The sequence below is a fragment of the Chryseomicrobium excrementi genome, assembly GCF_002798305.1.
Classification (GTDB): Bacteria; Bacillota; Bacilli; order Bacillales_A; family Planococcaceae; genus Chryseomicrobium; species Chryseomicrobium excrementi.
This window is the reverse complement of record NZ_PCGR01000006.1, coordinates 1-52,100: the sequence shown is the minus strand read 5'-3', so window position 1 is coordinate 52,100 and position 52,100 is coordinate 1. Positions and strand designations below refer to the sequence as shown.

The 52,100-nt window shown below is 47.0% G+C and carries 56 protein-coding genes, 2 tRNA genes and 1 pseudogene; 8 read left to right on the top strand and 51 right to left on the bottom strand.

Annotated elements, in window-relative coordinates; all coding sequences use genetic code 11:
• Positions 1 to 533: 533 nt before the first annotated feature.
• The 18 genes from lysS to CQS04_RS14025 all read right to left on the bottom strand — a co-directional run bounded on the left by lysS (position 534) and on the right by CQS04_RS14025 (position 16,348).
• The gene (lysS, locus tag CQS04_RS13245) at positions 534 to 2,024 is read right to left on the bottom strand and encodes a lysine--tRNA ligase (RefSeq protein WP_100354589.1); all 1,491 of its coding nucleotides are present in this window, start codon (positions 2,022 to 2,024) and stop codon (positions 534 to 536) included.
• 320 nt (positions 2,025 to 2,344) lie between these two features.
• Entirely contained in the window at positions 2,345 to 3,364 is a 1,020-nt protein-coding gene (gene dusB / locus CQS04_RS13240; RefSeq protein WP_281257858.1) for a tRNA dihydrouridine synthase DusB, read from the bottom strand.
• Complete coding sequence (locus CQS04_RS13235) at positions 3,354 to 3,581, bottom strand: helix-turn-helix domain-containing protein (protein ID WP_100354588.1); 228 nt, start codon at positions 3,579 to 3,581, stop codon at positions 3,354 to 3,356. Before CQS04_RS13235 ends, dusB begins: the two co-directional genes overlap by 11 nt.
• Complete coding sequence (folK, locus tag CQS04_RS13230; protein WP_100354587.1) at positions 3,533 to 4,039, bottom strand: 2-amino-4-hydroxy-6-hydroxymethyldihydropteridine diphosphokinase; 507 nt, start codon at positions 4,037 to 4,039, stop codon at positions 3,533 to 3,535. Before folK ends, CQS04_RS13235 begins: the two co-directional genes overlap by 49 nt.
• A complete protein-coding gene (gene folB, locus CQS04_RS13225) occupies positions 4,036 to 4,401 on the bottom strand; it encodes a dihydroneopterin aldolase (protein ID WP_100354586.1) in 366 nt (121 codons plus the stop codon). Before folB ends, folK begins: the two co-directional genes overlap by 4 nt.
• A complete protein-coding gene (gene folP / locus CQS04_RS13220; protein ID WP_100354585.1) occupies positions 4,401 to 5,243 on the bottom strand; it encodes a dihydropteroate synthase in 843 nt (280 codons plus the stop codon). Before folP ends, folB begins: the two co-directional genes overlap by 1 nt.
• On the bottom strand, positions 5,240 to 6,094 hold the full coding sequence (gene pabC, locus CQS04_RS13215) for an aminodeoxychorismate lyase (RefSeq protein ID WP_100354584.1): 855 nt from the start codon (positions 6,092 to 6,094) through the stop codon (positions 5,240 to 5,242). The genes folP and pabC overlap by 4 nt, the downstream gene beginning before the upstream one ends.
• On the bottom strand, positions 6,094 to 6,684 hold the full coding sequence (gene pabA, locus CQS04_RS13210; RefSeq protein ID WP_100354583.1) for an aminodeoxychorismate/anthranilate synthase component II: 591 nt from the start codon (positions 6,682 to 6,684) through the stop codon (positions 6,094 to 6,096). The genes pabC and pabA overlap by 1 nt, the downstream gene beginning before the upstream one ends.
• Positions 6,681 to 8,093 (bottom strand): anthranilate synthase component I family protein, encoded by a 1,413-nt coding sequence (locus tag CQS04_RS13205; RefSeq protein WP_100354591.1) that lies wholly within the window; start codon positions 8,091 to 8,093, stop codon positions 6,681 to 6,683. Before CQS04_RS13205 ends, pabA begins: the two co-directional genes overlap by 4 nt.
• Positions 8,094 to 8,201: 108 nt before the next feature.
• Positions 8,202 to 9,128 (bottom strand): cysteine synthase A, encoded by a 927-nt coding sequence (cysK, locus tag CQS04_RS13200; RefSeq protein ID WP_100354582.1) that lies wholly within the window; start codon positions 9,126 to 9,128, stop codon positions 8,202 to 8,204.
• 81 nt (positions 9,129 to 9,209) lie between these two features.
• Positions 9,210 to 10,127, bottom strand: a complete 918-nt coding sequence (locus tag CQS04_RS13195) for a peptidyl-prolyl cis-trans isomerase (protein WP_100354581.1) — start codon at positions 10,125 to 10,127, stop codon at positions 9,210 to 9,212.
• On the bottom strand, positions 10,105 to 10,992 hold the full coding sequence (gene hslO, locus CQS04_RS13190) for an Hsp33 family molecular chaperone HslO (RefSeq protein WP_100354580.1): 888 nt from the start codon (positions 10,990 to 10,992) through the stop codon (positions 10,105 to 10,107). The genes CQS04_RS13195 and hslO overlap by 23 nt, the downstream gene beginning before the upstream one ends.
• Entirely contained in the window at positions 10,985 to 11,770 is a 786-nt protein-coding gene (locus CQS04_RS13185) for a type III pantothenate kinase (protein WP_100354579.1), read from the bottom strand. The genes hslO and CQS04_RS13185 overlap by 8 nt, the downstream gene beginning before the upstream one ends.
• An 88-nt stretch (positions 11,771 to 11,858) precedes the next feature.
• The gene (gene ftsH / locus CQS04_RS13180) at positions 11,859 to 13,838 is read right to left on the bottom strand and encodes an ATP-dependent zinc metalloprotease FtsH (protein WP_100354578.1); all 1,980 of its coding nucleotides are present in this window, start codon (positions 13,836 to 13,838) and stop codon (positions 11,859 to 11,861) included.
• A gap of 146 nt (positions 13,839 to 13,984) precedes the next feature.
• On the bottom strand, positions 13,985 to 14,527 hold the full coding sequence (gene hpt / locus CQS04_RS13175; RefSeq protein WP_100354577.1) for a hypoxanthine phosphoribosyltransferase: 543 nt from the start codon (positions 14,525 to 14,527) through the stop codon (positions 13,985 to 13,987).
• Positions 14,521 to 15,888, bottom strand: coding sequence for a tRNA lysidine(34) synthetase TilS (tilS, locus tag CQS04_RS13170; RefSeq protein ID WP_100354576.1), 1,368 nt, complete (start codon positions 15,886 to 15,888; stop codon positions 14,521 to 14,523). Before tilS ends, hpt begins: the two co-directional genes overlap by 7 nt.
• Positions 15,889 to 15,908: 20 nt before the next feature.
• A complete protein-coding gene (locus CQS04_RS13165) occupies positions 15,909 to 16,193 on the bottom strand; it encodes a hypothetical protein (protein ID WP_100354575.1) in 285 nt (94 codons plus the stop codon).
• Between the two features lie 23 nt (positions 16,194 to 16,216).
• On the bottom strand, positions 16,217 to 16,348 hold the full coding sequence (locus CQS04_RS14025; RefSeq protein ID WP_281257857.1) for a hypothetical protein: 132 nt from the start codon (positions 16,346 to 16,348) through the stop codon (positions 16,217 to 16,219).
• Between the two features lie 75 nt (positions 16,349 to 16,423).
• Here CQS04_RS14025 and CQS04_RS13160 point away from each other — a divergent pair.
• Both CQS04_RS13160 and CQS04_RS13155 read left to right on the top strand, forming a co-directional pair.
• Positions 16,424 to 16,500, top strand: a tRNA-Met gene (locus CQS04_RS13160).
• A gap of 10 nt (positions 16,501 to 16,510) precedes the next feature.
• Positions 16,511 to 16,582 (top strand) — tRNA-Glu (locus tag CQS04_RS13155).
• 505 nt (positions 16,583 to 17,087) lie between these two features.
• On the opposite strand, the gene CQS04_RS13145 is transcribed toward CQS04_RS13155, so the two are convergent.
• The 23 genes and pseudogenes from CQS04_RS13145 to metG all read right to left on the bottom strand — a co-directional run bounded on the left by CQS04_RS13145 (position 17,088) and on the right by metG (position 39,220).
• Positions 17,088 to 17,525: a S1 domain-containing RNA-binding protein gene (locus CQS04_RS13145; protein ID WP_094941912.1), complete on the bottom strand. Its 438-nt coding sequence runs from the start codon at positions 17,523 to 17,525 to the stop codon at positions 17,088 to 17,090.
• 98 nt (positions 17,526 to 17,623) lie between these two features.
• Positions 17,624 to 18,034, bottom strand: a complete 411-nt coding sequence (locus CQS04_RS13140; RefSeq protein WP_100354573.1) for an FtsB family cell division protein — start codon at positions 18,032 to 18,034, stop codon at positions 17,624 to 17,626.
• Between the two features lie 283 nt (positions 18,035 to 18,317).
• The gene (locus CQS04_RS13135; protein WP_100354572.1) at positions 18,318 to 18,608 is read right to left on the bottom strand and encodes an RNA-binding S4 domain-containing protein; all 291 of its coding nucleotides are present in this window, start codon (positions 18,606 to 18,608) and stop codon (positions 18,318 to 18,320) included.
• A gap of 1 nt (position 18,609) precedes the next feature.
• Entirely contained in the window at positions 18,610 to 20,070 is a 1,461-nt protein-coding gene (gene yabN / locus CQS04_RS13130) for a bifunctional methyltransferase/pyrophosphohydrolase YabN (RefSeq protein WP_100354571.1), read from the bottom strand.
• A 5-nt stretch (positions 20,071 to 20,075) separates the two neighbouring features.
• Entirely contained in the window at positions 20,076 to 21,686 is a 1,611-nt protein-coding gene (locus CQS04_RS13125; RefSeq protein ID WP_100354570.1) for a putative polysaccharide biosynthesis protein, read from the bottom strand.
• 84 nt (positions 21,687 to 21,770) lie between these two features.
• Positions 21,771 to 22,226, bottom strand: a pseudogene (locus tag CQS04_RS13965) (stage V sporulation T C-terminal domain-containing protein).
• A gap of 82 nt (positions 22,227 to 22,308) precedes the next feature.
• On the bottom strand, positions 22,309 to 25,830 hold the full coding sequence (gene mfd / locus CQS04_RS13115; RefSeq protein ID WP_100354569.1) for a transcription-repair coupling factor: 3,522 nt from the start codon (positions 25,828 to 25,830) through the stop codon (positions 22,309 to 22,311).
• Positions 25,831 to 25,884: 54 nt separating this feature from the next.
• Positions 25,885 to 26,109, bottom strand: a complete 225-nt coding sequence (locus CQS04_RS13110; protein WP_100354568.1) for an anti-sigma-F factor Fin — start codon at positions 26,107 to 26,109, stop codon at positions 25,885 to 25,887.
• A gap of 46 nt (positions 26,110 to 26,155) precedes the next feature.
• Positions 26,156 to 26,719 (bottom strand): aminoacyl-tRNA hydrolase, encoded by a 564-nt coding sequence (gene pth / locus CQS04_RS13105; protein WP_100354567.1) that lies wholly within the window; start codon positions 26,717 to 26,719, stop codon positions 26,156 to 26,158.
• Between the two features lie 95 nt (positions 26,720 to 26,814).
• A complete protein-coding gene (locus CQS04_RS13100; RefSeq protein ID WP_342745784.1) occupies positions 26,815 to 27,465 on the bottom strand; it encodes a 50S ribosomal protein L25/general stress protein Ctc in 651 nt (216 codons plus the stop codon).
• A gap of 66 nt (positions 27,466 to 27,531) precedes the next feature.
• Positions 27,532 to 28,491: a ribose-phosphate diphosphokinase gene (locus CQS04_RS13095; RefSeq protein WP_094941902.1), complete on the bottom strand. Its 960-nt coding sequence runs from the start codon at positions 28,489 to 28,491 to the stop codon at positions 27,532 to 27,534.
• Positions 28,492 to 28,521: 30 nt separating this feature from the next.
• Positions 28,522 to 29,886 (bottom strand): bifunctional UDP-N-acetylglucosamine diphosphorylase/glucosamine-1-phosphate N-acetyltransferase GlmU, encoded by a 1,365-nt coding sequence (gene glmU, locus CQS04_RS13090; RefSeq protein ID WP_100354565.1) that lies wholly within the window; start codon positions 29,884 to 29,886, stop codon positions 28,522 to 28,524.
• A gap of 320 nt (positions 29,887 to 30,206) precedes the next feature.
• The gene (locus tag CQS04_RS14020) at positions 30,207 to 30,329 is read right to left on the bottom strand and encodes a hypothetical protein (protein ID WP_281257856.1); all 123 of its coding nucleotides are present in this window, start codon (positions 30,327 to 30,329) and stop codon (positions 30,207 to 30,209) included.
• 95 nt (positions 30,330 to 30,424) lie between these two features.
• Positions 30,425 to 30,730, bottom strand: a complete 306-nt coding sequence (spoVG, locus tag CQS04_RS13085; RefSeq protein WP_094941900.1) for a septation regulator SpoVG — start codon at positions 30,728 to 30,730, stop codon at positions 30,425 to 30,427.
• A 203-nt stretch (positions 30,731 to 30,933) separates the two neighbouring features.
• Positions 30,934 to 31,311 carry a RidA family protein gene (locus CQS04_RS13080; protein WP_100354564.1) on the bottom strand — a complete coding sequence of 126 codons (378 nt, stop codon included), beginning with the start codon at positions 31,309 to 31,311 and terminating at the stop codon, positions 30,934 to 30,936.
• A complete protein-coding gene (gene purR / locus CQS04_RS13075; RefSeq protein ID WP_100354563.1) occupies positions 31,308 to 32,141 on the bottom strand; it encodes a pur operon repressor in 834 nt (277 codons plus the stop codon). The genes CQS04_RS13080 and purR overlap by 4 nt, the downstream gene beginning before the upstream one ends.
• Before the next feature lie 45 nt (positions 32,142 to 32,186).
• The gene (gene ispE, locus CQS04_RS13070; protein WP_100354562.1) at positions 32,187 to 33,062 is read right to left on the bottom strand and encodes a 4-(cytidine 5'-diphospho)-2-C-methyl-D-erythritol kinase; all 876 of its coding nucleotides are present in this window, start codon (positions 33,060 to 33,062) and stop codon (positions 32,187 to 32,189) included.
• 126 nt (positions 33,063 to 33,188) lie between these two features.
• Positions 33,189 to 33,452 carry a biofilm formation stimulator Veg gene (veg, locus tag CQS04_RS13065; RefSeq protein ID WP_094941896.1) on the bottom strand — a complete coding sequence of 88 codons (264 nt, stop codon included), beginning with the start codon at positions 33,450 to 33,452 and terminating at the stop codon, positions 33,189 to 33,191.
• A 93-nt stretch (positions 33,453 to 33,545) separates the two neighbouring features.
• On the bottom strand, positions 33,546 to 34,448 hold the full coding sequence (gene rsmA / locus CQS04_RS13060; RefSeq protein ID WP_100354561.1) for a 16S rRNA (adenine(1518)-N(6)/adenine(1519)-N(6))-dimethyltransferase RsmA: 903 nt from the start codon (positions 34,446 to 34,448) through the stop codon (positions 33,546 to 33,548).
• Positions 34,442 to 34,999 carry a ribonuclease M5 gene (gene rnmV, locus CQS04_RS13055; RefSeq protein WP_100354560.1) on the bottom strand — a complete coding sequence of 186 codons (558 nt, stop codon included), beginning with the start codon at positions 34,997 to 34,999 and terminating at the stop codon, positions 34,442 to 34,444. The genes rsmA and rnmV overlap by 7 nt, the downstream gene beginning before the upstream one ends.
• Positions 35,000 to 35,067: 68 nt before the next feature.
• The gene (locus CQS04_RS13050; protein WP_100354559.1) at positions 35,068 to 36,300 is read right to left on the bottom strand and encodes a resuscitation-promoting factor; all 1,233 of its coding nucleotides are present in this window, start codon (positions 36,298 to 36,300) and stop codon (positions 35,068 to 35,070) included.
• 137 nt (positions 36,301 to 36,437) lie between these two features.
• Positions 36,438 to 37,205, bottom strand: coding sequence for a TatD family hydrolase (locus CQS04_RS13045; protein WP_100354558.1), 768 nt, complete (start codon positions 37,203 to 37,205; stop codon positions 36,438 to 36,440).
• A gap of 56 nt (positions 37,206 to 37,261) precedes the next feature.
• Positions 37,262 to 39,220, bottom strand: a complete 1,959-nt coding sequence (gene metG, locus CQS04_RS13040; protein WP_100354557.1) for a methionine--tRNA ligase — start codon at positions 39,218 to 39,220, stop codon at positions 37,262 to 37,264.
• A gap of 344 nt (positions 39,221 to 39,564) precedes the next feature.
• Here metG and CQS04_RS13030 point away from each other — a divergent pair, with 344 nt between their 5' ends.
• The gene (locus CQS04_RS13030) at positions 39,565 to 39,843 is read left to right on the top strand and encodes a transition state genes transcriptional regulator AbrB (protein WP_100354555.1); all 279 of its coding nucleotides are present in this window, start codon (positions 39,565 to 39,567) and stop codon (positions 39,841 to 39,843) included.
• 60 nt (positions 39,844 to 39,903) lie between these two features.
• On the opposite strand, the gene rsmI is transcribed toward CQS04_RS13030, so the two are convergent.
• From rsmI to holB, 6 genes are read right to left on the bottom strand one after another with little or no spacing between them, the layout of a single operon-like run.
• Complete coding sequence (rsmI, locus tag CQS04_RS13025) at positions 39,904 to 40,791, bottom strand: 16S rRNA (cytidine(1402)-2'-O)-methyltransferase (RefSeq protein WP_100354554.1); 888 nt, start codon at positions 40,789 to 40,791, stop codon at positions 39,904 to 39,906.
• Entirely contained in the window at positions 40,763 to 41,053 is a 291-nt protein-coding gene (locus CQS04_RS13020; protein WP_100354553.1) for a GIY-YIG nuclease family protein, read from the bottom strand. Before CQS04_RS13020 ends, rsmI begins: the two co-directional genes overlap by 29 nt.
• Positions 41,037 to 41,783 (bottom strand): tRNA1(Val) (adenine(37)-N6)-methyltransferase, encoded by a 747-nt coding sequence (locus tag CQS04_RS13015; RefSeq protein ID WP_100354552.1) that lies wholly within the window; start codon positions 41,781 to 41,783, stop codon positions 41,037 to 41,039. The genes CQS04_RS13020 and CQS04_RS13015 overlap by 17 nt, the downstream gene beginning before the upstream one ends.
• A 56-nt stretch (positions 41,784 to 41,839) precedes the next feature.
• Positions 41,840 to 42,187 (bottom strand): DNA replication initiation control protein YabA, encoded by a 348-nt coding sequence (gene yabA, locus CQS04_RS13010; RefSeq protein WP_094941886.1) that lies wholly within the window; start codon positions 42,185 to 42,187, stop codon positions 41,840 to 41,842.
• 25 nt (positions 42,188 to 42,212) lie between these two features.
• Positions 42,213 to 43,016 (bottom strand): PSP1 domain-containing protein, encoded by an 804-nt coding sequence (locus tag CQS04_RS13005; RefSeq protein WP_100354551.1) that lies wholly within the window; start codon positions 43,014 to 43,016, stop codon positions 42,213 to 42,215.
• Positions 43,009 to 44,010 (bottom strand): DNA polymerase III subunit delta', encoded by a 1,002-nt coding sequence (holB, locus tag CQS04_RS13000; RefSeq protein WP_100354550.1) that lies wholly within the window; start codon positions 44,008 to 44,010, stop codon positions 43,009 to 43,011. Before holB ends, CQS04_RS13005 begins: the two co-directional genes overlap by 8 nt.
• Between holB and CQS04_RS14015 the strand changes: the two genes are divergently transcribed.
• Positions 44,009 to 44,131 (top strand): hypothetical protein, encoded by a 123-nt coding sequence (locus tag CQS04_RS14015; protein ID WP_281257855.1) that lies wholly within the window; start codon positions 44,009 to 44,011, stop codon positions 44,129 to 44,131. The two genes, holB and CQS04_RS14015, sit on opposite strands and share 2 nt — an antisense overlap.
• Positions 44,132 to 44,429: 298 nt before the next feature.
• On the opposite strand, the gene CQS04_RS12995 is transcribed toward CQS04_RS14015, so the two are convergent.
• The 4 genes from CQS04_RS12995 to CQS04_RS12980 are packed head-to-tail and all read right to left on the bottom strand — an operon-like array spanning position 44,430 to position 47,296.
• Positions 44,430 to 44,759, bottom strand: a complete 330-nt coding sequence (locus CQS04_RS12995; RefSeq protein WP_094941883.1) for a cyclic-di-AMP receptor — start codon at positions 44,757 to 44,759, stop codon at positions 44,430 to 44,432.
• 21 nt (positions 44,760 to 44,780) lie between these two features.
• Positions 44,781 to 45,416 carry a dTMP kinase gene (gene tmk / locus CQS04_RS12990; RefSeq protein ID WP_100354549.1) on the bottom strand — a complete coding sequence of 212 codons (636 nt, stop codon included), beginning with the start codon at positions 45,414 to 45,416 and terminating at the stop codon, positions 44,781 to 44,783.
• Positions 45,413 to 46,834 carry an aminotransferase class I/II-fold pyridoxal phosphate-dependent enzyme gene (locus tag CQS04_RS12985; RefSeq protein WP_100354548.1) on the bottom strand — a complete coding sequence of 474 codons (1,422 nt, stop codon included), beginning with the start codon at positions 46,832 to 46,834 and terminating at the stop codon, positions 45,413 to 45,415. The genes tmk and CQS04_RS12985 overlap by 4 nt, the downstream gene beginning before the upstream one ends.
• 39 nt (positions 46,835 to 46,873) lie before the next feature.
• Positions 46,874 to 47,296: a MarR family winged helix-turn-helix transcriptional regulator gene (locus CQS04_RS12980; protein WP_100354547.1), complete on the bottom strand. Its 423-nt coding sequence runs from the start codon at positions 47,294 to 47,296 to the stop codon at positions 46,874 to 46,876.
• A gap of 184 nt (positions 47,297 to 47,480) precedes the next feature.
• Between CQS04_RS12980 and CQS04_RS12975 the strand changes: the two genes are divergently transcribed.
• The 4 genes from CQS04_RS12975 to CQS04_RS12960 all read left to right on the top strand — a co-directional run bounded on the left by CQS04_RS12975 (position 47,481) and on the right by CQS04_RS12960 (position 51,623).
• Positions 47,481 to 48,761, top strand: a complete 1,281-nt coding sequence (locus CQS04_RS12975) for a GntP family permease (protein ID WP_100354546.1) — start codon at positions 47,481 to 47,483, stop codon at positions 48,759 to 48,761.
• Positions 48,762 to 48,783: 22 nt separating this feature from the next.
• On the top strand, positions 48,784 to 49,560 hold the full coding sequence (locus CQS04_RS12970) for a 3-hydroxybutyrate dehydrogenase (protein ID WP_100354545.1): 777 nt from the start codon (positions 48,784 to 48,786) through the stop codon (positions 49,558 to 49,560).
• Positions 49,561 to 49,663: 103 nt separating this feature from the next.
• Positions 49,664 to 51,109: a helicase HerA-like domain-containing protein gene (locus tag CQS04_RS12965; protein ID WP_100354544.1), complete on the top strand. Its 1,446-nt coding sequence runs from the start codon at positions 49,664 to 49,666 to the stop codon at positions 51,107 to 51,109.
• Positions 51,110 to 51,179: 70 nt separating this feature from the next.
• On the top strand, positions 51,180 to 51,623 hold the full coding sequence (locus CQS04_RS12960) for a hypothetical protein (protein ID WP_245858821.1): 444 nt from the start codon (positions 51,180 to 51,182) through the stop codon (positions 51,621 to 51,623).
• Positions 51,624 to 52,100 lie beyond the last annotated feature (477 nt).

Genomic DNA, 52,100 nt, shown 5'->3' with positions numbered 1-52,100 from the left:
AAACTCTCCATAAAAGAGAGCTTAAAATAAGCTCATTTTGTTGCTGGCATCATAATGATGTCCATTTTTGAACGTCCACCACATCCCGTTAAAGGATGCGATTTGGTTCGGTTTGCGTCACGCACACCCAACGGGGGTCGGGGTGGTGACGCTCTATCTTGACGTCTTGCATGTTCAGTTTTCAATGTTCATGTTGGTATGTCGCTCGTTTTGGCGACTTTAATATGATACCAAATTACGAATCTTGATGTCAACAACTTTTTTGAAAAAGTTTTCTCGATGCATTTCGTAATTTAGCAACTTGATTACTATAGCACGGCATTTGAATCGAGACAAGCACTTTCGCTCATCTTTTTTCAACAAAGTTTCCTAGGTTCAACATTTAGTCGAACAACGCTCTTAACGAACCATATCTTGTGGCTATGTTTCTTATTCAATAAGGAGAAAAACAATTCGCGCAACTCTTCCAGACAAAAAGTAAAAGACTTACGCTCCAACAATCTTCGGAGCGAAAGTCTTTCTATAGAAACAAATTAATCTCTGTGACGCATTAATGGGAATAGTAATACATCGCGAATTGACGGAGAGTTCGTCAACAACATGACAAGGCGGTCAATTCCGATACCAAGTCCTCCAGTTGGCGGCATTCCGTATTCAAGAGCTTCGATGAAATCATCATCCATCTCGTGCGCTTCGTCGTTTCCTGCTTCTTTCTCTACAAGCTGTGCTTCGAAACGCTCACGTTGATCAATTGGATCGTTCAACTCTGTGAAGGCGTTCGCATGCTCGCGACGCACGATGAATAATTCGAAACGGTCTGTGAATCGGCCGTCTTCTGGATTTTTCTTCGCGAGTGGAGACACTTCTACAGGGTGTCCGTAAATAAACGTTGGTTGAACGAGTAACTCTTCGACTTTTTGCTCGAAGAATTCATTCAGAACGTGTCCCACTTCCATAGAAGATTTTACTTCTACTCCGTGTTCCGCCGCAAGAGCGTGTGCTTGTTCTTTTGTCATCTCCTGCCAGAAGTCTACACCTGTCACTTCTTTGACAGCGTCTGCCATGTGCCAGCGTTTCCAGCCTGGAGCTAGGTTCACTTGGTCCTCCCCGTATTGAACTGTCGTTGAGCCAAGTACATCTTGTGCGATGTGAGCAATCAGGTTTTCCGTCAAGTTCATGATATCTTGGTAATCTGCGTACGCTTCATATAGTTCAATCATCGTGAACTCTGGGTTGTGACGTGTCGAGATTCCTTCGTTACGGAATACACGACCGATCTCGTAGACCTTCTCAAGTCCACCAACGATCAAGCGTTTCAAGTGAAGCTCGATAGCAATACGCATATAGAGTTCCATATCTAACGCATTATGGTGCGTTACAAATGGACGAGCGGCTGCTCCCCCTGCGATAGAGTGCATCATTGGAGTCTCTACTTCTAAGAAGCCTTCGTTGTCTAAATAGCGGCGCATCGATTGGATGATACGGCTGCGTGTGATGAATGTCTTTTTGCTGTCTTCGCTCGTCATCAGGTCTAAGTAGCGTTGACGGTAACGTTGTTCTACGTCTTTTAAACCGTGGAATTTCTCCGGCATCGGACGAAGGGATTTTGTAAGGAATGTGAATTCCGTCGCTTTAATAGAAAGTTCTCCTACATTTGTGCGGAAAACTGTTCCTTTTACACCGACGATGTCTCCAAGGTCAGCTGTGTTGAACGTAGCGTATGCATCGTCACCGATAGCATCTTTACGCACGTAGATCTGGATCTGACCTCCAAGGTCTTGGATGTGGGCAAAGCCTGCTTTCCCTTTTCCACGTTTCGTCATGATGCGTCCTGCTGCGATGACTTCGTGTGGTGTCTCGTCCAGTTGTTCTTTTGTATAGCCTTCAAACTCTTCTTTTATCTCACTGCTCAGGTGGCTGCGCTCAAAACGGGAACCGAATGGATCCATGCCTTGCTCTTGCATCGACGTCATCTTTTGACGTCTCACCTGTAATTGATCGTTTAATTCTTCCATGTTCGACATATTGTCACTCCTTCGCTCTGTTCTACGCCAGATTGCAATAGTTCTATTGTACACAAATTTCTTTTAAACTTCATCTGAATGAACTGAAGTCTGCGAATTCAGTTTATTGATAGACACTGCTAAATCAAAATTTAGAAAAGCAGCTCCTCAAAACCAATGAGAAGCTGCTTTCTAATTAGATAGATTCACGTGTAGGGGAGGCGTTCCACGGGCGCGGGCTGAGCCAAGGTCTCAGCTTTCGTTTTTTATCCCGCTGGAGTCACCCCTACACTTCATTACCTATTTTCCTGACCGCTATTTTGTTACAGTTCTATGATCAGTTATACCAAAACGATTTCGTCTTGCTTCGCCATGGCTTCTTCAGCGAAGAGGTTCAAATAGGCGCGTAGCTCGTTGGCATCTTCGATTTGGTTGATGACCGTACGGGCACGCCCATTCCCTCGGATATTTTTCAGGTACCATGAGGCATGCTTACGCATTTCTCGGACTGCTACGTGTTCTCCTTTAAGCTGCGCGAGGCGCTCAAAGTGCAACAAGCAGACGTCGATTTTTTCGCGGACGGATGGTTCGGGCTTCAACTCGCCTGACTCAAGATATTCTACAGTGCGGTAGATCATCCACGGGTCACCAAGAGCGGCACGCCCGATCATGACGCCGTCTACTCCGGTTTCATCGAGCATGCGTTTCGCATCTTGCGGCGTCTCGACGTCTCCATTCCCGATAACAGGGATAGAGACCGACTGCTTCACATCACGGATGATGTCCCAGTTGGCACGGCCTTCGTACATCTGCTCACGCGTCCGTCCATGGACAGCAACAGCTGCTCCACCAGCTCGTTCGATAGCTTGGGCATTCTCCACAGCTAAGATGTGGTCGCTATCCCACCCGATGCGCATCTTGACGGATACGGGTTTGTTGACGTTGTCGACAACGGCCGAAACCATTTCATATATCTTGTTTGGGTCAAGCAACCAGCGGGCTCCCGCTTCACACTTGATGATTTTATTGACTGGACAGCCCATATTGATATCAATGATGTCTGCCGATGTATTTTGGTCGACGTACTTTGCAGCTGCGACCAGGGTGTCTTTTTCGCCTCCGAAGATTTGAAGAGACAGGGGATTTTCTCGTTCGTCGATGTACAGCATACTTAGGGTCTTCTCGTTTTTCATGACAATCCCTTTGTCACTGATCATCTCCGCGTAGACGAGACCCGCACCGAATTCTTTCACCGTCAGTCGGAATGCCGAGTTGCAGATTCCCGCCATCGGTGCAAGCACGACGCGGTTGTCCATCTCGATGCCACCGATTGAAAACGGCTTGGTCGGTTTACGTGTCACGGTCTTCACCTTCCTTACTTCCTTTAAGTTCGTCCATGTCTATGTCGAGTATCTGAGAGATTTTCATCCATTGGTCTTCTGTAGGTGCTTTGACGCCCCGCTCCATCTTACCGAGCGTGGCCGGTGCTACTTCTAACGCCTTCGCCAAATCAATCTGGCTGACGCGCTTTAACTTTCTGTATGCACGAATGCGCCGTCCCCATCGAATGCTGTCCATAACCGAATGCCTTCTTTCTCGGGATCGAATGCAGCAGCAAGCTCCTGATGTGCAGGATCGGCTGAAATCGATGCCAGTGGGATAAGTACAAAAGCACGTTCTGTCATACGTGGATGCGGAATAGTTAAATCATCCGACTCTATATTTTCATCATTATACACTAAAATGTCAAGGTCGACCGTTCTTGGACCCCAGCGAATCACGCGCTTTCTCCCGAGCTCTTGCTCTACTGACTGACACACGGCGAGCAGTTCGTGCGGGGCAAGCGACGTCGTGAGTTTCACAGCGATATTTAAAAAAGCTGCTTGGTCTGTGTAGCCGACCGGGTCTGTCTCATAGACATCTGATACTTGTTCTACCTGGATGCTCGAATGCGCCGATACCTGTTTCACCGCGTCCTTTAGAAACTGCAGACGGTCTCCCATGTTCGAACCGATGGAAAGATACGCCGTATTCATAGAGTACCCCGTGTGATTTCGACTGCAACCGAGTGGTAATGCCCACGAATTGGAGGAGTCGGTTTGACTACTAATACTTTGCACCCTTTGACTTGCTGGGAGTAATTTTTCAGGATGGCATCTGCAATCTTTTCCGCAACAGATTCAATCAGTTGGTACGGCTCCCCTTCTGCAATCGCCTTGCACAGTTCGTATACTTCTGCGTAGTTGACCGTCGCGTCTAGCGCATCCGTCTCTCCCGCCCTCTTCAAATCCACAGCCATCTCTACCGTGATACGGAACAACTGTCCAAGGACCGTTTCTTCCGGCAAGACGCCGTGATAGCCATAAAACTGCATATCGTTCAAATAGATTTTATCCATTATACTTCCTCCACATAGTCTGTCTTTCCAACCAGTATATCCATCATCCGTGTAGTGCGTGTCATCTCTTTGACGTCATGCACTCGAACGAGATGAACGCCTTTGTCGATTCCATAACTGACTGTCGCCGCTGTACCTTCAAGTCGTTCTTCTACCGGAAGCTTCAATACGTTCCCGATCAAGCTCTTGCGGGATGTGGCGAGCAAGACCGGATAGCCCATCTCTACAAGCTGTGGTAAATGTTGCATCATCCAGATGTTGTGCGTCGTGTTCTTACCGAAGCCAATGCCTGGATCTAACCAAATTTGCTCATCTTCTACTCCGTGTCGCTTCGCAATAGCGAGAGACTCTTCAAGGTCTGCTTTCGCATCATGCCAAAACTCCTTATAATCTGCTGTCTCTCTATTGTGCATCAAGATAAGCGGCGCCTTATACTCCGCTGCCAACCGCGCAATAGCGGGGTCTTTACGCACACCCCAGATATCATTTAAAATATCGACTCCTGCATCGAGTGCTGCTTTCGCAACAGCAGATTTGTATGTATCGATCGATAAAAATACCGGGATGCCGGCTTCTCGGATAGCACGAATCACCGGGACAACGCGACCGATTTCTTCTTCATCAGAAATGCGTGTGTACCCAGGACGCGTAGACTCACCTCCGATATCGACGATCTTGGCTCCTTGTTCCACCATTTCACGAGTCCGCTCTACAGCTTGCTCGACATTGTTATATAACCCCCCGTCCGAGAACGAATCGGGTGTGACATTCAAAATTCCCATTACAACGGTCTCTTTCGAGAAATCTAGTGTGACACCATGTGCTGTCCATACTTTAGTCATGTTGACGTCTCTCCTCTGTCTTCTATCGCTTCTATATAAGCTTTATGAATACGTTGATACATCTCGCCATTATTTCCCGGGAAATGATTGGATTCGACAGCGCGAATCGGCACGATTTCCTGCACAGCGTTCACAATCCACACTTCGTCAGCTTCCTCGACCTGATGCTTCGGGAAATATCCGGAGTGAACGGGAATTGCGTGTTGTTCCGCGTAATCCAGTACCCACTGGCGTGTAATGCTGTTCAAAATTCCGGTTTCAAGTGACGGGGTATAGACCTCGCCGTCTTTCGTCCAAAAAATAGCGGATGTGATGCCTTCTGCAACAAATCCATCGGCTGTACACATAAAGCCTTCCATCTCTGCAAGTGATGGCAGTTCAAAGCGAGCCAGCACGTTATTTCCGTAATGGTGGGATTTGACTCGAGTCGGCCCTTCCGGCGTGTTGCGGGGAATCGTGATCCAGCGAGCTGTTTTTTCTGTGCCGCGAGGGGTCGTTGGTAACCCCTTACGTAACATCAATACCGTTGGATTCTCGTACTTGGAAGGCTGCAACCCGATGTCGTGGACACCTGCTGAGACATTGAAGCGGAAATAGCCGTCCTCTCCTCCGTTCAGTCGCGTTAACTCTTCAACGACGCCAAGTATCTCGTCACTTGTATACGGCATGTCAATACGAAAAGCAGAGAGCGTCTGCTCGAGACGCTCCCAGTGTTGCTGCCATAAAAACACGCGACCGTTATATGTCCGGAACGTCTCAAAGAAGCCGAGTCCGTACAAGTAGCCGTGATCGTATGGCGAAATCGTGATGTCTTGTTTGCTGACAAACTCACCGTTTTTCCAACATTCCATCAGACCGACACTTCCTTTGGCTCACAATACGTCTCAATGAAGTTTCGAATGAGTTTCTTTCCTTGTTCGGTCATGATCGATTCCGGGTGGTACTGGACACCTTCCACAGCAAGCTCTTTATGGCGAAGGCCCATGATTTCCCCTTCAGCCGTCCAAGATGTGACCTCTAAACACTCCGGTAACGATTCTTTTTCAACAAGCAACGAGTGGTAGCGTGTCGCTTGGAACGGATTCGGCATATCTGCATTGACTCCCTTGCCGTCGTGGCGGACGGGAGAAGTCTTACCATGCATCAAGCGTTCGGCACGAACGACGTTCCCGCCAAATGCTTGTCCAATAGACTGATGACCGAGGCAGACACCCAGAATCGGGATTTTCCCCGCGAAGTACTGAATCACATCCAGACTGACACCGGCCTCATTCGGTGTACAAGGACCAGGAGAGACTACAATCATGTCCGGGTTCAGCTGTTCGATCTCTGCTAGCGTGATCTCATCGTTTCGTACTACACGAATCTCACGGCCCATTTCGCCCATATACTGAACGAGGTTGTAGGTAAATGAATCGTAGTTATCAATCATCAAAATCATGACTGCTTCGTCCCTTCTGCCATAGCCTTTGCTTGCCACAAGGCTTTTGCTTTGTTCAAGGATTCGATATATTCTGCAGCTGGAATGGAGTCAATCACGATTCCAGCTCCTGCTTGGATGTGCGCCATGCCGTCTTTCACGAATGCTGTGCGGATCACGATGTTAAATTCCAGGTCACCCGTGTAACCGAACCACCCGATCGAACCTGTGTACAATCCGCGTCGGACCGGCTCGAGTTCTTCAATGATTTCCATTGTTCGAATCTTTGGCGCTCCCGTAATCGTGCCCCCTGGGAACATCGCCTGCACGATTTCTGCGTTCGTCACGTCTTGGCCAAGCTCTCCTTTGACGTTCGAGACGATATGCATGACGTGGGAGTAGCGTTCGATGACCATGAACTCGTCTACTTCTACCGTGCCGTAGCGAGAGACTTTCCCTAAATCGTTGCGTTCTAGATCAACGAGCATGACGTGTTCCGCTCGCTCTTTTTCGTTGTCGATCAGTTCTTGTGCAAGTGCCAAGTCTTCCGCTTCGTCTTTCCCACGTGGTCTAGTTCCTGCAATCGGACGGGTTGACAGCTCCAGCCCTTTCTTCTTCACAAGAAGCTCTGGTGAACCAGAGACAACAGCAAAGTCATCCGCTTGAATATAAGCCATATACGGAGACGGGTTGAAGGTACGAAGCGCCTCGTACATCACCATCGGCTCTACTCCAAGCTCTTTGGATTGGCGCACAGATAAGTTAACTTGAAACACGTCGCCTTGCGCGATGTATTCTTGGATGCGACGAACGGCCGATTCAAACTGCGGACCACTCATCGACACATGCAGCGTACTGTCATCCTGTACCACTTCACGAGCAGCACCGGCTTCAAACAAGCGAGACGCGATTCCTTCACGGACAGCTTGTTGCCATTCGTGCGACCAAGCTTCTAAATCTTTCTCTGCATTCGGCAGCTTCATCAAAATGACCTGCTCGTTAGCTATATCGTATACAGCCCAGTGGTCAAAGAGATAGAAGAAGTTCATCGGGATTCCTAAGTCGTCTTCTGCAGACTCCGGCAACACTTCGATCACGCGCGCATAATCGTACGTCACGAAGCCAATGGCTCCTCCTTGGAAATCCGGAAGTTCCGGGTTGTGAGCCACTTCGTAACGGCTGACCAATTGCTCGATGAGCGCCAAGGATTCTCCCGCTTGATGCTCGGTCTCGCCCGACTCCCAATCAATATGTAGACCGTCAGCTGTGGAGTGTACAGCAGCAAACGGATGAAGTGCTGCGACGCTCAGGTTGCCTCCGCGAGCGCTTTCAAGAAAAGCGTGACGCCCGGCTTGTTTAGCGAGTTGTTGGTAGCCATAATAAAATTCATCTTTTGATGCTTGGAATGTAACAGTATCGGTTGTTTGAATCACTGAGGTTACTCCTTTTTTCACCAGAATGTGCTTTAAGTGTACCTGTATTTCCTACGTTAGAAAAGAAAAAAGACCGCCCTTCTGGACGGCCTGTTTCACTAGATTTTATTGGTTCTCAAAATTGTATAAAGGTGTGCTCAAGTAACGCTCTCCGTTTGACGGGATGATCGCTAAGACCTTTTTTCCTTTACCCAGTTGCTTCGCTAATTGAAGCGCAGCATGAATGGCAGCTCCTGATGACACGCCCCCTAGAATTCCTTCCGCTTTAGCCACTTCTCGCGCCATAGCATAGGCATCTTCATTGGAGACTTGAATGACACTGTCATAGACCTCTGTGTTCAATACTTTCGGTACAAATCCGGCGCCGATTCCTTGAATTTTGTGGGGACCTGGAGAACCACCAGAAAGGACTGGTGAATCTTTTGGTTCCACAGCTGCGATGTGAATGCCTGGGAAGCTTTCTTTCAACACGCCTCCAGCACCTGTGATCGTACCTCCTGTACCGATTCCCGCTACAAAACCGTCCAGCTGATCAAACGCTTTAACGATTTCGGGACCTGTTGTCAGGCGGTGCACTTCAGGATTGGCTTCGTTGTTGAACTGTTGTGGCATGAAGTAGCCTTGTGTTTCAGCAAGTTCTTCTGCCTTCGCAATAGCGCCTTTCATTCCGTCCGCTCCTGGCGTCAGCACGAGCTCAGCTCCGTAAGCACGAAGCAAGTTGCGGCGCTCCATACTCATTGTGTCCGGCATGACAAGCACAGAGTTGTAGCCTTTTGCTGCTGCAACCATCGCAAGCCCGATCCCTGTATTTCCGCTCGTCGGTTCTACAAGAGTATCCCCAGGCTTCAAGTCTCCTGATTTCTCAGCTGCTTCAATCATCGCAAGAGCGATACGATCTTTAACACTACTCCCGGGATTGAAGTATTCCAGTTTCACATAGACTTCTGCATCGTTAGCATCTGTGACTCGATTCAATTTGACGATAGGTGTGTGGCCTACCAATTCTGTAATGGATTGTGCTGTTCTCGCCATACGCTCACTCCTAATTCCTAGTTTTTTAATAGGTTTTAAGTTAGCTTACCAATAAGTGAAATTGTCTGTCAAATAGTACCTTTAGTCTTCGTATAACCAGGTGGCATCAAATTCTTCCCAAAAGGCGCGCGGCGTCACGGATTGCGGCAACTGTTCTAGTGCTAATTCTCTTTGAATATGCGCTTTGACATCATCAAAACTGAAAGAGGTGCCTTCCGAAACGCTTTGGACTTGAATCACTGCGAATCGGCCATCCGTCAGTGGCAAGGCTTCACTTAGTTCCATCGGCTCCAGTTCAGAAGCGGCACGGACTATATTCGGGTCCAGCGACGTAGTATTGGCATTGATGAATCCAAGAGAGCCACCTAAAGATGCAGTACTAGCATCTATTGATCGCTCACGGGCAAGTCCCTCAAAGGAAGAACCGCTCTCGAGCTCTTGTTTGACGGACTCTGCCTCTTCTTGAGAAGAGACAAAGATGGCTTTGACATCATAGGACGTCGGGACTTCATACAACGATTTGTTTTGTTCGTAATAGTCTTTCAACGCCTGGTCCTCTACAACGACATCCTTCGCCAGGACCTTTTCTAAAATGATGCGAGCTCGAATCTTCTTTGTCATCTGCTCTTCATTCAGCCCAAGAAACGTTTGGTCCGTGCCTTCTGTAGCAGAGCGGTAGAGTGCTAGCTCCAGTTCGAGCTCTTCGTCCGATACGTCGATATCATGCTTCTTCGCTGCAGCTTCCATCACCTTTTCGTTGACGAGAGCTTCGAGAGATTCACGGCCTACCCGGGACTCCATCTCAGCTACCCAGTCTTCGTGACGGATTGCGTCGCCATCAACTTCCGCCACAGCTTCACCACTTCCCGCATTATTAGGAATGAGCCAGGCTATGAACCATAGAAGGTTTCCAAGCAGCAAGATTCCCATGACGAGAAGCGCAGGCTTTGTTTTTAATCGTTTGGTTTTACGTGTTTCAGTTCGGTCGTTTGGCCTCATCAATCATTGTCTCCAGTTCATCTACGTTATAGTGATACTGTTCCATACAAAAATGACATTGCGCCTCCGCTCCGCCATCTTCTTCAATCATATCACGAATTTCGTCAGGACCGAGGGAAATAATAGCGGCTCCAAAACGCTCTTTCGAACAGTTACAGCTGAAGGACACGTCTTGTTGATTCAAGATCTGCACGTTGTCTTCCCCTAAAATTTCTTTTAAAAGTTCTTCAGGTGTGAGACCGCGTTCAATCAATTTCGAAACAGGCTCCATGCGAGATAGATGGTTTTCGATTTCTGTGATCGTCTCATCTTCCGTACCTGGCATCAACTGAATGATAAAGCCTCCTGCTGCTAGAATCGAGTTGTCTGGGTTCACAAGAACACCAAGTCCAACTGATGACGGGACTTGCTCTGAAGTTGCGTAATAATAAGTGAAGTCTTCTGCAATTTCTCCTGAGACGATTGGCACCTGGCCACTGAAGAAATCACGCATACCAAGGTCTTTCACTACAGTAAGTGCGCCTTCTGTACCGACAACGCGGCGAACGTCCAGTTTCCCTTGCTCGTTCAAATCAAAGTGCACGTGTGGATTCGTAATATAACCGCGAGCTTCTCCGTGTGCGTTGGCATCGATGATGATAGGACCCGCAGGACCGTTCCCTTCGATTTTCACTGTCAGTTTGTCGTCACCTTTTAGCATAGCGCCCATCATGACAGCGGCTGTCATCGAACGGCCTAATGCCGCTGAAGGGATCGGCCATGTGTCATGACGTCGTTGTGCTTCTGCTACCATGTCTGTTGTACGAGCTGCAAATGCACGTACTTGTCCATCAAACGCTAATGCGCGTACTAAATAATCACTCATTGTTCATTCCTACTTTCTCATTTCGTTTATAAAGTAAATACAGTCCTTTTAAGGTTAAGAACGGATCGATTTGATCGATCACGTCGGTCTCTTGAGAGATCAGCGGGGCTAAGCCTCCGGTCGCAATGACCTTCGCTTGTGCGTTGCCTGATTTCTTCATCCGGTTGACGATGCCTTCCACTTGGCCGACATAGCCGTAAACAATCCCTGACTGCATAGCTGACACAGTATTTTTACCGACGACCTGTCCTGGCGTGGTCAGTTCAATCCGAGGAAGCTTGCTTGCCCGTGCGAACAAGGCCTCTGTTGAGATGCCAATTCCCGGGGCAATAGCACCGCCCATATAGTCACCACGTTCATTGATATAGCAATAGGTCGTGGCCGTGCCGAAATCGACGATAATCAAAGGCGCTCCGTAATAGTGTATGCCTGCAACAGCATTCACAATCCGGTCTGCTCCGACTTCACGCGGATTTTCATATTTGATATTGAGGCCCGTCTTTACTCCTGGACCTACAATCAGTGGCTTCTGTTTAAAGTATTTGGTGCACATGGCTTCGAGCGAGAACATGATCGGAGGCACTACAGACGACATAATGATGCCCGTGATGTCTGAAAAGTCGAGCCCTGCATGCTGGAACAGTGCTTTGACCTGCATCCCGTATTCGTCTTCTGTTTTGTTGCGATCTGTCTCCATGCGCCAGTGGTGCTGCAATGTGTCTTGGTCGTAAACGCCAAGTACGATATTGGTATTCCCAATGTCCATGACTAATATCATTCTGTGTCCCTCATTTCACCTTGAATCATACCACAGCCATCAAAGAGAAAGAAAAGCGTAAGCACCGGAGAGATGCTTACGCTTCGTTCTATTTACGATCTTCTTGAATTGGGTTTCCAGCACCTGTGTCAGATGGTGTTGATTCTGACGGCAGGTCTGCTGTAGATGGATCTGAAGGAGCACCTGTTACATCATTTGTCTCTTCTTCCACTACAGAAGGCTCTTCAAACTTGCGCTCTGGAAGTGTACCGTGTTCTTTCAAGTGAATGATCTGAGCCGCATCCAGTGTTTCCACTTCAAGCAATGTCTCTGCAATCAGGTTTAAAAGGTCACGTTTTTCAGTCAAGATATCTTTCGTGCGTGCGTACTGTTCTTTGATCATACGCTGCATCTCTTGGTCGATTTCATATGCAATCGCATCTGAGTAGTTCTGCTCCGAGTTGAAGTCACGTCCTAAGAAGACGTTGCCTCCTTGCGATTGACCGAACTGCATCGGCCCAAGCTTGTCACTCATACCATACTCCGTTACCATGCTACGAACAATGCTCGTTGCGCGTTGGAAGTCATTGTGAGCACCTGTAGACACTTCGCCAAAGACGATGTCTTCTGCTACACGACCACCAAGGAGACCAGATACTTTATCTAAAAGCTCCGGCTTTGTCATGAAGTAACGATCCTCTTTCGGAAGCATCACGGCATAACCGCCTGCCTGACCACGAGGAACGATGGTCACTTTATGCACAGTCTCTGCATTGTCCAGTGTAAGACCGATGACCACGTGTCCTGCTTCGTGGAACGCCACAATCTTACGTTCTTTTGCTGAGATGACTTTTGTTGATTTAGCTGGACCCGCAATAACGCGGTCTGTCGCTTCATCAATATCATGCATATCAATTTTCTTTTTGTTACGACGAGCGGCAACAAGTGCTGCTTCGTTCAATAAGTTCTCAAGATCCGCACCAGAGAAACCAGGGGTACGCTGCGCAATAGCTTTCAAGTCTACGCCTTCTGATAAAGGCTTGTTGCGAGCATGTACTTTAAGTACCGCTTCACGACCTTTTACATCTGGACGACCAACAGTAATTTGACGGTCAAAACGACCTGGACGTAATAATGCAGGGTCAAGAATATCTGGTCGGTTCGTTGCAGCTACGATGATAATTCCTTCGTTAGCGCCGAATCCATCCATTTCAACAAGTAATTGGTTCAAGGTTTGTTCACGTTCATCGTGTCCCCCACCAAGACCGGCACCACGTTGACGACCTACTGCATCGATCTCATCAATGAAGATGATACAAGGTGCATTTTTCTTTGCATTTTCGAACAGGTCACGTACACGAGATGCCCCGACCCCTACGAACATTTCCACGAAGTCCGAGCCGGAAATAGAGAAGAACGGTACGCCTGCTTCACCAGCAACAGCGCGAGCAAGTAATGTTTTACCCGTCCCTGGAGGACCTACTAGTAAGATACCTTTAGGAATACGTGCACCAAGTTCAGCAAATTTGCGTGGATCTTTCAAGAAGTCTACAACTTCTACAAGCTCCGCTTTCTCTTCATCAGCACCCGCTACATCTTCAAATTTCGCTTTTTTCTTGTCATCATATAGCTTCGCCTTGCTCTTTCCGAAGTTCATCACACGGTTTCCACCGCCCTGTGATTGACTTAATAGGAAGAAGAACAAGATGATAATGATTAAGAATGGAAGAAGTCCTGTTAAGAACTGAACCCATCCACTAGTTTGTGGCGCTTCTTCTGTATCCCATTTTACATTGTTGTCATCAGCCAACTGACCAAGTTCTTGCTCTGTAAATTGGCCATTGTAAGGAATACGAGCGTTAAATGTCTCGCCTTCTTTTGCATCTACCATCTCACCTGTAACGACATACACGTTATTGACAGGCTGGATGACGAACTCTTTTACTTCACCGTCTTCAACGGCTTGAATAAATTCATTAGTAGTTAATTCTTTCGTCGGCGTTCCGCTTTGATTAAACGTAGCAAAAATCCCAACGATCACGAAGAAAATCAATAAATATAGTATCGCGTAGCGCAGTGCTCGATTCATTCCTAGCCTCCTCACAGACTTAGTCAAAAAATCACATCCCACCTTTTGTGAGATGAGGGTCTTTTTAGGTTAAAAAACTATAGAATATCTTATCATAGGAAAATTAGCACGTACAATGAAATGCCTTTAAACCAAGATACTGAGATTTAGAAAGAATAGACTTCTTTCTTCAGTACGCCCACGTAAGGCAGGTTGCGGTATCTCTCTGCATAATCAAGCCCGTATCCTACAACAAATGCATCCGGTACTAAGAACCCAACATAGTCCGCTTCTAAGTCCACTTTACGACCAGATGGTTTATCTAATAGTGTCACGATTTTAATAGATTTGGCTTTACGGTATTTGAACAGATCAATCAGGTAGCTAAGTGTCTTTCCGCTATCGATGATGTCTTCAACGATGATGATGTCGCGACCTTCGACGCTTGTGTTCAAGTCTTTGACAATTTTCACTTCACCTGAAGAGACTGTTGCATTTCCGTAGCTGGAAACGTCCATATAATCCATTTCCACATACGCATCCACATGCTTCATCAGATCAGACATGAACGGCATAGCTCCTTTCAGAATACCGATTGCAAGAGGGAACTTGTCTGCATACTCTTGTGAAAGTACAGCACCGAGTTCTTTTGCCTTTTCCTGAATTTGCTCGTCCGTCAATAAAATTTCTTGAATATCCTTTTCTAACATGTGGAATCCTCCTGTTTTATCCATATCACCCAAGGGGTTTTGTTCGTTTTATTCAGCTTGCTACTGTAGCGTAAGCCGATTAGTCCTAGTATACCATTCTTTTGTGTGACAAGCAGGGGCCAGCCCTCGCGTTTTTGCTTTGCCACTTTTTCGTCAATAAATAGCCGCGTCACTTTCTTATGGTAGCTTCCTAGATCCAACGTATCTCCCGGTTCTCTCGTCCGAAGGCGAAGTGGAAAGTCCTCATCTTCGAGCTGTAAGTAATACCAGTCTCCCTCGTATTGTTGCTCTGAACGTGTAACAAGAAGCTGTACATTCAAGCTAGTAGAAATCCACTGATCAAACGGTATCGTTTGTTGAACTGGCATCTTGGTTGGCATCTCTTGGACAAGGAGTAACTGATCGTAAGAACGAATGAAACGGAAAGCATTTGGAAGATGGACATACTGGGTACCTGAGGACTGCTGCGCCACGTGGAGAATAGTGTCTATCACGGAAGACGCCAGTGCGGCTGCTTGAGGTTGCAAGTAGTTCCATAGTAAAAGAATGATACGTCTTTGTAAAGCGATTGGAAGCTTGACAAACTCTTTTCTATCAAGGGTTCGAGATGTCTCAGACGTTTCTGTCACAAGCTGTTCAAAATGCAGCCGCGCCTGCTGGTCCAAATAGTCTTGATCTTCTCTTTGACGCTCCACAAATTTCTCAATTTGCTTGGCAACCGACGAATTTTCTTCCTGTAACAGAGGAACGATGTGATGTCGGAAGCGATTGCGTGTATATGTATCGGATGCATTGCTCGCATCTTGTCGATACGGTTGCTGCATTGTATGTAAGTACAGCTCAATGTCTTGGCGAGTGACTGAAAGGAACGGCCGGATGAGAGGTTTCCCTTGGAACGTTCGGTGCACGGGGATCCCTACCCCACTTGCATCAGTCCCTTTGACTAGTTGCATGAACACCGTCTCGACTTGATCGTCCGCGTGATGACCTTGTACCAGAACATCGAATTTCTGTGTTTCCATGATCCACGAAAAATAGGCATACCGCTCTTCGCGGCATACCTGTTGCGTGTTGCCTCCTTGAGATAATCGTTCAGGAACAGCTAGAGTCTTACTATAGACCGGAATTCCTAGAGCTTGCCCCAGTTGTTCCACGAATTCCCGGTCTCCTGTAGAGGCTTTGCCACGCAATTGATGATCGGCGTGCACGATGCCTAGCGACCAACCCATCTCGTGTGCATGTTGGTGATAGAACCGGACTACCGCAACAGAATCAGCTCCACCGGAACAAGCGAGTAAGAGCTTTTTTCCTCGGTAATCGATGTGATATTTTTTCATGAATGTCAGTACTTGCTGTTCCATCGCGGCGCCTCCTTTTTGTATCAGTTTACCACGCGCATCACTTGACGAGGAGTAAAAAGAGACCAGTTCGGGAGTCGTTTGGTGATATGAAGACAAATGACCGTCTGATCGTCGCTTGCCATCCGCAGTACTGCAAACAACCCATCGTGGACCGGAAATAGAAAATGCTGATTGCCGCTTCGTATCGTTCCGTTTTTGGATGAAGTGGCAACATCTGCCGTCACACCGAAGGCAATCGCAGATGTGATAAGAAGCTCTTGATGTTCAAAAGGTTCTACTAAAGTGGTGCGTCCACTGCATTGCATTGGTTCATCTGCCCAACTGCTTACTAGAGCCACGATGTCATGGACTTGTTGCTCGTTGCACCCGATGTTATTGTTCGGCTTCTAGTGACTGCACCAGCTGTTTCGGTTTGACACAATAGTGGAACGGTCTCTTCACCTACCTGATTCCACGCCATTCATGATTTTTTTTCGAAAACGTATTGACTTCTTTCCGCTGCGCTTGTATGATACTAATTGTCCGAAAAAAACAAGGCGGCGTAGCTCAGCTGGCTAGAGCGTACGGTTCATACCCGTGAGGTCGGGGGTTCGATCCCCTCTGCCGCCACCATATATTTTTCGGCCCCTTGGTCAAGCGGTTAAGACACCGCCCTTTCACGGCGGTAACACGGGTTCGAATCCCGTAGGGGTCATCACAAGCACTGATTCGCATAACAAATGCGGGTTGGTGTTTTTTTTATTTAGAAAAGTGGAACCGGCTCGATCAGAAACTCCTCGGGAATCAGACGTGCCCGGTGAGGCGCTCTTTGCCTCATCGGGTATGGCTGATTTTTGAGTGGGTTTCTAGCCGGTGCAACTAGACACCACGAAAAGTGGAACCGGCTCGCCCTTCCTAGTAAGGTTTTAAGGACTTCAAGAGCTTTTTTGAGGGTGAGCGGTCGTTCTTGTACAAGTGAGGCGTTTTCTAAAACATAGAACGCGATTTCTAAGACATGTACTCTCATTTCTAAGACATATAAACGTATTTGTAGATCCGAAGTCGTTTTATGAAAACCAATCCTACACTCAAACACACCCCCAGCTATCCAACCGCCCTTCCTAGCAAGATCTCCCCAAACAAAAAAACCGCCCCGAAAAGGGACGGTTTGACACAATCTATATATGAACACTTTTTTACGCGTAGTCAGTCAATAAAGATTAGCCTCTTTTTGCTCCACGGCCACCACGTTTAGATTCTGTTGCACGCTTTAATGTAGATAGACGCTCTTCGCTATCTTTTAAGAAACGTGACATTTTTGATTCAAAGTTCTCTTTAGGTGGTGTACGATCCCGATCATTTGAACGGAAGTTGTTGTTACGTGGACGTTGTGGTCGCTCAGGACGCTCAGGTCGTTCAGCTTGCGGCTTTGCTTTACGGATAGACAATCCGATTTTCCCGTCCGCTTCAACATTCATCACCTTGACTTCAACCATATCGCCAACTTTTAAGTGATCGTTGATATCTTTGACGTAGTTATCTGCGACTTCACTGATGTGAACCAGACCTGTTTTACCACCTGGCAGTTCTACGAATGCGCCGAAGTTTGTGATCCCTGTTACTTTACCTTCTACCTTGCTGCCTACTTCAATTGACATAAAAAAAATGCTCCTCCTTAAAAATACACTGTGACGCACTGCGCCACGCTTACCTTAATTATAACCAACAAAAAAAGAGTGTCAATCATGGCACTCTTTTAGTCGTCTGATTCTTTATCTTGATCGTCTTTTGGTAAAGTGAAAATTAGTTCATTTTCTTCAGATAGAAAATAGTCTTTGCGCAGCAACTTCCCAATGTACTCGTCATCATTAAGCTTCGCAATTTGCAGCTCCAAGGATTCTTTTTCTTCCGTCGTTTCTACGAGAGACTGCTCCACTTCGATTTGAGTTGCTTTTTTCTCTGCCAGAGTTCTTTGACTCTCAAGCAGCGAATGCACTAAAAATCCGATTATAAGGGATGCAACGACTGCAAAGGCCGCAAGACGACGATAGAGACGTACACGCTGAGCATGCTGGCGTTTCTTTTTCTTTTGGACCGAGCGCACGTATTCGGAATTGATTGATGAAATTTGTTGTTCGAGTTGATTCGTTCGTTCATTTTGGCTCATTCAATTTCCTCCTCCTACGTTTGTTGGCTATATTATACATAAATTGAGCCGCTCTTTGAAGTGCAGTTGGAAATATTTTTGAAAATAAGGGATAGGTCCAACGATAGAAAGTCGCTACAAGTTTGACATAAAAGCAAACCACAAACCGAACCAAGGTCACAAGTACATGAAGACACTTCCAAATGGGCCGTATAAAAAGAAGACTTCCTACCCTCCCAAGTGCCCGCATCGGTTGCTTCACACCATAGCATATAAGATAAAAAAAACGGAGTATGCCCTAAGGCTACTCCGCGTCATCGATAAATTCTGGTTCTACTTTTGCAAGGCGCTCTTCACTTAAGATCGTGAACATCATCGCTGCCTCTTCTTTTTTCGCATTTTCACGAATACTTTCTACTCGAGCCGTCACGACTTTCTGACCAAATCGAATGCGAAGTTCGTCGCCGGCTTTCACTACACTACTCGCTTTTGCTGTCTTACCGTTGATTTCGATTCGCCCCTGTTCCGCCACTTCTTTTGCAAGTGTCCGGCGCTTGATCAGGCGTGATACTTTCAAATACTTATCTAAACGCATATTAATCCCCTCTTTCTTGTTGTTTCGCTTGATTCCAAAACCCGTCTAACTCTTCGAGCGAGTACTCATGGAACTCGCCGCGTCCTTCTCGGACCGAGCCTTCAACAAAGCGAAAACGTCGTTCAAACTTTTGATTGGCTTGCTGCATGGCAAGCTCTGGTGAGAGTTTCAAGAAGCGCGCGAGATTGACGATCGTGAACAACACGTCACCCAGTTCGTCGAGTTGTTCCTCGGCAGTCCCATTCGCAATCGCTGCTTTCCACTCCTGTACTTCTTCGTCAAACTTCTCCCAAGCTCCTGCAATATCCGGCCAATCGAAACCTACTGTAGCCGCTTTCTTTTGGAAATTGAATGATGTAAGTAGCGAGGACTCGTCTCGCTTCTGGTCATCTAACAGATGTGCCACTTTCGGTTTTTCCGTTTCTTTAATAGCCTGCCAGTTCGTTAAGACTTCTCCGGACGAGTTGACCGTCACGTCACCAAACACATGCGGATGCCTGCGAACCATTTTGGCTGCGATACGCTCCAACACATCTTCCATCGTGAAGTAGCCCGCATCTTCGCCGATTTGTGCATGCAAGAACACTTGTAATAAGACGTCCCCGAGTTCTTCGATGATGGCCTCGTCGTCTTGTTCATTGATAGCTTGAACGAGCTCGTAAACTTCTTCGATCGCATAACGCTTTAACGATTCATGCGTCTGTTCGCGGTCCCATGGACAGCCTTCTGGGCTGCGCAAGATAGCTACGATTTCGCGGAACGTCTGCCATTCTTTATAGCGACTGCTGCGTTCTTTTACTGGTGGCACATAGACCGTCGTGAGATTCGACAATTCTACTTCTCGGTCTAGTTCAAAAAGTGGCACCGTGCGAATGACTTCCTGCGACGAACCAGCAGCTGTGACGATAGTCACCGGAAAATCATCTGGGTACTTTTCCATCAAAGTTAACTTCACTTCAGACGCACTGAATGCATCGTAGACTTGCCCAATAAAAAGGTGCTGATTCATTTGAATGTCGTCTCGGCGCATCGCTGTCCCGTCTAGAAGCTGGAATCCTTCGATTGGATCCACACGTACGGCTGCGAATAAAGGGTCCAGGAAGCTTTGACCTCCTTTGATTTCAAGCGTCACAAGACCCTCTCGCTCCGCTTCAATTAGATACTGGACAGTCTGCTCCGCAACGAGCGGATGTCCTGGAACCGCGTAGACAACGTCTTGCGACTTCGAAAGCGCAAGGAGCGTGTCTGCAATCTCGCGGTAGACAGCGGCAAAGTCGTCATGTTTCTCGTAAACTGCGTCGAAACTCGTATAGTTGAGGCCTTCGGCTGCAAGTTCTGCCAGCACCGGATGGTCCTCTGTTCGAACGTATAAAGATGTCGTCTGTTTCAAAAATTTATAAAGGCCGAGTGGCAACTGATCGAGCTCTGCCGCTCCTAGTCCAATGATTGTAATGGTTGCCATGTGATTCATCCTTTCTTACGGTTCAGCAGGAGCTGAACACCTGCCAATCGTTTGCCGAACGGCAACAGATACCATTCTTTCGGGCGCAACATCTGACGTTTCATCGTGATTGTCAAAAAGACGACGACTCCGAGTGTCACGCTAATTAGTGTGATGCCAAGTGCCTGTAACCTGCTTGGTAGTGCATCGAGCACCACCGAGTCGAGCAGCACTTCTACTGCCACTACTGTTCCTGTCATCACGACAAGCGAGAGAGCGAGTCCCGCATAAAATGACATGCCTGCCAGAGCTTCCGGCCACTGCCGCTTCAATTCATAGACGATTCCTGCGAGCGCGACAACCATCGCGATGTTGCCTGCGAGTGCGGCACCTAAAATCCCGTAGTTCGCTATCAGTAAGCTATTGCCCACGACTTTCACGATAAGCGCGACGACGAGCCACGCTGTTGGTCGCCAGATGCGTCCGACCCCTTGCAAGATTGCCATAAACAACAGAATGAGGGACAGCCATAGCACTTGACCACTTCCGACCATCAGCACTTCCGATAAATCCCGAGTCTGAAACAGCGTTTCGTTGACGTATGGCATCGTTAAAATCAAGCCCACCGCAGCGGCGCTTCCGAACAAGACAGCAACTCGGTAAGACAGCTGAATAAATGGCATAGCGCCTCGACCCTGCTGCTGTTTGGAACGACTCGCAATGAGTGGGACGAGTGCAAATGCCAAAGACGTCGTCACTACGATGCCCATCTGAATGAGTGGCTGTACGCGGTCATAGATCCCTTTGGTCTCTTTCGCCTGTTGCAAGTCCATTCCGATAACCGTCAGCTGATTCATCACCGTTAAGGAATCGATGAGCTGCAGCATGAGGAAGAACAAGCTACTGATACTCGCACTGATACTGATCCAGGTTAGGTCACGCACGATGGACCGGGTCGACAGAGTCGACGTCGTTTTCGTAAACAGTCTGCGCTCGTCTTTCGTCAGCCACCAGCCGAGGAGTACAATACCAGCTGCTTCCCCAACGCTTGCTCCAAATAGTGCGACCGCTCCTGTTGCATACAAATCATTGGTCCACTGTAGCACAAGGAGTGCTCCGACCAAGATGAAACCAACTCGGACAGCTTGTTCGACCACTTGCGAGAGGGCCAGTGGCGTCAACCGTTCGGTAGATTGATAGATACTTTTTAATAGAGCTAGAAACGGCATCGCCAAGATGACGACGGCTCCGATACGCAGTAATGGGGCAAGCTTCGTGTCGCCCATCGTTGCAGCAAGCCAGTCTGCTCCGAGTATAAACAACAAGAAAATAACGACAGACAACAACCCGATATACGTAAAACCGACCTGTTTGATCTTCTGGACTGTCGCCTCATCTCCCTGCGCCCGGTAATCGGACATCAGTTTGGCAAGGGCGACGGCAAAGCCGACCGACGTCCAGGTCGTAATCATCCCGATGAACGGGTAGATCTGCTGGTAAATATAAAACCCTTCGTCCCCCACCATGTTTTGGAACGGTACACGGTAGACGGCACTCAGTAGTTTGATGACAAGAGCTGATATGGTGAGCATGGCTGCACCTTTCATATAGCTGGACATTTTCCATTGGGTAGACATGCGTACACCTGCTTACTTCATTTCTCTTACCGTAGTATACCAAATTCAACGGAAAAAACCGCACCTAGATAGGTACGGTTCCTCTCATCCATTCATTTGTTTGGCCAAAAAGCTGGCAGCCGTCTCAAGCGCCTTCATCTCCGGGTCACCGATATAGTGCACCTTCGACAGGATAAACAGGTCGCCAATCATGTCGACATTCAAGACGATGGGCACAACGCCATATGAACGGACTGTCTCTTTGACGCCAGGAATCCATTCGACACTTTCTTCGAAAGACCTGCCACCGCCACTACTTCGTCCTGATCAGTAATCATCACGGGCGTCCCAAGCGTCTCATAGAGCGCTTCGGCATTACTCGCTCGCAAATGTACCTAGCTTGTGAATGGGAGAATACTTTTTTAAAATGATCTCGTCTTCACGGTCCGTAAAAATTTCAAGGGGGTCTCCTTCACGGATACGCATCGTGCGCCGAATTTCTTTCGGAATCACGACACGTCCCAAATCATCGATTCGTCTTACAATTCCTGTTGCTTTCATGTGCGGCCATCCTCTCTTGGAAAACTCTAGCTATCTCTGCCATAGTATGGCGACAAGAAAGGAAAATTATGCACACATTGCGTTAAGATGCCTGACGAATCGCTTGTGGAGACACTTCCATCATTTTTTCGAGCACGTCGAACGGATGGTGCTTGCCGCCTTTTAAATCAATTTTAATGAGGAACTGACCTTGATCCACACCAAAATTGACTTGTTTGCCGTATGCCATCGACTTTTCGTAGAACACCGCTGCGTCAAACTGCTGGGAGGTCTTCTCTGTAAAGCGGACAATCAGCTTGCCACCTTGTTCTTTGATACTCTCGACACCACTTTGGCGGCCCCAAACCTTCATGCGAGCAATACGCAACAAGTTCTCGGCTTCAAGCGGCACATCACCGAAGCGGTCTTGCAGCTCATCGTAGATGTCGTGGTATTCTTCTTCTTTATCGAACGCTTTGATGCGTTTGTACATCTGGATCTTTTGGTAACCATCGGCAATATACGTATCCGGGAGATAGGCATCGAACGGTACGGAAATCTCGATCTCGACGACTTCTTCTTGCTCTTTCCCGGTCCGCTTGCGTTCCACTGCTGCTTCAAGAAGCTGCGTATACAAATCGTATCCGACAGAATCGATAAAGCCGTGCTGTTGAGAACCGAGAAGGTTCCCCGCACCTCGAATGGACAAGTCGCGCATCGCAATCTTGAATCCAGAACCAAGCTCCGTGAACTCTTTGATGGCTTGCAGACGCTTCTCTGCGACATCTGTCAGCACCTTATCTCGCTGGTGCATGAAATACGCATAGGCGACACGGTTCGAACGGCCGACTCGACCACGTAACTGATACAGCTGGGACAGTCCCATGCGGTCCGCATCATGGACGAACAACGTGTTGACGTTCGGAATATCGATTCCCGTCTCAATAATAGTCGTCGTGACGAGCACGTCATATTCTCCTTGCAAGAAACTGATCAAGATGGACTCAAGCTCCGTCTCGGTCATCTGTCCGTGCGCATAGGCAACTCGAGCAGATGGGACAAGACTTTGGATTTCTTCGACCTTGCGTGTAATATCTTCGACGCGGTTATATAAGAAGAACACCTGACCACCACGTGCCATCTCGCGTTCAATCGCTTCTCGCACAAGTGCGCCGTTGTATTCGACGACATACGTCTGGATCGGGAAACGGTTCTTCGGTGGCGTCTCGATGACAGACAAGTCACGCACACCAATCATCGACATGTGAAGTGTCCGCGGAATCGGAGTAGCTGTCAACGTGATGACATCCACAGATGTCTTCAATTGTTTGATTTTTTCTTTGTGCTTCACACCAAAGCGTTGTTCTTCATCGACAATGAGAAGCCCAAGGTCTTGGAACTCGACGTCTTTAGAAAGCACGCGGTGCGTTCCGACTACCACATCGACCAGTCCTTTTTTAAGGCCAGTCGTCGTCTCGGTCTGTTGCTTTTTCGTACGGAAGCGACTCAGAAGGCCCACTTCAATAGGGAAGTCTGCAAAGCGCTCCATCAGTGTGTCGTAGTGCTGCTGTGCAAGTATTGTGGTTGGACATAAGAAGGCAACTTGCTTGCCGTCCATGACAGCTTTGAACGCTGCACGAATGGCGACTTCTGTTTTCCCGTAACCTACGTCTCCACAGACGAGTCGGTCCATAGGGCGTGCTTTTTCCATGTCTCGCTTGATTTCTTCAATCGTTCGTAACTGGTCTTCCGTCTCTTCATATGGGAAAGCAGCTTCAAATGCCTGCTGCAAATCATTGTCGGCTTCAAACGCATGACCGATCTCAGCTTCGCGTTTTGCATAGAGCTTGATCAACTCGTCCGCAATATCTTCAACCGCTTTCGATACTTTTGTCTTCGTCTTCTTCCAGTCCGCACCACCCAGTTTGTGCACTTTCGGCTCTTTCTCGCCGGAGCCCACATATTTCTGGATGAGGTCAATCTGGTCAACCGGTACAAATAACTTGTCATCGCCTTTGTAGCGAATATGCAAGTAGTCTTTGTGGATCCCGTTCATCTCAAGGGTTTCAATACCAATATACTTTCCGATCCCGTGGTGAATATGAACAATCCAGTCCCCTGGCTTGATATCGGAATAACTCTTGATGCGCTCTGCATTCGAGAGCTTTTGACGATTGGCTCGTTTTTTCGGACGTGACTTAAAGAGCTCCGCATCTGTGATGACCGTAATACGCTGCAATGGCAGCTCGAATCCAGCATTCAGATCACCGTCTAGTAAATAAACGCCAGGTTCTGAGAGGTGCGCATCCGGATGCATGATTTTTGAAGACATGTCGTAGTCTTCGAGCACTTCTTGTACTTTTTGCAGACGCTCTTTTCCTTCTGCAAGAATGACAACACGGAAATTCCCTTGCTTCCAGCGCTCCATCTCCCCAGCGAGCAGGTGCATCTGGCCATGGAACTCTTGCATCGGCTTACACGAAAAGCTGAGTGTTGATTTGATGGGAACCCCACTGAAGGTACGTGCAAATAGAGAATAGTAGATCTGCTTCTGCTGCATCCCTTGCATCACAGTTTTTAAAGAAGTGGCTGGTTTCGCTTTATGGACAATCAATCCTTCTTCTAATAGTGACAAGAACCAGTCCATCTCTTCTCGCTCTAACGTTTCTGCAGTCTCTTGAATGCGACCAAGCTCATCGAAGATCACGATAGCGTCTTCATTTACGTAATCCATCAAGTCTGAAGTGTAGCCATCTAGCAGCGGCAAGTACTTCGCCACACCGTCCGGCACTAAGCCGTCTTTCAGTAGACCGATGTCTCTTGAGATATGGTCCATGAACAGCTGTTGTGTTTGCGGGTTCTTTACTTTCTTTAACGATTCCCCGAGCGCTACTTCTAATCGTTCCTTTAAAAGCAGGCGTCTTTCTGTAGACCATAAGTAATCCGTTGCAGGTAAGATGCGAACTTCTTCTAACCGTCCCATAGAGCGTTGGTCATCTGCTGAGAACTGACGCAACGAGTCGATCTCTGTATCAAACAACTCTACACGAATCGGATGCTCGGCTTGAAGCGGATAGATATCGACGATGCCACCTCGCGTAGCAAACTCTCCAGGTGCCGAGACCATACCTTGTCGGCTATAGCCTAGGTCTACTAACGTCTGCAAGAGCGTCTCTGGTTCGATGTCTTCGCCTTCACGAAGTGTGAGTGCAAGAGCTTCCCACTCGGCAACAGGTGTCAATTTCTTACGGAAAGCCGCAACAGGTATGATGTAGACGCCTTTCTTGTTCCTAGCTAAATAATCGAGCGTTTCAATTCGTTCTGCGCGAAGCTCTGGACTAGCGATGGCCATGTCTGCTGCAATCAGTTCATCGGCAGGATATAGGAAGACCTGGTCTTCTCCTAGAACTCGAGCGTAGTCGTCTTTCACTTTTTGGGCATGCAAAAGATTCGGTGCCACGATCAGCACCGATTGATTGGTTTGTTCATAAAGTTGTTGGCCGAGAAGTGTCCGGGCACTGCCCGTCAGACCAGTGATCAATTGATGATCCGTTCCTGCGCGCACCGAGTCAATCCAGTCACGCACTTTCTTCTCTTCTTGTAAAAGCTGTAATAAAGCGTGCATACAGAGTTCCTCCAGTGAAAACAGAAAAAGGCTTTGGAGCTGATTCCAAAGCAGTTACTGTATCCATTTGTTTAGTGAAAAGTAAAGCGGGTTTTGCTCCATCGCATCTCGACAAGCGATACAGACACCATCAACGATCCACTGACCGGGATGTTCTTCTGTGACGAGTGGCTGCCAAGGCAACGATTCTTTTGTTACGGTTTGTACGATTTCCGAAAATGACTCATACGGAATGGCACTCGTCTCCTGCCTGCAGTGCCGGCACCGGCTACGTATCATTCTGCCACCGCCTTTTTACAGACAGTATAAGCAGAAAGAAAGTATTTTATGCCCCGTTATAGTCATTCATCACTTCTAAAAACGGCTTGTCGAGCCAAAGCGTACAAGCATCGGCACTTTTTTTGATGGCAAGTTCCATGTCGGTTTGTTCTTCGTCACGGAAGTTTGCGAGCACGTAATCGGGCACTTTCATTCCTGCTGGTGGTCGACTGATGCCGATTCGGATGCGGTTGAAGTTTTGTGTACCCAAATGCTGAATCAACGATTTAATCCCGTTATGACCGCCTGCACTGCCGCGTTGACGCAATCGAAGCTTGCCTGTCCCAAGATCTAAATCGTCATAGATGACGACGATATCTTCTATGTCGATATCATAATAGTTCATCAAAGGGGCTACCGCTTCACCTGATAAGTTCATATACGTATAAGGCTTCACCAGAAGCACTTTTCCTTTTGGTGTATGCGCAATGGCATAAAGTGCGTGATGTTTTGTTTGGTTGAGTTCAACGCCATATTGTTTGGCCAATTCATCGATAACAAGAAAACCGATATTGTGGCGCGTCTTTTCATATTTTTTCCCTGGATTGCCCAGGCCAATAATCATTTTCATGTGTGTCCCTCTTCATTTCCTTGCGTTATGCTCTCTAGTGTACTAGAAAAGAAGAGGAACTGCCATTCCTGACAATTCCTCTCCTTGAGCACTTCTTATTCAGCTTTTTCTTCTTCAGGTGCTTCTTCTGTAGCTTCTACATCCGTAGCATCCTCTTCAGTTGTCTCTTCATCTTCCGTAGAATCCAGTTCTTCTAGTTCTTCATCAGAACGTGGAGCTGCGATAGAGACTAGTGCATAATCGTCTTCTTCCTGTACATCAAAGTCGATCTTATCGCGAACCTCACCAAGAGTTAAAGTCTCTCCGATGTTCAATTCGCTCACATCTACTTCAATGTGATCTGGAATATCCGATGGTTTCACTTTTACAGTCACTTCACGGTTAGGTTGTGTCAATGAACCGCCTTCTTTCACACCAACAGCGTCGCCGACTGGTGTTACTGTTACAGCAACTTCAAGTTCTTCTGACATGTTGATTGCCAAGAAGTCGGCATGAAGGATCTGACCCTTGATTGGGTCTTGTTGATAATCTGTAAGAACAGCATTGATTGTTTTTCCGTCGACGTCTAATTTCATAACACCGTTACGGCCTACCTCACGAAGTACTTTAATTAATTCGATTTCTTCAACAGCGATTGCCTTGCTGTCTGTTTTATATCCATAGACTACCGCCGGTACGAAACCTTTAGCGCGTAGGGATGTATTTTCCTTCTTTGATTCACGTGTTTGAGTTGTTACCTTTGTCATAGTCATTCACTCTCCTAGTTATACTAGTTAAATGTTTACCCCGTGACGCAAGTTACTAAACATCTATCAATCAAACAATGTGCTAACTGACTTTTCTTCGTAAACGCGAACGATTGCATCTGCAAGCAATTTCGCAATTGAAAGTTCCACGATTTTTGAAGATTTTTGCTCGTCATCTAATTTAATGGAATCTGTAACGACTAGTTCCTTGATGACCGAGTTTTCAATACGCTCCATCGCAGGACCTGAAAGCACTGGGTGTGAACAGCATGCATAGATATCTTTTGCACCGTTTTCTTTTAATGCAGCAGCTGCAATAGAAATCGTTCCTGCTGTATCAATGATGTCATCGATCAGGATCGCTGTCTTGCCTTCTACATTACCAACGATGTTCATGACTTCTGCCACGTTTGGACGCGGACGGCGTTTGTCGATGATTGCAATCGTTGCTTTTAAGCGGTCTGCCATTTTTCGAGCGCGTGTTACACCACCGTGGTCTGGTGATACGATAACGATTTCAGAAGGATCAAAGTTTTTCTCTAAGAAATAATCAGATAGTAATGGTACCGCAACTAAGTGGTCGATTGGAATATCGAAGAACCCTTGAATCTGTGGCGCGTGCAAATCAAGTGTAATTGCACGTGTAGCACCTGCAGATGTTAATAGGTTAGCAACCAATTTCGCTGTAATCGGCTCACGAGAACGCGCTTTACGGTCTTGACGCGCATAGCCATAATACGGAATTACTACATTGATTGTGCGTGCAGACGCACGTTTTAATGCATCTAACATAATAAGCAGTTCCATTAAGTTTTCATTCACTGGAGATGACGTTGATTGGATGACGAATACGTCACTACCGCGAATACTCTCTTCAATATTGATTTGCACTTCTCCATCACTGAAGCGTGTAACCGTTAATTTACCAAGGGGAACTCCAACTTCTTTCGCAATGCTTTCAGCGAGCTCCGGATTCGAGTTAAGTGAGAAAATCTTTAATTTTGAACCTGCGTATTGATAGGGCATGATGATCCTCCTGAGTTTGGTAGATTGGGTTTACTTAATACGTTTTGCGTAACCTTCTTTATTTTCCTGCTTTACGCGTCCAATGGCTAGTGAATCTTCTGTTACATTTTTCGTCACAGTTGTACCTGCTGCGACATAAGCGCCTTTTCCAACCGTCACGGGTGCTACTAAGTTCGAGTTACAGCCGATGAACGCATTGTCTTCAATTGTTGTCTTGAACTTGTTCTTCCCGTCGTAGTTGACTGAAATAGTGCCACACCCGATGTTCACATTCTTACCAATTTCCGCATCGCCCATATACGTTAGATGCGAAAGTTTCGAACCTTCATCAATCGTAGCCTTTTTCACTTCAACGAAGTTTCCGATTTTCACGTGGTTGCCTAGGTCAGAACCTGGACGGATGTGTGCGAACGGACCTACTGCTACGTGGTCTGCAATCTTGCTATCTGTTACAACAGAGGAGTGCACTGTTGTGTGGCTGCCAATGTGCGCATTCTTTAAGTGCGTGTTCGGACCGATTGTGCTGTTCTCGCCAATTACAGTAGACCCCTCAAGCATTGTGCCTGGAAGTAAAACTGTATCGGAACCGATTACAACATCTGCTCCGATGTAAGTAGAGGCTGGGTCGATGATTGTTACTCCTTCACGCATGTGGTGCATAGCCAATCGACGACGCATGTAGCTCTCTGCCTGCGACAAAGCCACGCGGTCATTTACACCAAGAAGCTCATCTGCATCTGCTGCTGCGAATGCGGCAATCGCTTCGCCTTGCTCTTTCAAGATGCTGATGACATCCGTTAGGTAGTACTCACCTTGTGAGTTGTTGTTGTCGACTTTTTTCAAGGCTTCAAAAAGTGCTTTGTTGTCGAAGCAATACGTACCCGAGTTGATCTCTTGTACTTTTTGCTGTTCTGGAGTCGCATCTTTTTGTTCAACGATACCAGTAACTAATTCGTCTACTCCTCGTAAAATACGACCGTAGCCTGTTGGGTCATCCACGATTGCTGTAAGAATTGTAGCTTTTGCCCCTGCTTCGCGGTGCGTTGTCATCAACTGCTGAATCGTTTCTGGAGTAATCAGTGGCGTGTCCCCGCAAATAACAACAGTTGTTCCTTCACGGCCATCTAATACGGCTTCCGCTTGCTGAACCGCATGTGCTGTTCCTAGCTGTTCTTCTTGAACGACATACGTAGAGCGTTCACCCAGTGTGTCCTTCACCATTTCTGCCCCGTGACCGACAACCGAGACGATCTCAGTTGCGCCGAGTTTTTCCATGTTGCTCACGACGTGGTCTACCATAGGTTTTCCACAAACCGGATGCAATACTTTATATAAAGATGATTTCATTCGAGTGCCTTTACCAGCCGCTAATACGACTGCAAATAAATTTGTCATAGTCATCCTCCATGTCGAATTTCCTCTTTTGACTATAGCCGATAAAAATGCATTTTTCAACAATTTCTATATTGACAAAATTGCGAGAAAACATTATGTTTATATGTTTCGATTTTGTGGGCGGGGGATAGGGATGGGGGTTTGTAGTGGAAGGACTGGTTTCCATAAAACGAGGAATGTAAGAGTAGGAGCCGCTAACGTCAGAGTCAGAGCATTTAATGTAATAATCACCTAACTAAAGCATTTCTAAGCAAGCCTGTTCCACATCTTGAGTAATCGAGTTGCACAGGCTAGAAGCACACTCCAAAACCATTCACCCCCTATGAGGCAAAGAACGCCTCACAGGGTGCGCCTGGTTTTAGAGGAGCTTCTGGGCGAGCCTGTTCCACATCTTGAGTAATCGAGTTGCGAACGCCAGAAATCCCCGCGAAAACCGGTCGCATCCATAGAGGCAAAGAGCGCCTCTACGGACACGCCCGGTTTTCACACGATTTCTAGAGTGGCGTTCTCCACATCTAAATATAAAAAAACAAAGCTATTAAGAATAGCTTTGTTCGGCGGCCAAAGGTGCGTCTTCCGCAAGTGGCTGAGCATCTGATTGATGGTAGGCAGCTAGTACCGCATCCTGTACCTTCGTACGAGTTGTGGCGTTAATAGGGTGCGCGATGTCACGGAATTCTCCGTCTGGGGTGCGCTTGCTTGGCATTGCAACGAATAGACCTGCGTTGCCGTCGATGACGCGAAGGTCATGGACCACAAATTCATGATCAAGTGTAATCGATGCGATGGCTCGCATTCTGCCTTCTGTTTCTACTTTTCGTAACCGAACATCCGTTACTTCCACGGGTGTCACCACTCCTCATTCTAAGATGTATTTGTTGTGCTGTTATAAGATTTCTACAAAACTGTAACAATTCCTTCTATTTTATTAAAAAAATTTCAAATAATCTAAAAAGTTTAATGTTTCTTGTTTTCTAGCTGTCGGCTTACCAGTAAACGACAAAAAAAGCAGACTCTCTAACGAGAATCTGCTTTTTTCTTGAGAGATTATTTAGCTACAACTGCAATGACTTCAATTTCAACTTTAACGTCTTTTGGAAGACGCGCCACTTCTACAGCGGAGCGTGCAGGCTTGTGTCCTGCAAAGTGCTTTTCGTAAGCTTCGTTGAACTCAACGAAATCATTCATGTCTTTTAAGAACACCATCGTTTTTACGACGTGCTGTAAAGAAGAACCGGCTTCTTCTAACACAGCTTCTAAGTTTTTAAATACTTGTGCCGTCTGCTCGACGATAGAGCCGTCTACCAATTCGCCATCCGCAGTTAATGGAATTTGTCCTGAACTATAGAACATGCCGTTTACGACCATGCCTTGGACGTAAGGTCCGATAGCTGCTGGTGCTTTTGTAGTGGATACAGTTTTCACGAGTGAGTTCCGCCCTTCTGAAAATAGTTGCCTTCTTCGAGTACGATCGAGCCGTTGCGCTCATCGACTTGCTTTAATTTTAATAAAGAGACGTAATCTTGTACAAGCACTTCGGCAGTGTGTTCCGCTTCAATCAACACGGCCACACCCGCAAGTTCACCGTCAAATTCTGCTAGCAGGCTCTTCATGCCGTTCATGGTGCCTCCTACTTTCATGAAGTCGTCTGTCAGCAAGACACGCTTGCCTTTTTCCATGCTGCGCTTTGACAGGACCATCGTCTGGATGCGGCGTGCAGAACCCGATACGTAGTTGATACTCACCGTCGGCCCTTCTGTCACTTTGCTGTCTCGTCGTACCACGATTACAGGAACGTTCAGATGACGCGCAATGGCATGAGCAATTGGAATCCCTTTGGTAGCCACAGTCATGATGGCATCGATTTTTTGATTCGCATAGACAGTCGCAAAGACTTTACCAATGCGGTTCATAAGGTCGGGGTCACCGAGCAGATCTGTCATGTACAGATAGCCGCCTGGAAGGAGACGGTCAGATTGCGACATTCTCTCTTTCAATTCATCCGTGATCGCACGGATTTCTGTTTCATGTAACTTAGGAATGTATTTCACACCGCCTGCTGCTCCAGGGACCGTTAACAGATGACCTTTACCTCGTGCCTCTAAGGTTTCACTGACAATCGTCAAATCTTCACTGATGGAAGACTTGGCAGAATCATAAAGAGATGCGAAATACGTTAAGGGAATAAGACGGTGCGGATGATCGAGCAGATGCTGGGTCATATCCACAAGCCGTTCACTACGTTTCCACTTCACGTGATTTCCTCCAATTCCGAATATTTTACAGTAAACGTACCACAATTATACGCCTTTAGGCAACTCTTCTCGGTCTCCCAGCAAGCGAACGCAATACACTTCATCACAAAAGCCTCGTAAAGCATTCACAACACGCTGAGCTCTAGATTCTTGCTGGACGATACCGAATACTGTAGGACCGCTTCCTGACATCAAGACTCCCTCTGCTCCGAAACGCTTCATCTGTTCCTTCAGTTCTTTGACCTCTGGATACAGATGGAGTGTCACCCCTTCAAGAGTGTTTCCAAGACCGTGGATCATCGCTTCAAAGTCTTTCTCTTCAATAGCGCGAATCATGGCTTGTGTGTCCGGATGGAACGCAGTAGATAAGTCGAGTTGGCCGTAGATTTCAGCAGTCGAGACACCGATGACCGGCTTCGCTAGAATGATCCAACATGGTGGGGGACCTGGTAAGTGCTTGATTTTCTCTCCTCGTCCTGTAGCAAGTGCCGTACCTCCGTAAACACAAAATGGCACATCAGATCCGATTTCAGCTCCGAGGACTGCCAGCTCATCAAGAGACAACCCTAGATTCCAGACGTGATTCAATCCGCGTAACGTAGCCGCAGCATCTGAGCTTCCTCCGGCTAAACCAGCGGCAACCGGAATATTTTTTTCGATAGTAATCGAGACGCCTTGAGACACGTCATAGCGCTTCTTCAAAAGAGCCGCAGCTTGGAACGCGAGGTTTTTGGCGTCGTTTGGAATAAAGCGGTCTACAGAGACGATTTCGATGATGCCGTCTTCACGAGCTTCTAGTCCGATTCGGTCTGATAAGTCCACCGTTGTCATGATCATCTCGACCTCGTGGTAGCCGTCAGGTCGCTTCGCTAGCGTATCTAAAGTTAAATTGATTTTGGCAGGTGCTTTTACAAAATACATACCGTTCTTGATCCTTTCGATGCAAACCGTGTTTGCTAAATTCTGTGTACTCAGTGTAACACAAAAAAGCACCTCTCTCCGCAGGAAAGAGGTACTCTTATGTATGAGTGCTAAAAGTATAAGATCTTATTTGACGGCGACAAGGTTGTTCGCATCGTCGTAAATCGAGATTTCTACAGCTTCCGTTAAGACGTCCGCATAGCTATACGAAACGCGCTCGAACGAGTTTTCTTCTTGATCTAAATCAATTACAAATACTGCGTGGTACGTTTCGCGCAATACTCCTGCGCGTTCAACCGTTTTCTTGCGTCCGCCATTGGCGCGTAACTGCAAACGTTTACCTAAATGGCAATCTAACGATTTCTTGATATCCGCTAATGTCTTTGGCATTCTGCATACACCTCACTGGTATTTAGTGTATCACAATGTCATGAAATTGTCAAAATTTATTATTTTAACAAGGATAGGGAAGCGAGTCAACGATTATTTATTTTCATTTCTCCAGAGTGGATAAAAGGTCTCATGTAGGGCATCTGCTAAAGCTCCAAATTCCTGAATTGATAGGGTTTCTCCACGTCTTGACGGCTCAATCCCAGTATCTTCTAAAGCTTTCAATATCTCCTCTTTACGCGCTTTCCCCTCTGGCAGTGACGTCTGCAGATTGTTCAAGATGGTTTTGCGACGTTGTACAAAAGAACCGCGGCTCACTAGGAACAAGAAGTCCTCGTCTTTTACTAACACAGCAGGCTCATTACGACGAGTCAATTTGATGACAGCGGAGTCCACGTTCGGTGGTGGCATAAAGACTGTCTTCGGCACCGTCATGGCTACTTCTGCATCCATATAGTACTGGATAGCAATAGAGAGTGAGCCATATTCTTTCGTCCCAGGCTTCGCCGTGATACGGTCTGCTACTTCCTTCTGCATCATGACAACCATGCCACGAATCGGCAGACGGTCGTGGAGAAGCTTCAGTAAGATAGGCGTCGTCACGTAATAAGGCAAGTTGGCTACTACCATGATGTCCTCAAAGTCCGCAAGCTGCTCTGCAAAAATCGTTTTCGTGTCTGCCTCTAAGATGTCGCTGTGAATGATCTGTACGTTATCATATGGCGACAACGTGTCTTCTAGAACCGGTAACAAGCGCTGATCGATCTCAAAAGAGACGACCTTGCCTGCTGCGCGCGCCAAATGCTCTGTAAGCGCACCAATTCCTGGTCCGATCTCCACTGCTGCAGAATCTTTCGTCAACTCTGCATGGGACACGATGTTACGCAGAATGTTCGGGTCAATCAAAAAGTTCTGTCCTAGACTCTTCTTGAACGAGAACCCGTATTTTTTTAAAATCTCCTGTGTTCGTACAGGGGTTGCGATATCTTTCATAATCCATCCTCCTGTTCCAGCACTTCAAGAGCGTGGTGCCACTCTTCTTGTGTGATGCGGAACATATCTAATCGTTTCAGTAGTTGTTTGCCGTTTGTATAGCCGATCTGTAAGGCATCTCCGAGAACTTCTCGACGTCGCGCCGAGTCTGGGTGGCCGATCAGCTTGGCATCCAGAAGTTGTTTCTTGGTGAAGGTGGCTGCTGGGCGTTCTTCAGGGGTGTAGACTTGCTCAAGTGCATGGCGGATGGCTTCATCCGTCGCGTGTTCAATCCCCAGCCCGTTGCCGTTCTTCGCAATGGCTTGGCGTTTTGGTAAGAAAGCATGCTTGACGTCTGGAACGGCTTGTTCAATTAGTGCGCGTATCCGTCGGCCTGGATAGTCAGGGTCGGTGAATACGATGACGCCTCGCGCTTCTTGAGCACGTTTGATTTTTCTGAGCGTCTCTTGCGTCACAGCCGAACCGTTTGTCTCGATTGTGTCTGCCTGAACGGCTCGTCGAATGGCGGTCGTATCATCTTTTCCTTCTACTACGATAATCTCTTTGATATCCATGCTTCTTTCCTCCTTTCCATTGTACGCAGAAAAGCTCTCCCTGTCATCGCAAGGAAGAGCTGGTTGTATTACTCAATAATTTTGATACGGACGGTTTTCCGTCCAAATGCGTAGGCTTGTTCTTTTGTAGGTACAAAAACATCGATTTTATTTCCTTTGATGGCACCGCCAGTATCCCCAGCAATTGCATAGCCGTAGCCTTCTACCCAGACTTTAGAGCCTAGAGGAATGACACTTGGATCTACTGCAATGACTTTTAGATGTGGGTTGGCTTTTAAGTTGATTCCCGTTGCGGTAATCCCTGAACATCCTGTGCAAGAAGCTGTATAGGCCGTAGCCGATACATAGAATTCGCGTCCTTCTGGCTCGGCAGACGAGCTACGAGAGACCGGTTTAGAAGCAGAGGCTTGCTGAGTCGCAGCGGCTACAACGACCTTCGTCCCGACGTGTACGACCTCGTTCGTTGCTTTTTCAGTGACTTCTTCAGAAAGTACTTTCTTCGCAACGACTTTGCCGTTCTCTTTCGTGAATTCAATCTTCTTCGCTAACGTTCCAGGTTTCCCTTCACGTACCACTTTTTCTTTGCCTTTTAAAAGCGAATCGTCTTTTTTAGTTTCCGTTTTAAACGCTATGTCTTCTTCCACTACATCGGTGACTTTTTCTACACGAGTAATTTGAACCACAGAGTCAGGTGTCACCACCTTATCCGGATCTAAGTTGACTCGGTCGAGTTTATTAAGATGAATGCTGTGTTGTTTTAAAAAGTCAGCGACCGTAGTCGAAGTGGACCAAACGAGTTTTTCTGTAGTTCCGTCGATCAATTTTACTTGATACGCTTTCGCAATCGAAATTTCATTTTGTTGTCCGACCTCCGCATCTGCGGCAGGTGCAATCTGGTCATACTCGGTTACTTCAACGCCCGCTTGGGCTAAGATTTCTGATACGCGATCCGCGGTTGTGTCGATGGTTTGTGTTTTTCCATCGATTCGAATCGTAATGGTTTGTGCCTGTTCCCACTCCACTGCTAAATCATGAGCAATTGAAGTGTTCAATGAGGGATATACATGATCGGCTTGTGCCACCTCGATATTTTGTTCCTCGAGAAGTTCGCCTACTGTATCTGCATGAGTTGCTAGTTCTTGTTGTTGTCCGTTGACAGTCAATGTAACCGTCTTTTTCGTCCCTTCGAACAATACGAAAGAAACGACTGCAAGAAATACGAGTAGAGTGACGATCGTCATCCACGTATCCTTGCTCCTCAATGAGTTAGAGAACAGGTTTTTCATGGTAAAATTTGACATGAAAAACGCCTCCTTATTCACTCGGATGATTATATCTAGAGGTCAAGATATTTGTCAAGCTCGATTGTCTGACCTTTATGTCGATATCATGTCATCCGGTTCTGTTACCCAGTATGGAGGCGTCTTTCACGTTTTAATCAAATCCCGAAAAACTTTTCTGCATTTTGTGTGGTGACCTTCGCCACTTCTTCCACCGAAAGCTCTTTTAAACGAGCAATTTCCTCTGCCACAAGGGGCACATAAGAAGGCTCATTTCGCTTGCCTCGGAATGGATGTGGTGCAAGATACGGTGCGTCCGTTTCAATCAATAAATGCTCCAACTCGATTTCTTTTGCGACTTCTTTCGGTGTCTTCGCATTTTTGAAAGTCACCGGACCCCCTAGTGAGATCATAAAGTTCAGTCGGATTGCTTCACGTGCTGTCTCGACACTTCCGCCGAAGCAGTGCATAATGCCCCCTGTCAGTTCCGCTTCCTCTTCCCGCAAGATGCGCAAGACATCGGCTGTCGCTTCCCGATTATGGATGATGAGCGGCAACTTGACGCGCTGGGCGAGACGGATATGTTTGCGGAACAATTCTTGTTGCACATCTTTTGGCGACTTATCCCAGTAATAATCAAGGCCGGTCTCTCCAATGCCGACCACTTTGTCATGGGCAGCCAGCTCTTCGATCCATTTTAAGTCCTCTTCCGTGCAGTCTACCGCGTCTACCGGGTGCCATCCGACCACTGCATAAATATCCGGATCCGCTTCCGCAAGAGCCATGGCACGCTTGATCGTCTTTGTATCAAATCCGATGACTACCATCTTTTGTACACCCTTTTCTCGTGCACGCGAAATGACTTGTTCTAAGTCTTCATCGTATTGATCTGCATTTAAATGCACATGTGTATCTATAAATTGCATGGAATCCACCTCTTTTAAAAGAGCCTGCTCATGATGGGCAGGCTCTGGTTTAGTAGTTATTTGACTTGTGCGCCGTTTTCTAGCTTGTCATCCACTTCTGCAAGTGTCAGATAGCCATTTTTCGAGCCCGCTAAAATCATCCCTTGAGACAATTCTCCGCGAAGCTTTACAGGCTTCAAGTTAGCTACGACGATGACTTTCTTGCCGATCACGTCTTGTGGTTTGTAATGCTCTGCAATTCCTGATACAACTTGGCGTTGTTCATAACCAAGATCCAATTGCAGCTTCAATAGCTTAGATGTTTTCGGTACAGGCTCACAAGCAGTAACAGTCGCCACTCGCAAGTCGACTTTCATGAAATCGTCGATAGAGATCTCTTCGACTTCAGGAGCTTCTTCTTTCGGCTCTTCAACAGCAGCAGGGGCTGCTCCGCCTTGCATCTGCTCACGGATGTAAGCTGTCTCTTCCTCAACGTCTAGACGAGGGAAGATTGGAACACCTTTCTCGACCACTTTCGTTCCTTGAGGGATGCCGTGGAATGCATCAAGGCCTTCCCATGCTAGGTCGTTCTCCGAAAGGCCTAACTGACGAAGGATTTCGATTGGATTTTTCGTCAAGAACGGCTGGACCAGGATCGCGGTCAGACGCAGGCTCTCTGCCAAGTGCACCATGACAGATGCTAACTTCCCGCGGTCTGCTTCTTCTTTAGCCAAAACCCATGGTTGTGTTTCATCGATGTACTTGTTTGTACGGGAGATGAACGTCCAAATGTCCGATAGCACGATGCTGAACTGCATCTTCTCCATATTGTCTTCGACTTTTTGTTTCGTCTCCGCGAACAATTCGTGAAGCGTCTTGTCGAATTCCGTCTCTTCTGCAAGATCCACTGGAATCTCGCCGCCAAAATATTTGTTGATCATTGAAATTGTACGGTTCAACAAGTTTCCAAGGTCGTTTGCAAGGTCATAGTTGGTACGCTCGACAAATGATTCTGGCGAGAACACCCCATCTGAACCGAATGGCAACTCACGTAGCAGGAAGTAACGCGTAGCATCTAGTCCGTAACGCTCTACTAGCATCTCTGGATAGACCACGTTTCCTTTTGATTTCGACATCTTGCCGTCTTTCATCATAATGAAGCCGTGAGCGAACACTTTTTTCGGCAGTGGCAAGTCCAGTGCCATCAAGAAGATCGGCCAGTAAATTGTATGGAAACGTACAATGTCTTTCCCGACTACATGGACGTCTGCTGGCCAATAGTTGTTGAACTTCGATTCGTCCTCTGAACCGTAGCCAAGTGCTGTGATGTAGTTCGACAAAGCATCTACCCACACATAGATGACGTGTTTCGGGTCTCCTGGAACCTTGATTCCCCAATCAAACGATGTACGGGAGACGGATAGATCCTCAAGGCCTGGCTTGATAAAGTTGTTGATCATCTCATTTTTTCGAGACTCCGGCTCGATAAAGCCTGGGTTTGCATCATAGTAAGCAAGTAGACGATCCGCGTATTTTTTCATATTGAAGAAATACGACTCTTCTTTTACTTTCTTGACCGGACGGCCACAGTCTGGGCAGTTGCCATCAACCAGCTGCTTCTCTGTAAAGAACGACTCACACGGTGTGCAGTAGTTTCCTTCATATTCGCCTTTGTAGATATCTCCATTGTCTAGGAATCGCTGGAAGATCTTCTCGACAGCGTCTTTATGACGTTTCTCTGTCGTGCGGATGAAGTCGTCGTACGAGATGTCCATGATCTCCCAGACCTTCTTTGCCGCTTCTGCAATCTCATCTACATAAGCTTGCGGCTCTTTGTTGTTCTCTTCCGCTTTCTCTTGGATCTTCTGACCGTGCTCGTCCATTCCTGTTAGAAAACGGACGTCGTAGCCTTTTAAACGCTTGTAACGCGCAATCGCATCAGATGCAACCGTCGTATAGGCGGTTCCAATGTGGAATTTTCCACTTGGATAGTAAATCGGAGTGGTAATATAAAATGTTTTTTTCTCTTGAGTCATGCGAATGCGCCTCCACTAGTTTCATTACTCTTCATTGTATCGAAATCAGGATGTCGATTCAATTGATGAAGAAATTCTCTTTTTGTCGACATGTCGAAAACATCATTCGACAAATCCACTTATTCCCTTAACTTGCTCTTTCTGCGTCATATTTGGAAACACAAATGAAATTGACGTTATATTTTTATTATCATTAATTAATAATATCATATTATTACCATTTTTATCGAATGTTTTGAAACTTACATAATTGACGTATTTGGGAGTTGTTGGTATGATAAAATCCATAACCAAAACCATTTGTCGAAAAATGACGAATTTTATTCCGAGAGGGGAACCATCCAATGAAATCTACAGGTATTGTACGTAAAGTTGACGAACTAGGACGCGTCGTTATTCCAATCGAGCTTCGCCGCACATTAGGCATCGCTGAGAAAGACGCTCTTGAAATTTATGTAGACGATGACAAGATCATCTTAAAGAAATACTTACCAAACATGACTTGTGCAGTAACAGGCGAGGTATCTGATGATAACCTTCGTTTAGTTGGTGGAAAGTTAATCCTTAGCCCAGAAGGCGCTGAGCAATTAATCAAAGAAATCCAGTCCAACTTAACTAAATAAGCGTATTCCTCTTTTTTATAAAAAGCTGCCTTTCCTCACTGGAAGGCAGCTTCTCTCTTTTTATGCGTCTTCTAAATGATACGCTGCGTATACGTCTCGCTTGTTGAGCTGACGCGCCGTAGCCACTTCTTTGATCGCCTGCTTTGATGACAGGTCTTGTTGCACCATGAGAGTTTCGACATGGCGCTTGATATCGAGGTCTTCCCACCACTCGGCCGAGCGATTCTCTTCGACCACCTGCTCCGAAGTCCCCTCAATCACCAAACAAAACTCTCCGCGAATCTCATGAGTCTCCGCCCACTGGATCGCTTCTTCTACAGTTCCACGAATGAACTCTTCAAATTTCTTTGTCAGCTCCCGCGCAAGTACAATGCGACGTTCTGCACCAAGCACATCACGAATCGCTCCAAGGACTTCTTTTAGGCGGTGCGGTGCTTCATAAAAGACAGTCGTTTCTGTACGAGACAATAACGCTTCGAGTGCCGCTTTGCGTTCTTTTTTTCCTCGTGGCAAGAACCCGTAAAACGTGAAGGGTTGCGCAGGAATTCCTGATGCAATCAATGCTGTTAATGCTGCATTGGCCCCGGGAACCGGAACTACCGCAAAGCCTTCAGAAAGTGCGCGTCTCACAAGGTCGTCTCCTGGATCGGAGATGCACGGCATGCCGGCATCACTCACGAGCGCTACTGATTTCCCTTCTTTTAAGAGATGAATCAATTTACTTCCACCTGCCTCTTCATTATGGGCATGATAGCTCACTAACGGCGTCTCAATCTCAAAATAATGACAAAGCTTCTTCGTATTTCGTGTATCTTCCGCAGCAATCACATCGACTTCTTTTAAGATGCGAATCGCTCGAAATGTCATGTCTTCTAGATTGCCGATCGGTGTTCCAACCAAATAAAGGCAACTTGAATTCTCAAATTGATGAGACGATTGGATTTTCATGGGCTCGCATCCTTTCCAAATACTGCTCTTTTTGCTTACGTGTCAACTGTTTGAACGCATACTCTTGTTTCATAGCCAATGAACGCGTTTCGAATTGCTCAAAATGTACTAATTTTACTGGGAGGCGCGGCCGCGTATATTTGGCCCCCTTGCCATCATTATGTTCCTTCAATCGACTCAACACATCTTTTGCGTAACCCGCATAAAAAGTCTCATCTTCACACAGCAGCACATAGAAAAAATGACTATTTTTTACTTCCATATAAAATCTCCTCTATTTCCGCTGTGTATGACCCATTTTCTTGATAGACGATGACTGGAGGCAAGATTTTCACGTCCGGCTTGCCATCTTTGATTCCTTCTATTAATAAGGTATTCGCTTCCTTACCTTCTTTCGGATACACGAGTTGAATACGCTTTGGTTCCAAACGGTTCCGTTTCATCGCTTCGATCAGCTCAATCATCCGCCCTGGTCGGTGCACGAACGCTGCTTTCCCACCTTGCTTCAGAAGCGAACTGGCATTAGCTACCGCTTCTTCTAACGTCAGATGAATCTCATGACGCGCAATTGCATGATGCTCGAGTAGCTTTTGGTCTTGTGCCGCATCCGCAGTAAAGTACGGGGGATTGCATGTGACCGTATCATACTTCTCAAATCCGAGATCACGCGCGATGCCACGCACATCGCCTTGTTGAATAGTGATCTGGTGTTGCAGCTCGTTGTACTGGACGCTACGTGTCGCCATATCCGCTAATCGGTCTTGAAGCTCGACACCGATGATCGGTGTCTTGGTACGCGCACTCAGGAATAGCGGAATAGCCCCATTTCCTGTGCAGAGGTCTACAATCTGTCCTCGAGTCTTCGGGATGGATGCGAAACGTGCGAGCAGCACGGCATCTAAGGAGAAGGAAAAGACAGAGGGGCTCTGTATGATGCGGAGGTCTTCCGCCAGTAGATAGTCCAGTCTCTCATCATCACGTAGTAAATCCATTTCAGTCGCCTCTTTCTTTGAAAAAAGCTGACACCGAGTTCGGTATCAGCTGCTCATTACGTATCTTTATTTAAAAATGCCAAACAGAACATGCAATCCAACTCTTTGCGGGGACTTCCAAACTGCGGATGGCAGACATGGAACCCTTCTTGATACAACCGAGCCAAGTTGTCATACCCTTCGCCGATGTCCCGCTTCGTCGGCCGCTTCTGCTCCTGGAGCTTTGCCTCTTCTGCATGAATCGCATCGAGACGCTCACGCAAGTGATGATTCTCTTGCTGCAACGTCTGGTGCTCTTCCATCATAATGGCAACAAACTCTTTCAAAGCCCGAAACTGCTCTTGCGTGGACTTTAATTGTTCTTCAAACGCAACAATCGTCTCCAAAAAATTACGGTCCATCACAACTCACCTCATCCATCTCTGCAGGTTACGAATGCTGCACTAGTTCTTCTAGGGAATACTCGAGTACACGCTGTCCTTCGAACAATTCGACACGCAGGACACGCTCTAAAATATTCAAACCAACAACTTTGCCTTTCCCTTCAGGCGTTGTCACTTTTTGACCAAGGTCCGGCAACAAAGCACGAGCCTCTTCGTATTCATCGTTCTCGTATTTCAAACAGCACATTAAACGGCCACACAAGCCCGAGATTTTAGATGGGTTGAGTGACAGGTTTTGATCTTTAGCCATCTTGATAGAAACCGGTTCAAAATCACCTAAAAATGTCGAACAACAGAGCAATCGACCACAAGGTCCCACTCCTCCGAGCATTTTCGCTTCATCACGAACGCCAATTTGACGCAGTTCAATACGCGTGCGGAAAACAGACGCCAGATCCTTGACCAAGTCACGGAAATCAACGCGGCCTTCTGCAGTGAAATAGAAAATAATCTTATTCCGGTCAAATGTAAATTCGACATCTACCAGTTTCATTTCTAGCTTGCGTTCTCGGATCTTTGAGTCCCCAAGTGCTAAAGCTTGAAGGGATTCCGATTTGTTTTCTTCCACTTGCAGTCGGTCTTTTTGAGATGCCGGACGCACTACTTTACGGAGCGGTAGTACGACGTCGTTCTCATCGACTTCGCGCACAGGAATAACGACCTTTCCAAACTCGACTCCACGAGCCGTTTCGACGATTACGTAGTCGTCTAATTCACAGACAAATTCACCTGGATCAAAATAATATATTTTACCCGCTTTCTTGAAGCGGACGCCAATGACTTTATACACCTGCATTAACCTCCCGCAGCTCTATAACTAGCTGCTCCATTAACAACGTACGATTCGCATTCTGATGAAGACGACGTCTGGCTTTCATGATGTGTTCTAGCTGGTAGGTCAATTGCTCAAACGTGCTTCGCATCGCGATTTGCTCCCATAGCGCTTTTTTATCGGGAAACGTACAGTCGCTTCCGGGATTTGCTTTACAAGCTACGATATCTCGATATGCAAAAAGCAGTAAATCTAGTATGCGCTCTGCTTTTTCTTTATCCTTCAGCAAAGGAATCACATGTTCATGTGCTTGGACGAGCGCATGAGCTGTTCCACGTTCCAGTGCCTCCATTAATTTTAACACGCCTCTTCTCGCAAGTCCAAACTCCTCTTCTTCTGTAAGAGCCAGTCCTTCTTCCACCGAATTAGCCATTTTGCTAATCGTCGACGCCATACTTTCCGTTACTTCTTGCTCCATCAATTGCTGCTTCAATTGCTCTGAAGAAATGGGCTGCAAGGTCATTTGTTGACACCGCGAGCGAATGGTCGGAAGGAGTGCATGGGGTTGGTTGGTCAATAAAATAGCTGTGACATCACTTGTCGGTTCTTCAAGAAATTTAAGTAGTGCGTTAGCCGATGATGCATTCATGCGGTGTGCTTCATGAACGATATAAAATTTTCTGCCAGACTCACGAGCCGTCTTGCTGAGTTCGTGAATGAGCTGATCAATCTGCTCTCGTTTAATGAATTGACCATCTGCTTCGACAGAATGGACGTTCAAATGATTGCCTGATTTCAATAATCGACACGCCCGACATGTTTCACATGGAACATTTTGTGGATTTTCACAAAGCGTCATTTGAATCAAAAAGTGCGCGACCGCTTCTTTTCCGGAGCCTTGTTCTCCTGTCAACAGTACAGCGTGACTCAGGCGATCACTTTGAATCATGCGGGTTAGTTGGGCGACCAGCCTTGGCTGGCGCTCGGGTGCCTGACTTGCTTGCCAGTCCATGACAGAATCCCCCTTCTTTTTGGTTTGTGTTGATGATATTTCGTTCGATGCAGAAGAAATCGGGTTTGATGCAGAAGAAATTACGCTTCTTGCAGAACAAACAACGTTTGATGCACAATAAATTCCGCTTATGCAGAAGAAATCTCGTTTGATGCAGAACAAGTTTCGCTTCTTGCAGAACAAACACCGTTCGATGTAGAAGAACGACCGCTCAGCTCAGCGAGCCTGTTCCACTTTTCTCTGAAATCGAGTTGCGAACGTCAGAAATCCCCATCAAAATCGTTCACCCCAACCGAGGCAAAGAGCGCCTCACTTGGTGCGCCTGGTTTTGCTGAAATTTCTAGAGCGGCGTTCTCCACATCTAGTAGTTCCAAAAAAAACCGCGTGCGCATTATGCGACACACGGCCCATCGTGTTTATTAAAAGTGGTGAAAATGCTCGATTGGCATAACAAATACTGTAGCGCCACCCACTTCAACTTCCACCGGATACGGAATATACGAATCCGCATTTCCGCCCATCGGTGAAACCGGAGCGACCATTTGTTCACGTGCACGACAGTTATCTCGTATTAAATCCAGTACTGTAGGTACTAGGTGATCTTCTGTTCCAATTAAAAAGGTTGTGTTCCCAGAACGTAGGAAGCCTCCCGTACTGGCAAGCTTGGTTGCCCGGAATTTTGCCTTTGTCAGGGCATTGGATAAACGGTTGCTGTCTTGATCTTGAACGACGGCGACAACGAGTTTCATAGGATCCACCTCCATTTTATCTTAGTATACCATATTGAGGTCCTTGCGGATGTGTGCATACATCTCTTCTTCGACCTCTTCCATAGTTTTTCCTGCATCGATTCGAACAATGCGATCAGAAAATTTCTCGCACAGCTGTTGGTAGCCTTCGTACACTTTTTGGTGGAACGCGAGGCCTTCTTCGTCCAAGCGGTTTACTTCTCGAACGGCCGATGCCTCAATACGGCGTAGTCCCTCTTCCGGAGTAATGTCAAAGAAATACGTGCGAGTAGGAAGGAAGCCTTCAATCGCAAATTGGTTGATGGACCATACTTCCTCGACACCCAGCCCTCGGGCATATCCTTGGTAGGCAAGGGAGCTGTCTACGAAGCGGTCACATATGACGACTTTACCCTCTTCTAGTGCCGGGTGTACCTTTTCAACAAGATGCTGCCTACGAGCCGCTGCATAGAGAAGGGCTTCTGTGCGACTGTCCATAGCTGTGTTCTTTGTATCGTGCAGCACTTCGCGGATCTGTTCGGCTATTGGAATGCCCCCCGGTTCCCTTGTCAGCATGACGTCCACCCCTTCTTGGCGCAAGCGCTCTGCTACACGCTGAGTGATAGTCGTTTTGCCCGCTCCATCCGGTCCTTCAATTGTTAAAAAATAACCTTTCATTCGTTTGCTTCCTCCAGTACATAGACGTGACGGTCTGATAGACGGTGCTCTCCTTGGAACGAGGCTTTCCCCATCAGACATTCTTCGAGTTGAACAAGTGTTTTGACAGTGAATTTTTCGCCCGGTAATAGTAGCGGGATTCCCGGTGGATACGGGATAATGGCACCTTTTGCGATGCGACCAATAGCTTTCGTGTACGGAATCCATTCGCCTCTTTCGCGTTGCACGGTAGCTAGCGGGACTTCCAGTTTTGTAAGTTGATTTGGTATGACTGCTGTGACGACAGGGAGTGCCTGTGGTCGAACGTTTTTTAAAGCTTCACAAGCACGTTTGACACGACTGCGAAGCTCTGCAAAACGGTAATCTTCTCCGTATTTGAGTAAAGGCAGCATAAATAGGACATGCTGACCATGTGCCAGTTCTACAAACACACCTTGTTGCTCGAGAGCCTCCTTTACTTGGTGTCCGGCATGCTGACCAAAGCGAATCATCAGTTTGAGTGGATCGTCCACTTCCACGATGTCGAGACCGGCAAGTCCTTGGAGACTATCGAGAAACAAGGCTCTCTTATCCATCAGGTGATGGTAGTCTCGCGGTGTAAAACTTGCGATGTAAGCACGCGCATCATCTAGAGACGCCATGATCGGATAGGACGGACTGCTCGATTGCAGCATCCGCAGGGCATGTTCAACACGATCCTTTGAGACGAGCTCCGAGTTGAAATGTAAAAACGAGCCCATCGTCATGGCAGGCAGACTCTTGTGGGCCGACTGCACAACGACGTCCGCTCCACATTCTAGAGCCGAGACGGGGAAATAGTCAGATGCTTGGAAGTGAGCCCCGTGCGCTTCATCTACAAGGACCGGTACATGTCTTTCGTGACACCAGGCAACAAGTTCCATCAAATCAGACACCACACCAAAATAGGTCGGTGTCGTAAGTGCCACAGCACGAATCATAGGAAATTGCGAGAAGGCCTGTTGGATTCCGGCCAATGTAATGTGAGCCGCTGTCTCTGTCCGATGATCCCATTCTGGTGTGATGAAAATCGGTTCCACGCGTGCAAGTTCCAGTGCATGGAATACGGATTTATGGGCATTTCGCTGGACGAGTACGTGATCTCCTGGCTCTGTAGCCGCAAGTAGCATGGCCAAGTTGCCAACGGTCGATCCGTTCACTAGAAAGTAGCTGCTTCGCGCTCCGTAAAACCTGCCCAACAGGTCTTGCGCTTCGGCAATCACGCCTTCTGGTGCGTGTAAGTCATCGAGTTCCGTCAGCTCTGTGACGTCATACGCAAGTCCATCTCGCAGCGGTTTTGGTAGCGTACTGAAATAGCCGTTCTTATGCCCCGGTACATGTAGGGACATCGGCTGTTTTTCTGCAAATTGCTGTAGTTTTTCTACAAGGGGTCGGCGCATAGAAAACGCTCCTTTTTTCTGTGTGCTCTCAGTATACCATCAAGAGGAGGTGGGACTCATTTTTTTCAAGGCTACGAGCAGGACATCGCGTTCCTCCTGTGTGAGTAAAGAGAAATTCTCCTCTAAATAAGTAAAGTGTTCTTGAAGTAGGCTAGAGATTACTTTCTCCCCTAGTTTCGTGATTTCAACATAGGAACAGCGTTTATCTGTTGAACTGACTCGTTTAGTAACCAGTTCTTTACGGAGCAACCGATTTGTCACGTTTGTGATGCTCCCGCTTGGAATATCCAGCGTAGCACTCAGTTGCTGCACTGTATAGGATTTGTCTGGATTGCCATGCAACAATTCTAAGACGCGGAAGCTATCAAGCGTCAGCCCATACCCTTCCATTCGACGTGTCACACTTTGCAGATAGCGTTTGCTCGTTTGGAACCATAATGCATAGAGATTATCTGTTGTCATACTGGAGACCTCCTGTAATCGCTTTCAACTACTTTATCTATAGGATAAATAAAAAATTCGCAATAATCAAGGTATAACAACATTTTATTGATTCATTGACATTAAAATATCCTAATGATAGGATAACATTTTGTCCTCTTTAGAGGACAGCCGAATTTAGAACAGATGAGAGGAGTGATTCCACATGCTGAGCATTTTAACAGGACTTTTATTACTGATGGTCCTCGCCTACTTCGGTTGGTCGATCTTATGGGTTGCCCCACTCGCCGCTGGTGTAGTTGCCCTCATGAGTGGATTAGACGTATTTGATACGTATACTGGTACCTACATGGAAGGTCTCGTTGGCTTTGTAGTCAAATGGTTCCCCATTTTCTTATTAGGAGCCGTCTTCGGTAAATTGATGGAGACGACAGGGGCTGCGAAAGCTGTAGCCTTGAAAGTAACACAACTGATCGGGAAAAAGCGCGCTATCCTTGGCGTCTTGATCGCAGCGGCTGTACTGACTTACGGTGGCGTGAGCTTATTCGTAGTCGTATTCGCTATTTACCCGATTGCACTTGAATTGTTCCGTGAAGCGAACGTATCGCGTAAGCTGCTCGTTCCGACATTCGCACTCGGTGCCTTCACTTTTACAATGACATCGATGCCGGGAACACCACAGATTCAAAACTTGATTCCAATGGATTACTTCGGCACTACGCCAATGGCGGGTCCGATTATTGGAATCGTGACGTCTTTGATTATGGCAATCGGAGGCTATGCATGGCTCCACTTCCGTCAAAAGCAGTTGACGAAAGCCGGAGAAGGCTTTACAGAGCCATCGAAAAAACTAGAAACAGATGAACAACAAGTCGTTCCAAACTGGATCATCTCGCTGCTGCCATTAGCAGTTGTCGTCATCCTATTGAACGGATTTAAACTAGAGCCACTTTATGCGCTGTTACTTGGAATCCTTGCGATTTTAGTACTGAATATCCGTCTTTACAAAACTTTCATTGAATCGATCAATGAAGGCGCAAAAGGATCTGTCATGGCCATCTTAAATACGAGTGCTGCAGTTGGATTCGGAGCCGTCATCGCAGTCGTACCTGCATTTGATAGCATTACCAACTGGTTGCTCGGGATTTCCGACAATCCACTGGTTGCGGAAGCTGTCTCTGTACAAGTCATGGCCATCATCACAGGTTCTGCTTCAGGCGGAATGGGTATTGCCCTCAGCACACTGGGCGATACCTTCGCTAGCTTGTCTCAATCAACAGGTATCAGTGCAGAAGTGTTTCACCGAATCGCATCCGTAGCTTCAGGAGCTTCAATTTTCCCGAACAACGGTGCGTTACTAACACTTCTGGCAGTCACGGGTCTTACGCACCGTGAAACTTATAAAGATGTGTTTATGGTTGCCTTCCTGATTCCGACTATCGCACTTATCGTCGGTGTCATCATGGGTGCCATTGGAATCATTTAATTACATTCGAGGAGGAACTCACATGGTAGAAAACAAAGTAGTCATCATTACAGGATCTGCACGTGGAATTGGATTTGAAATCGGAAAGTATTTCGCGGAAGCTGGCGCGAAAGTCGTTCTTTCGGACATCAACGAAGAAGGCGTAAAAGCTTCTGCGGAAGAATTGAACGCTTTAGGCTTTACATCAATCGGTGTAAAAGCAGATGTAACAAGCGAAGACGATTTAATCAACTTGGTAGAAACAACAAAATCTACATTCGGTTCAGTGGACGTTCTGATCAACAATGCAGGACTTCAGCACGTATCACCAATCGAAGACTTCCCAACAGCAAAGTTTGAATTGATGCAAAAAATCATGCTGACAGCACCTTTCATCTTGATGAAACATGTCTTTCCAATCATGAAAGAGCAAGGCTTCGGTCGTGTGATCAACATCGCGTCCATCAACGGAGTCATCGGTTTCGCAGGGAAAGCGGCTTACAACAGCGCGAAGCACGGCGTTATCGGTCTTACAAAAGTAGCAGCGCTTGAAGGCGCTGAACACGGAATTACAGTTAATGCAATCGCACCTGGATACGTTGATACACCACTTGTACGTGGTCAAATGGCGGATTTAGCAGCAACACGCAACGTGGCAATCGAAGATGTATTAGATGAAGTGTTATACCCACTGATTCCTCAAAAACGTCTTTTAGACGTGAGCGAAGTTGCACACGCAGCCTTGTTCTTAGCTTCTGAGCAAGCGAAAGGTATGACTGGTCAGACGATGATCATCGACGGCGGTTACACAGCTCAATAAGCATGTCACAGGCAGTCTCTTCTAGGGGCTGTCTTTTTTCATGCAGGAAATCTCCCCTTCTTTCACGAATGGTACCAACAAAGCGAAAAAGGAGCTGATTTGAATGGAACTGATGATTGCGAAAAACGACCACCCTATTGTTCTACATACAGAGATGGCCAATCGCCATGGATTGATAGCAGGGGCGACAGGAACGGGAAAAACCGTCACTTTGAAAGTTGTAGCAGAAGCCTTCAGTAAAGCCGGTGTCCCCGTATTTTTATCTGACATCAAAGGTGATCTAGGAAGTGCAGCAGAACCTGGTGTGATGAATGACAAAATCCAAGAACGAATAGATAGCATGCAACTCACCAATTTTAAGTTTCGCTCGTTTCCGACGACCTTCTGGGACATTTACGGACAGCATGGTCTCCCGATTCGCGCTTCGTTATCTGAGATGGGCCCCCTCCTGCTCTCTCGCCTTCTGGATTTGAACGAAACGCAATCGAGCATTCTTCACATCGTCTTTCAGATTGCTGATGAACAAGGCCTACTCTTGATTGATCTGAAGGACTTAAAAGAAATGCTGCATCATGTAAGCTCCGATTTGAAGACGTATACGGCCTCGCATGGTCACATGACCAAGCAATCCATCGGCGCCATCCAGCGCAGCATCACCGCTCTCGAAGCACAAGGGGCAGATCGCTTTTTTGGCGAACCGAGCCTCAATTTAAATGATTTAATGACACACGATGATCAAGGGTTTGGCACCATCAATGTCCTGACAGCGACAGAGCTAATTGGACAACCGAAGACGTATACCACATTCTTGCTATGGCTACTGTCCGAACTCTTTGAGGAACTTCCGGAAGTGGGCGACCTCGACAAGCCTAAACTGGTATTCTTCTTTGACGAAGCACATCTGCTATTTGACGATGCTCCGAAAGCACTGCTTGAGCAAGTTGAGAAAGTCGTTCGCCTGATTCGCTCTAAAGGAGTCGGTATCTACTTCATCACACAAAACCCAATCGATCTGCCGGAAACGGTACTCGGTCAACTCGGCAATCGCATCCAACATGCCCTGCGTGCGTATACACCACGAGATCAAAAGGCAGTGAAGGCAGCTGCAGAGACATTTCGTATCAACCCAGATCTGGATGTCGAAACCGCCATCACCGAACTAAAAACGGGAGAAGCATTGATTTCTCTGTTAGATGCAGAAGGACGCCCTTCTATAGTAGAAAGAGCACTGATTTTGCCTCCGGAGAGCAAAATCGGTGTAGTAGACGCTGCTCTTCGCCAGCAATTGATTCAGGCGTCTCCCCTCGCTTCCCATTACAATAAAATCGTTGACCGAGAGTCAGCTTATGAAGTATTGAAAGAACGTATCGAAAAAACAGTGCTGGCTCCTCAAGCTGAGGTTCCGAAATCAAAGCCCGCTGCCAAGTCGGCACCTCGAAAGAAAGCCTCTGCATTCGAGAAAGCGGCCACGAGTCTGTTAAATACTGTCGGTAGACAACTAGGACGAGAGCTGGTGCGTGGACTTCTAGGAGGACTTAAGAAGCGCTGAGAACTGTTCCAGTTTGTTCACATCCAACTGCGAATGCTTCTGATAAGCTAGCAGTAAGGAGGCGAGACAAATGGGAATCGGATACGAATGGGTGATTTTTATACACGTGTTGAGCGCCATCGGTTCGATTGGTCCCTTATTTGTTATGCTCGTCATTGTGCAGTTATTGAAGCACAATCCAACATCGTTAGATACTACTACCGCTCTTCGCATCTTTCGAGAGTCTGTACGCTTCATCAAACATGCGGGTCATGTCCTTGTGGCATCCGGTGTGGTGCTGGTGGCCTGGGGGCCGTGGGAATGGCGACACTCTTGGATTGTACTTACTTTATTATTGATGGTCGTATCCATCTTCTTTTTGGCCAGCGCTTTCAAGCGCGTTTTCCGGGCAGTTGAAGCACACTCTATCTCTTATGAGGTCATGGTGTTCCAACTGGGACGGGCCACTTGGATTTATTTGATTTTGTTGGGTATTATGCTCGCCTTCATGGTTTTGAAGCCGATGCTGTGGTAGTTTACTGTAGAGCGTTATTAAGCTGGAGGAGTTGCTGATTTAGCGACTTTTTCAGTCTTTTTGTTTGTAAGGGGCAGTTTTTTCTAGTAAGAGCTTTTGAGTCTTAATGGCTTTTCTAGAAAGGACGGGTTTGGGGCATTCATTTGAGGCGCTTTTTCATTGGTTCGGTTTAGAAATGACTAGCGGTGATCTAAAAGGTGGAATCAGCGATTGCTGCTTTGGTGCGAATCGTCGGTAGATGGAGCTTTTACGTCGGCAGAGTTTGGATTTACATCGGCAGATGCTGCGTTTTCGTCGAGACCTAGATCGATCATAGGCGAATCGGCGGCAGATGGAGCGTTTACGGGGGCAGATATCGAGTTTACGTCGGCAGTTGCTTACGTTTTCGTCGAGACCTAGAATGGAGTACCTACTTCAGTGGCTCTAGTTTCAGTCGTATCGCCAAGTATCTGCCGCAGTTCATTGAGTATCTGCTGG

Bases quoted from the DNA above. Each gene is read 5' to 3' on its own strand.
- CQS04_RS14020 (WP_281257856.1), bottom strand. From the start codon at position 30,329: ATGCGACCGGTTTTCGCGGGGATTTCTGGCGTTCGCAACTCGATTACT.
- lysS (WP_100354589.1), bottom strand. From the start codon at position 2,024: ATGTCGAACATGGAAGAATTAAACGATCAATTACAGGTGAGACGTCAA.
- folK (WP_100354587.1), bottom strand. From the start codon at position 4,039: ATGAATACGGCGTATCTTTCCATCGGTTCGAACATGGGAGACCGTCTG.
- CQS04_RS12975 (WP_100354546.1), top strand. From the start codon at position 47,481: ATGCTGAGCATTTTAACAGGACTTTTATTACTGATGGTCCTCGCCTAC.
- CQS04_RS13015 (WP_100354552.1), bottom strand. From the start codon at position 41,783: ATGGATTTACTACGTGATGATGAGAGACTGGACTATCTACTGGCGGAA.
- cysK (WP_100354582.1), bottom strand. From the start codon at position 9,128: ATGGCGAGAACAGCACAATCCATTACAGAATTGGTAGGCCACACACCT.
- tilS (WP_100354576.1), bottom strand. From the start codon at position 15,888: ATGGAACAGCAAGTACTGACATTCATGAAAAAATATCACATCGATTAC.
- pabA (WP_100354583.1), bottom strand. From the start codon at position 6,684: ATGATTTTGATGATTGATAACTACGATTCATTTACCTACAACCTCGTT.
- CQS04_RS13020 (WP_100354553.1), bottom strand. From the start codon at position 41,053: ATGGAAGTAAAAAATAGTCATTTTTTCTATGTGCTGCTGTGTGAAGAT.
- CQS04_RS13095 (WP_094941902.1), bottom strand. From the start codon at position 28,491: ATGCCCTATCAATACGCAGGTTCAAAATTAAAGATTTTCTCACTTAAC.
- CQS04_RS13235 (WP_100354588.1), bottom strand. From the start codon at position 3,581: ATGGACAGCATTCGATGGGGACGGCGCATTCGTGCATACAGAAAGTTA.
- ftsH (WP_100354578.1), bottom strand. From the start codon at position 13,838: ATGAATCGAGCACTGCGCTACGCGATACTATATTTATTGATTTTCTTC.
- pth (WP_100354567.1), bottom strand. From the start codon at position 26,719: ATGAAAATGATTATTGGCCTGGGCAATCCAGGGAAAAAATATGAAAAG.
- CQS04_RS14025 (WP_281257857.1), bottom strand. From the start codon at position 16,348: ATGGCGTGGAATCAGGTAGGTGAAGAGACCGTTCCACTATTGTGTCAA.
- rsmI (WP_100354554.1), bottom strand. From the start codon at position 40,791: ATGAAAATCCAATCGTCTCATCAATTTGAGAATTCAAGTTGCCTTTAT.
- CQS04_RS13030 (WP_100354555.1), top strand. From the start codon at position 39,565: ATGAAATCTACAGGTATTGTACGTAAAGTTGACGAACTAGGACGCGTC.
- veg (WP_094941896.1), bottom strand. From the start codon at position 33,452: ATGCCAAAGACATTAGCGGATATCAAGAAATCGTTAGATTGCCATTTA.
- CQS04_RS13110 (WP_100354568.1), bottom strand. From the start codon at position 26,109: ATGATACGTAGCCGGTGCCGGCACTGCAGGCAGGAGACGAGTGCCATT.
- CQS04_RS13145 (WP_094941912.1), bottom strand. From the start codon at position 17,525: ATGTCAATTGAAGTAGGCAGCAAGGTAGAAGGTAAAGTAACAGGGATC.
- metG (WP_100354557.1), bottom strand. From the start codon at position 39,220: ATGACTCAAGAGAAAAAAACATTTTATATTACCACTCCGATTTACTAT.
- rnmV (WP_100354560.1), bottom strand. From the start codon at position 34,999: ATGGATATCAAAGAGATTATCGTAGTAGAAGGAAAAGATGATACGACC.
- CQS04_RS13185 (WP_100354579.1), bottom strand. From the start codon at position 11,770: ATGATATTAGTCATGGACATTGGGAATACCAATATCGTACTTGGCGTT.
- folP (WP_100354585.1), bottom strand. From the start codon at position 5,243: ATGACTAAAGTATGGACAGCACATGGTGTCACACTAGATTTCTCGAAA.
- CQS04_RS12970 (WP_100354545.1), top strand. From the start codon at position 48,784: ATGGTAGAAAACAAAGTAGTCATCATTACAGGATCTGCACGTGGAATT.
- CQS04_RS13125 (WP_100354570.1), bottom strand. From the start codon at position 21,686: ATGTCTACCCAATGGAAAATGTCCAGCTATATGAAAGGTGCAGCCATG.
- CQS04_RS13165 (WP_100354575.1), bottom strand. From the start codon at position 16,193: ATGCAATGCAGTGGACGCACCACTTTAGTAGAACCTTTTGAACATCAA.
- CQS04_RS12980 (WP_100354547.1), bottom strand. From the start codon at position 47,296: ATGACAACAGATAATCTCTATGCATTATGGTTCCAAACGAGCAAACGC.
- glmU (WP_100354565.1), bottom strand. From the start codon at position 29,886: ATGACAAATTTATTTGCAGTCGTATTAGCGGCTGGTAAAGGCACTCGA.
- CQS04_RS13140 (WP_100354573.1), bottom strand. From the start codon at position 18,034: ATGAGCCAAAATGAACGAACGAATCAACTCGAACAACAAATTTCATCA.
- CQS04_RS12960 (WP_245858821.1), top strand. From the start codon at position 51,180: ATGGGAATCGGATACGAATGGGTGATTTTTATACACGTGTTGAGCGCC.
- ispE (WP_100354562.1), bottom strand. From the start codon at position 33,062: ATGTATTTTGTAAAAGCACCTGCCAAAATCAATTTAACTTTAGATACG.
- hslO (WP_100354580.1), bottom strand. From the start codon at position 10,992: ATGAGTGATTATTTAGTACGCGCATTAGCGTTTGATGGACAAGTACGT.
- hpt (WP_100354577.1), bottom strand. From the start codon at position 14,527: ATGTTAGAAAAGGATATTCAAGAAATTTTATTGACGGACGAGCAAATT.
- mfd (WP_100354569.1), bottom strand. From the start codon at position 25,830: ATGCACGCTTTATTACAGCTTTTACAAGAAGAGAAGAAAGTGCGTGAC.
- CQS04_RS12965 (WP_100354544.1), top strand. From the start codon at position 49,664: ATGGAACTGATGATTGCGAAAAACGACCACCCTATTGTTCTACATACA.
- CQS04_RS13195 (WP_100354581.1), bottom strand. From the start codon at position 10,127: ATGAGGCCAAACGACCGAACTGAAACACGTAAAACCAAACGATTAAAA.
- yabN (WP_100354571.1), bottom strand. From the start codon at position 20,070: ATGGCAACCATTACAATCATTGGACTAGGAGCGGCAGAGCTCGATCAG.
- pabC (WP_100354584.1), bottom strand. From the start codon at position 6,094: ATGGAATGTTGGAAAAACGGTGAGTTTGTCAGCAAACAAGACATCACG.
- CQS04_RS12985 (WP_100354548.1), bottom strand. From the start codon at position 46,834: ATGCGCCGACCCCTTGTAGAAAAACTACAGCAATTTGCAGAAAAACAG.
- CQS04_RS14015 (WP_281257855.1), top strand. From the start codon at position 44,009: ATGACAGAATCCCCCTTCTTTTTGGTTTGTGTTGATGATATTTCGTTC.
- CQS04_RS13100 (WP_342745784.1), bottom strand. From the start codon at position 27,465: ATGACAAAGGTAACAACTCAAACACGTGAATCAAAGAAGGAAAATACA.
- CQS04_RS13045 (WP_100354558.1), bottom strand. From the start codon at position 37,205: ATGCAATTTATAGATACACATGTGCATTTAAATGCAGATCAATACGAT.
- tmk (WP_100354549.1), bottom strand. From the start codon at position 45,416: ATGAAAGGTTATTTTTTAACAATTGAAGGACCGGATGGAGCGGGCAAA.
- CQS04_RS13050 (WP_100354559.1), bottom strand. From the start codon at position 36,300: ATGTCAAATTTTACCATGAAAAACCTGTTCTCTAACTCATTGAGGAGC.
- holB (WP_100354550.1), bottom strand. From the start codon at position 44,010: ATGGACTGGCAAGCAAGTCAGGCACCCGAGCGCCAGCCAAGGCTGGTC.
- CQS04_RS12995 (WP_094941883.1), bottom strand. From the start codon at position 44,759: ATGAAACTCGTTGTCGCCGTCGTTCAAGATCAAGACAGCAACCGTTTA.
- CQS04_RS13135 (WP_100354572.1), bottom strand. From the start codon at position 18,608: ATGCGTTTAGATAAGTATTTGAAAGTATCACGCCTGATCAAGCGCCGG.
- folB (WP_100354586.1), bottom strand. From the start codon at position 4,401: ATGGATAAAATCTATTTGAACGATATGCAGTTTTATGGCTATCACGGC.